This window comes from Paenibacillus mendelii (genome assembly GCF_024498075.1).
Classification (GTDB): Bacteria; Bacillota; Bacilli; order Paenibacillales; family Paenibacillaceae; genus Paenibacillus_Z; species Paenibacillus_Z mendelii.
Map to the genome: position 1 here is coordinate 15,443 of NZ_JANHOF010000019.1, position 57,671 is coordinate 73,113.

General features: G+C 52.4%; 56 protein-coding genes (1 of these 56 cut by a window edge). 41 read left to right on the forward strand and 15 right to left on the reverse strand.

Translation table 11 applies throughout. The annotated features are described in order from the left end of the window. The 3 genes from NNL21_RS31130 to NNL21_RS31140 all read left to right on the forward strand — a co-directional run. The coding region (locus NNL21_RS31130; RefSeq protein WP_256555607.1) for a cadherin-like beta sandwich domain-containing protein at positions 1-217 on the forward strand (217 nt) is incomplete at its 5' end. Between the two features lie 527 nt (positions 218-744). Further along, the gene (locus NNL21_RS31135; RefSeq protein WP_256555608.1) at positions 745-2,436 is read left to right on the forward strand and encodes a glycoside hydrolase family 127 protein; all 1,692 of its coding nucleotides are present in this window, start codon (positions 745-747) and stop codon (positions 2,434-2,436) included. Positions 2,437-2,773: 337 nt separating this feature from the next. After that, positions 2,774-3,520: an SDR family NAD(P)-dependent oxidoreductase gene (locus tag NNL21_RS31140; RefSeq protein ID WP_204822493.1), complete on the forward strand. Its 747-nt coding sequence runs from the start codon at positions 2,774-2,776 to the stop codon at positions 3,518-3,520. A gap of 111 nt (positions 3,521-3,631) precedes the next feature. Here the strand turns inward: NNL21_RS31140 and NNL21_RS31145 are convergent, their stop codons facing one another. Further along, complete coding sequence (locus NNL21_RS31145) at positions 3,632-4,252, reverse strand: TetR/AcrR family transcriptional regulator (protein ID WP_204822492.1); 621 nt, start codon at positions 4,250-4,252, stop codon at positions 3,632-3,634. 270 nt (positions 4,253-4,522) lie between these two features. Here NNL21_RS31145 and NNL21_RS31150 point away from each other — a divergent pair, with 270 nt between their 5' ends. The 22 genes from NNL21_RS31150 to NNL21_RS31255 all read left to right on the forward strand — a co-directional run bounded on the left by NNL21_RS31150 (position 4,523) and on the right by NNL21_RS31255 (position 30,809). Further along, on the forward strand, positions 4,523-4,966 hold the full coding sequence (locus NNL21_RS31150) for an OsmC family protein (RefSeq protein ID WP_204822491.1): 444 nt from the start codon (positions 4,523-4,525) through the stop codon (positions 4,964-4,966). Between the two features lie 231 nt (positions 4,967-5,197). Further along, the gene (locus tag NNL21_RS31155; protein ID WP_204822490.1) at positions 5,198-6,541 is read left to right on the forward strand and encodes a hypothetical protein; all 1,344 of its coding nucleotides are present in this window, start codon (positions 5,198-5,200) and stop codon (positions 6,539-6,541) included. Between the two features lie 185 nt (positions 6,542-6,726). After that, entirely contained in the window at positions 6,727-7,743 is a 1,017-nt protein-coding gene (locus tag NNL21_RS31160; protein WP_204822489.1) for an NAD-dependent epimerase/dehydratase family protein, read from the forward strand. After that, positions 7,744-8,817, forward strand: a complete 1,074-nt coding sequence (locus NNL21_RS31165; protein WP_204822488.1) for a dihydrodipicolinate synthase family protein — start codon at positions 7,744-7,746, stop codon at positions 8,815-8,817. A 63-nt stretch (positions 8,818-8,880) separates the two neighbouring features. After that, on the forward strand, positions 8,881-9,564 hold the full coding sequence (gene sdaAB, locus NNL21_RS31170; RefSeq protein WP_204822487.1) for an L-serine ammonia-lyase, iron-sulfur-dependent subunit beta: 684 nt from the start codon (positions 8,881-8,883) through the stop codon (positions 9,562-9,564). After that, entirely contained in the window at positions 9,561-10,481 is a 921-nt protein-coding gene (gene sdaAA / locus NNL21_RS31175; protein WP_204822486.1) for an L-serine ammonia-lyase, iron-sulfur-dependent, subunit alpha, read from the forward strand. The genes sdaAB and sdaAA overlap by 4 nt, the downstream gene beginning before the upstream one ends. Beyond that, positions 10,478-11,704 (forward strand): M20 metallopeptidase family protein, encoded by a 1,227-nt coding sequence (locus NNL21_RS31180; protein WP_204822485.1) that lies wholly within the window; start codon positions 10,478-10,480, stop codon positions 11,702-11,704. Before sdaAA ends, NNL21_RS31180 begins: the two co-directional genes overlap by 4 nt. Further along, entirely contained in the window at positions 11,691-12,596 is a 906-nt protein-coding gene (locus NNL21_RS31185; protein ID WP_204822484.1) for a Gfo/Idh/MocA family protein, read from the forward strand. The genes NNL21_RS31180 and NNL21_RS31185 overlap by 14 nt, the downstream gene beginning before the upstream one ends. Before the next feature lie 431 nt (positions 12,597-13,027). Further along, positions 13,028-14,659, forward strand: coding sequence for an extracellular solute-binding protein (locus NNL21_RS31190; RefSeq protein WP_204822483.1), 1,632 nt, complete (start codon positions 13,028-13,030; stop codon positions 14,657-14,659). Positions 14,660-15,330: 671 nt separating this feature from the next. Then, the gene (locus tag NNL21_RS31195; RefSeq protein ID WP_204822482.1) at positions 15,331-16,293 is read left to right on the forward strand and encodes an ABC transporter permease; all 963 of its coding nucleotides are present in this window, start codon (positions 15,331-15,333) and stop codon (positions 16,291-16,293) included. After that, a complete protein-coding gene (locus tag NNL21_RS31200; protein WP_204822481.1) occupies positions 16,287-17,159 on the forward strand; it encodes a carbohydrate ABC transporter permease in 873 nt (290 codons plus the stop codon). The genes NNL21_RS31195 and NNL21_RS31200 overlap by 7 nt, the downstream gene beginning before the upstream one ends. Positions 17,160-17,210: 51 nt before the next feature. After that, positions 17,211-19,463, forward strand: coding sequence for a helix-turn-helix transcriptional regulator (locus NNL21_RS31205; RefSeq protein ID WP_204822480.1), 2,253 nt, complete (start codon positions 17,211-17,213; stop codon positions 19,461-19,463). A gap of 18 nt (positions 19,464-19,481) precedes the next feature. Next, positions 19,482-20,486, forward strand: a complete 1,005-nt coding sequence (locus NNL21_RS31210; protein WP_204822479.1) for a zinc-dependent alcohol dehydrogenase — start codon at positions 19,482-19,484, stop codon at positions 20,484-20,486. Positions 20,487-20,490: 4 nt separating this feature from the next. Further along, positions 20,491-22,065, forward strand: coding sequence for an FAD-dependent oxidoreductase (locus NNL21_RS31215; RefSeq protein ID WP_204822478.1), 1,575 nt, complete (start codon positions 20,491-20,493; stop codon positions 22,063-22,065). Positions 22,066-22,175: 110 nt separating this feature from the next. After that, complete coding sequence (locus NNL21_RS31220) at positions 22,176-22,334, forward strand: hypothetical protein (RefSeq protein WP_204822477.1); 159 nt, start codon at positions 22,176-22,178, stop codon at positions 22,332-22,334. 155 nt (positions 22,335-22,489) lie between these two features. Then, the gene (locus NNL21_RS31225; protein WP_373567619.1) at positions 22,490-23,908 is read left to right on the forward strand and encodes an MDR family MFS transporter; all 1,419 of its coding nucleotides are present in this window, start codon (positions 22,490-22,492) and stop codon (positions 23,906-23,908) included. A gap of 39 nt (positions 23,909-23,947) precedes the next feature. Next, the gene (locus NNL21_RS31230; protein WP_204822475.1) at positions 23,948-24,538 is read left to right on the forward strand and encodes a TetR/AcrR family transcriptional regulator; all 591 of its coding nucleotides are present in this window, start codon (positions 23,948-23,950) and stop codon (positions 24,536-24,538) included. 191 nt (positions 24,539-24,729) lie between these two features. Then, the gene (locus tag NNL21_RS31235; RefSeq protein WP_204822474.1) at positions 24,730-25,779 is read left to right on the forward strand and encodes a polysaccharide deacetylase family protein; all 1,050 of its coding nucleotides are present in this window, start codon (positions 24,730-24,732) and stop codon (positions 25,777-25,779) included. Between the two features lie 193 nt (positions 25,780-25,972). Further along, a complete protein-coding gene (locus NNL21_RS31240) occupies positions 25,973-27,694 on the forward strand; it encodes a hypothetical protein (RefSeq protein ID WP_204822473.1) in 1,722 nt (573 codons plus the stop codon). Between the two features lie 203 nt (positions 27,695-27,897). Further along, positions 27,898-28,929, forward strand: coding sequence for an ROK family transcriptional regulator (locus NNL21_RS31245; protein WP_373567618.1), 1,032 nt, complete (start codon positions 27,898-27,900; stop codon positions 28,927-28,929). A gap of 28 nt (positions 28,930-28,957) precedes the next feature. Continuing rightward, a complete protein-coding gene (locus tag NNL21_RS31250; protein WP_204822472.1) occupies positions 28,958-30,181 on the forward strand; it encodes an MFS transporter in 1,224 nt (407 codons plus the stop codon). A gap of 58 nt (positions 30,182-30,239) precedes the next feature. Beyond that, positions 30,240-30,809, forward strand: a complete 570-nt coding sequence (locus tag NNL21_RS31255) for a maltose acetyltransferase domain-containing protein (protein ID WP_204822471.1) — start codon at positions 30,240-30,242, stop codon at positions 30,807-30,809. Between the two features lie 91 nt (positions 30,810-30,900). On the opposite strand, the gene NNL21_RS31260 is transcribed toward NNL21_RS31255, so the two are convergent. Together NNL21_RS31260 and NNL21_RS31265 are read right to left on the reverse strand one after the other, a co-directional pair. Next, positions 30,901-31,119 (reverse strand): glycine zipper 2TM domain-containing protein, encoded by a 219-nt coding sequence (locus tag NNL21_RS31260; RefSeq protein WP_204822470.1) that lies wholly within the window; start codon positions 31,117-31,119, stop codon positions 30,901-30,903. A 155-nt stretch (positions 31,120-31,274) separates the two neighbouring features. Then, a complete protein-coding gene (locus tag NNL21_RS31265; RefSeq protein WP_204822469.1) occupies positions 31,275-31,601 on the reverse strand; it encodes a MazG nucleotide pyrophosphohydrolase domain-containing protein in 327 nt (108 codons plus the stop codon). 95 nt (positions 31,602-31,696) lie between these two features. On the opposite strand from NNL21_RS31265, the gene NNL21_RS31270 reads away from it, so the two are divergent. From NNL21_RS31270 to NNL21_RS31310, 8 genes are all read left to right on the forward strand, one after another. Further along, the gene (locus NNL21_RS31270) at positions 31,697-32,299 is read left to right on the forward strand and encodes a TIGR00730 family Rossman fold protein (RefSeq protein ID WP_204822468.1); all 603 of its coding nucleotides are present in this window, start codon (positions 31,697-31,699) and stop codon (positions 32,297-32,299) included. A 569-nt stretch (positions 32,300-32,868) separates the two neighbouring features. Continuing rightward, positions 32,869-33,621, forward strand: coding sequence for an IclR family transcriptional regulator (locus NNL21_RS31280; RefSeq protein WP_204822467.1), 753 nt, complete (start codon positions 32,869-32,871; stop codon positions 33,619-33,621). Between the two features lie 181 nt (positions 33,622-33,802). Beyond that, the gene (locus NNL21_RS31285; protein ID WP_204822466.1) at positions 33,803-34,720 is read left to right on the forward strand and encodes a dihydrodipicolinate synthase family protein; all 918 of its coding nucleotides are present in this window, start codon (positions 33,803-33,805) and stop codon (positions 34,718-34,720) included. 163 nt (positions 34,721-34,883) lie between these two features. Further along, the gene (locus NNL21_RS31290) at positions 34,884-36,401 is read left to right on the forward strand and encodes an ATP-binding protein (protein ID WP_204822465.1); all 1,518 of its coding nucleotides are present in this window, start codon (positions 34,884-34,886) and stop codon (positions 36,399-36,401) included. Positions 36,402-36,459: 58 nt separating this feature from the next. Beyond that, entirely contained in the window at positions 36,460-36,828 is a 369-nt protein-coding gene (locus NNL21_RS31295; RefSeq protein WP_204822464.1) for a hypothetical protein, read from the forward strand. Between the two features lie 352 nt (positions 36,829-37,180). Then, on the forward strand, positions 37,181-38,383 hold the full coding sequence (locus NNL21_RS31300) for a globin-coupled sensor protein (RefSeq protein ID WP_204822463.1): 1,203 nt from the start codon (positions 37,181-37,183) through the stop codon (positions 38,381-38,383). A 117-nt stretch (positions 38,384-38,500) separates the two neighbouring features. After that, complete coding sequence (locus tag NNL21_RS31305) at positions 38,501-38,722, forward strand: DNA-binding protein (protein WP_204822462.1); 222 nt, start codon at positions 38,501-38,503, stop codon at positions 38,720-38,722. Between the two features lie 121 nt (positions 38,723-38,843). Then, positions 38,844-39,758, forward strand: a complete 915-nt coding sequence (locus NNL21_RS31310; RefSeq protein ID WP_204822461.1) for a polysaccharide deacetylase family protein — start codon at positions 38,844-38,846, stop codon at positions 39,756-39,758. Positions 39,759-40,106: 348 nt separating this feature from the next. Here the strand turns inward: NNL21_RS31310 and NNL21_RS31315 are convergent, their stop codons facing one another. Together NNL21_RS31315 and NNL21_RS31320 are read right to left on the reverse strand one after the other, a co-directional pair. Further along, positions 40,107-40,892 (reverse strand): phytanoyl-CoA dioxygenase family protein, encoded by a 786-nt coding sequence (locus NNL21_RS31315; protein WP_204822460.1) that lies wholly within the window; start codon positions 40,890-40,892, stop codon positions 40,107-40,109. Further along, a complete protein-coding gene (locus NNL21_RS31320; RefSeq protein WP_204822459.1) occupies positions 40,885-41,175 on the reverse strand; it encodes a hypothetical protein in 291 nt (96 codons plus the stop codon). Before NNL21_RS31320 ends, NNL21_RS31315 begins: the two co-directional genes overlap by 8 nt. 139 nt (positions 41,176-41,314) lie before the next feature. On the opposite strand from NNL21_RS31320, the gene NNL21_RS31325 reads away from it, so the two are divergent. The 5 genes from NNL21_RS31325 to NNL21_RS31345 all read left to right on the forward strand — a co-directional run bounded on the left by NNL21_RS31325 (position 41,315) and on the right by NNL21_RS31345 (position 43,589). Continuing rightward, on the forward strand, positions 41,315-42,139 hold the full coding sequence (locus NNL21_RS31325; RefSeq protein ID WP_204822458.1) for a helix-turn-helix transcriptional regulator: 825 nt from the start codon (positions 41,315-41,317) through the stop codon (positions 42,137-42,139). An 85-nt stretch (positions 42,140-42,224) separates the two neighbouring features. Continuing rightward, positions 42,225-42,506, forward strand: a complete 282-nt coding sequence (locus NNL21_RS31330; RefSeq protein ID WP_204822457.1) for an ABC transporter permease family protein — start codon at positions 42,225-42,227, stop codon at positions 42,504-42,506. Beyond that, positions 42,457-42,828: a carbohydrate ABC transporter permease gene (locus tag NNL21_RS31335; protein ID WP_256555610.1), complete on the forward strand. Its 372-nt coding sequence runs from the start codon at positions 42,457-42,459 to the stop codon at positions 42,826-42,828. Before NNL21_RS31330 ends, NNL21_RS31335 begins: the two co-directional genes overlap by 50 nt. Before the next feature lie 28 nt (positions 42,829-42,856). Further along, a complete protein-coding gene (locus NNL21_RS31340; protein ID WP_204822455.1) occupies positions 42,857-43,093 on the forward strand; it encodes a sulfatase-like hydrolase/transferase in 237 nt (78 codons plus the stop codon). 37 nt (positions 43,094-43,130) lie between these two features. After that, positions 43,131-43,589 carry a sulfatase-like hydrolase/transferase gene (locus NNL21_RS31345; RefSeq protein WP_204822454.1) on the forward strand — a complete coding sequence of 153 codons (459 nt, stop codon included), beginning with the start codon at positions 43,131-43,133 and terminating at the stop codon, positions 43,587-43,589. Positions 43,590-43,708: 119 nt separating this feature from the next. On the opposite strand, the gene NNL21_RS31350 is transcribed toward NNL21_RS31345, so the two are convergent. The 4 genes from NNL21_RS31350 to NNL21_RS31365 all read right to left on the reverse strand — a co-directional run bounded on the left by NNL21_RS31350 (position 43,709) and on the right by NNL21_RS31365 (position 48,325). Continuing rightward, positions 43,709-44,110, reverse strand: a complete 402-nt coding sequence (locus NNL21_RS31350) for an MDR/zinc-dependent alcohol dehydrogenase-like family protein (protein ID WP_204822453.1) — start codon at positions 44,108-44,110, stop codon at positions 43,709-43,711. 311 nt (positions 44,111-44,421) lie between these two features. After that, on the reverse strand, positions 44,422-45,243 hold the full coding sequence (locus NNL21_RS31355; RefSeq protein ID WP_204822452.1) for a hypothetical protein: 822 nt from the start codon (positions 45,241-45,243) through the stop codon (positions 44,422-44,424). Positions 45,244-45,465: 222 nt separating this feature from the next. Continuing rightward, positions 45,466-47,154, reverse strand: coding sequence for a DUF4091 domain-containing protein (locus tag NNL21_RS31360; RefSeq protein ID WP_204822451.1), 1,689 nt, complete (start codon positions 47,152-47,154; stop codon positions 45,466-45,468). A gap of 13 nt (positions 47,155-47,167) precedes the next feature. Beyond that, on the reverse strand, positions 47,168-48,325 hold the full coding sequence (locus tag NNL21_RS31365) for a Gfo/Idh/MocA family protein (RefSeq protein ID WP_204822450.1): 1,158 nt from the start codon (positions 48,323-48,325) through the stop codon (positions 47,168-47,170). Between the two features lie 217 nt (positions 48,326-48,542). Between NNL21_RS31365 and NNL21_RS31370 the strand changes: the two genes are divergently transcribed. Further along, positions 48,543-49,448 carry a helix-turn-helix domain-containing protein gene (locus NNL21_RS31370; RefSeq protein ID WP_204822449.1) on the forward strand — a complete coding sequence of 302 codons (906 nt, stop codon included), beginning with the start codon at positions 48,543-48,545 and terminating at the stop codon, positions 49,446-49,448. Between the two features lie 65 nt (positions 49,449-49,513). Here the strand turns inward: NNL21_RS31370 and NNL21_RS31375 are convergent, their stop codons facing one another. Genes NNL21_RS31375 through NNL21_RS31385 form a run of 3 tightly spaced genes read right to left on the reverse strand, consistent with a single transcriptional unit; the run spans position 49,514 to position 52,171 of the window. Then, entirely contained in the window at positions 49,514-50,479 is a 966-nt protein-coding gene (locus NNL21_RS31375; protein WP_204822448.1) for a 1-phosphofructokinase family hexose kinase, read from the reverse strand. Then, complete coding sequence (gene fba, locus NNL21_RS31380) at positions 50,476-51,342, reverse strand: class II fructose-1,6-bisphosphate aldolase (RefSeq protein WP_204822447.1); 867 nt, start codon at positions 51,340-51,342, stop codon at positions 50,476-50,478. The genes NNL21_RS31375 and fba overlap by 4 nt, the downstream gene beginning before the upstream one ends. 4 nt (positions 51,343-51,346) lie before the next feature. Continuing rightward, positions 51,347-52,171, reverse strand: coding sequence for a DeoR/GlpR family DNA-binding transcription regulator (locus tag NNL21_RS31385; RefSeq protein WP_204822446.1), 825 nt, complete (start codon positions 52,169-52,171; stop codon positions 51,347-51,349). 172 nt (positions 52,172-52,343) lie between these two features. On the opposite strand from NNL21_RS31385, the gene NNL21_RS31390 reads away from it, so the two are divergent. Both NNL21_RS31390 and NNL21_RS31395 read left to right on the forward strand, forming a co-directional pair. Continuing rightward, complete coding sequence (locus NNL21_RS31390; protein WP_204822445.1) at positions 52,344-53,306, forward strand: ROK family protein; 963 nt, start codon at positions 52,344-52,346, stop codon at positions 53,304-53,306. A 253-nt stretch (positions 53,307-53,559) separates the two neighbouring features. Continuing rightward, positions 53,560-53,796 carry a DUF6953 family protein gene (locus NNL21_RS31395; protein WP_204822444.1) on the forward strand — a complete coding sequence of 79 codons (237 nt, stop codon included), beginning with the start codon at positions 53,560-53,562 and terminating at the stop codon, positions 53,794-53,796. Between the two features lie 1,465 nt (positions 53,797-55,261). On the opposite strand, the gene NNL21_RS31400 is transcribed toward NNL21_RS31395, so the two are convergent. The 3 genes from NNL21_RS31400 to NNL21_RS31410 all read right to left on the reverse strand — a co-directional run. Next, positions 55,262-55,672 carry a DUF1761 domain-containing protein gene (locus NNL21_RS31400; RefSeq protein ID WP_204822443.1) on the reverse strand — a complete coding sequence of 137 codons (411 nt, stop codon included), beginning with the start codon at positions 55,670-55,672 and terminating at the stop codon, positions 55,262-55,264. Positions 55,673-55,925: 253 nt separating this feature from the next. Further along, positions 55,926-57,662 carry a HAMP domain-containing sensor histidine kinase gene (locus NNL21_RS31405; RefSeq protein ID WP_204822442.1) on the reverse strand — a complete coding sequence of 579 codons (1,737 nt, stop codon included), beginning with the start codon at positions 57,660-57,662 and terminating at the stop codon, positions 55,926-55,928. After that, on the reverse strand, positions 57,659-57,671 hold the 3' end of the coding sequence (locus NNL21_RS31410; protein ID WP_204822441.1) for a response regulator transcription factor. Its footprint extends 725 nt past the window's final position; the window shows 13 of its 738 coding nt (coding positions 726-738); the start codon falls outside the window, past its right edge; it ends in the stop codon at positions 57,659-57,661. The genes NNL21_RS31405 and NNL21_RS31410 overlap by 4 nt, the downstream gene beginning before the upstream one ends.

A 57,671-nucleotide genomic window follows, 5' to 3' on the forward strand; every position in this document is an offset into this window, starting at 1 on the left:
TACCGTCACAGTGGGTCAAGAGGTGACCACGCTGCAAGTGACGGCAACGACGAATAATCCGAATGCGAAGAGTCTGACGATGAACGGCAGGAAGGCCGTGAGCGGCCAGGCGAAGGCGGTCCTCATTCCGGACGGGGGCCTGATTGCAATCGGGGTGACCTCGGAAGACTTTAAGACGATCAAGATCTACACGATCCGGGTGAAGCGCAGTACCTAAGCAGAACAAAGAGGTTGACGTAGAAGTCGGCGAACAGGCAGCATGCGGAGCCTCTCGCTGACCCGCTGACCCGGGTTGAGAACTATAGCGCTAGCATTCTTATTAACCGCTGCCGCGCTTGTCTCGATTCCGGCTGCCCGCCGCGGCACTCTTGTTCATTTTCCTTTATTGAGCACGGCATTGAAGAAGAGGCTGACCCCGTGTCATTTATGACACTTGTGGCAGCCTCTTCGTTTTTTTTACCGCACTACCGCTGCTCTCGTCTGCGTGATTATATTTTTGAACGGATCATGCGGTCTGGAAGGAAAACCATTCAACGGGGTTGAAAGGATAGGGGAAGGAAAAGGAAAAGGAAAAGAAAGGATGATTCGAGATGACTCGAGCGGAAACGGCGGCAATCCAAGGCTGACGGAGCGTACCCTTTACGAAGGTTGCGATCGATGATGATTTCTGGGGGCCGCGACTGAATGCATTGAAGAATACGACGATGAATGCCTGTCTGGACAAATGTGAGGAAACCGGCCGCATTGCCAATTTCGCCAAAGCCGGGGCTGCTGGAAGGGGAATTCGAAGGCATTTACTATAACGACTCCGATGTGTACAAAGTGCTCGAAGGAGCTGCTTATGCCATTATGACGGACCGGGATCCGGTACTGGAATCGGAGATCGATCGGATTATTGATCTCATAGCCGCAGCGCAGGAATCGGATGGTTACTTATGTACCTATTTCACGCTTGAAGCGCCTGAACGCAAATGGACGGACATGGAAAAGCATGAGATGTATAACGGCGGTCATTTGATTGAAGCGGCGGTCGCGTATTTCGAAGCTACCGGTAAGCGGAAGCTGCTTGACGTTGCATGCCGAATGGCCGATCATTATGACAGCGTGTTTGGCCCTGGCAAGCGGCACTTGGTGGAAGGGCATGAGGAAATTGAGCTTGCGCTTGTGAAGCTGTATCGGGTTACCAATGAGGATCGTTATTGGAAGCTTGCGCTCTGGCTGCTGGAAGAACGCGGCCACGGCCATGGCGTTGGAGCCATTTGGGACCAAGGGGAATGGGGTTCGGCTTACTGCCAGGATGATGTTCCCGTTCGGGATATCGAGAAGGTGACCGGTCATGCTGTACGTGCAATGTATCTGTACACCGCCATGGCGGATGTCGTGCATGCTTCAGGCGATGCGACGTATGCAGCTGCGCTTCACCGGGTTTGGGCACAGACGGTTGAACGGAATATGTATGTGACAGGCGGCATCGGACCGTCCCGGCATAATGAAGGCTTTACGCAGGATTATGATCTGCCGAATGAATCCGCCTATTGCGAGACCTGCGCGGCTATTGGCATGGTGTTCTGGAATCACCGGATGAACGTATTGTTTGGCGATGCCAAATATGCAGATGTCGTGGAACGGGAGATGTACAACGGTGCTCTAGCCGGAATCTCGCTGTCAGGCGACAAATTCTTCTATGTTAATCCGCTTGCTTCGAGGGGTGAGCATCACCGCGTAGAATGGTTCGGCACGTCTTGCTGCCCGACAAACCTCGCCAGATTCCTGCCATCCATTGGCCAGTATACCTATGCTGCGACTAATGACGGGTTGGCTGTCAATCAGTACATGAATGGCGAAGCGACGTTGGAAGCAGGGGAAGGGATGACCGTCAAGCTCAAACAGAAGACGTCATATCCTTGGGATGGAAGAATCGAACTAACGGTAAGCCCGGATCAGGCGGACAAGTTCACGATTCGGCTGCGCATACCTGGCTGGTGCAGAGGGTATCGGTTAACGGTTTTGGGCGAGCAGTTGCCGGGCCCGGAAAGGCAGATCGACAACGGATATCTCGTACTGAATCGTCATTGGACGCCGGGCGATACGGTTGTATTAGAACTGGATATGCCAGTTGAGGTTATCCGGTCAAGGCCGGAGGTAGAGGCGAACCGGGGCAGGCTTGCCCTTCAACGCGGGCCCATCGTGTACTGCCTGGAGCAGACCGATAATCATGAGCTATCCTATGACGGCTTTTCCCTGGCGGCGCATGAACCGCTTTCGATCGAGCACCGGGAGGATTTGCTTGGCGGCGTAACTGTCCTGAGCGGTAAAGCGGGTGAAGGGAAGCCTTGTTTATTTATTCCTATTATGCATGGGATAACCGGGAGGCCGGATTCATGCAGGTCTGGGTTCGTGAAGCGGAAGCCCAACACTTATATAGCTTTTGAATAATGAAGTGAAGATTTCATAACCACAACAAGTGATTCCAACCGTTACAGGCTGCCCGAAGTCATCCTTAGAATGACTTATTGGGCAGCCTCTTCGCTATGTTCAGATGCTCGGTACATTAATAGGTTTGCTGTTCGGGGCAACATATGAACGAAAGGATGCTCCATTCCCCATCCAATCACTTAATTGTCACATAGTATATTACTTCACAAAACAGACGTATTTGTGATATACTCAAGACAGGTAGCTAACCTATTGATCAACCATTTGCCCGGCAGATCGTATTCCTATATATCCAATTAACAGCATGTATACATCCAACAGAAGGGTCTGATTAACTATGGGACGTTTAAGCGGTAAAGTGGCAATCATTACAGGGGCGGCGCTCGGTATGGGAGCAGCGGAGGCGAAGCTGTTCGCACGCGAAGGCGCTAAGGTTGTAGCGACAGATATCAAGGACGACGAGCTGCAGCAGGTCGTTCAAGAGATTATCAAGGATGGCGGGGAAGCGATTGGCCTTCGTCATAACGTTGCTTCTGAGGATGAATGGAAGGCTGTCGTTCAGGAAGCGGTAACCCGGTTCGGGAAGGTCGATGTACTCGTGAACAATGCGGGGATTTCTTCGACAAAGAACATAATTGACATTGAGATCAGCGAATGGAACAGAGTGATGGACATCAATTTGACGGGCTGTGTGCTTGGTATGAAATATTGCATCCCTGAAATGCAGAAGGCGGGCGCAGGCTCGGTCGTAAACATATCCTCTATCGGCGGTATCGTAGGCATGGCCGGATCAAGCCCTTATACGGCTGCGAAGGGTGCGCTGCGCGCACTGTCGAAATCGGCTGCCGTGGAACACGCGAAGCAGAACATTCGCGTCAATTCCGTCCATCCTGGCATTATCGTCACACCGATGACAGAGCCGTCCATGAAGGACGCCATGCCTTATTATCAAACCTTCACGCAGCTGCCATACTTCGGCAAGCCGGAGGATGTCGCTTACGGCGTCCTGTTTCTTGCCTCGGATGAAGCCCGCTTCATGACCGGCTCGGAGCTTGTCATCGACGGCGGCTGGACCGCTCTATAAAAATCTGGAACAACCTAGCTGCATGCGCGCGAGGCATGCATTGCAAATGACAATAAGCCGTTCATCTCTGGCAGCAGAGGTGAACGGCTTATTGTTGTACCGTGTCGTTCGTTACGACATGGGGCTTCTGCGATCGGGGATTTGCCGATAGGGGCCACGGATGGACAGCCGCATCAATTGGCCGGCCATATCTTCCTCCGAATACGGCATCATGTTCCCGATCCACCAGATGATGACCTCGAGGAAGGCAGACTCCACATATTTGATAGCGACCTCTCTCGCAGCGGTTAAGTTGCGGTCATCCGGCTCGGCATAATCGATCCCTTCGGCAATGAACTCATGTATAATCTGCAGCACGCCCGCTGCAAAGTAAGGCAGCCGGTTCCGCACCAGCAGCGCATGATAGATGTTGAAACGCTCCGAGATATGATGGAACAGCCGCACGAAGCTGGGGTGGGGCTCGCCGCTCAAGAAATCGAAATCGTCTGGATCGTCTGATGAGACGATAATATTTTGCCGCAGCTCTGCTAAGATCTCATCCATGTAGCGAACGACAAATGCTTGCTTGTCCTCAAAGTGAAGATAGAAGGTCGCCCGTTTGATCGTGGCGCGATCCGCGATATCCTGTACCGAGATGTGTTCCAGGTCGCGTTCCTCCAGCAAATCGATCAATGCTTGGCGCAGCAGCTGCCGGGTGCGGATAACGCGGGGATCCGTTTTTTTCGTATTCATCTTCAAAAGTCCTTCTCTGGAAATTTGTTCGAGCCGCTGGTGTAGGTACACGCTCGCTGCGAACGTCTCTTTCGCTTAGTATACCCTCTGGGAGAGTCAGGGTAAATCGGACGCGCGGATGAAGCTTCATGCGGAGCTAAGCTTGATTATCATAGGATTGTCACCAAGAGCAAACAATGAGAAGAGAATATGATAATTCCTATTAACTACATGGGAAATATGTGCTATCATAGCTATAATCTAAATATTAGAAGAATAGGGGCGAGGGACATGGCAGTTGAAACATTTAAAGCATCCGCGCATTTGCAAGAAGGAGTCGTCGTCAAAGTCCAATCTAGAAATTTTGAGCTGACGATCGATGAGCCGAAAAGTCTGGGGGGTACGGATACGGGGATGAACCCGGTCGAGGCGCTTCTGGGATCGCTTGGGGCTTGCCAATCGATCGTGGCTAGAGTATATGCAAGAAAGTTCGATATCCGTCTGGAAGACTTCCGGGTAGAAGTAGAAGGCGATATTGATTTGGACGGCTTCTTCGACAAGTCCGATGTCCGCCGCGGCTATTCCGATATCCGTTATACCTTCCATATCAAAACCGATGCACCCAAAGAAAGAGTAGAAGAATTCGTTGCTTATCTTGAGAAGCAGTGCCCGGTTGGGGATACCATTGCAGCCCCCGTCAACATGAAGCTAAGCGGCATTGTGATTGAAAACTAATTTGCAAACTGGCACCCTTTCGGGGTGCTTTTTCTTTTTAATCGGCCTGCTGGTTTGAAGGCTATAGGTCTGGCCGCGCAGCCGCTTACTAATGCCTGCGCCCGGTACCTGGAAATGGCGCTGCTTGCCAAAATTTCTGAATCAGGTATCATTTATCCATAATGTGTTTCTGCAGCATGCCCGCAGCCGGGCAGAAGACAACAGGAGAGCCATGAACGGGAGTGATTATACGTGTCGGTTACGAGCGGCAGCCATATTCATCAAATACGCATCGGGATCATCGGGCCGCAGCCTATCGTCAACTCCATCCTGCGTATCATCGAGACTTTTCCTTCGTTCGCGCCCGTACCGCGAGTATATCGGCACGAAGACGAGGCGCCGGCGCTAGCCGAAGAGATCGGCGGGAATGTCGAGGTTATTCTGTTTGCCGATCCGCTGTCTCACCGTAAGGTAAAGGAACGGATGAACGTGCCGGTTCCCACGCTTCATGTGCCGATTACCGATGCCGGACTCTATAAGGCACTATTCTACGCCCAGCAATCCGGCAAGCTCAGCGGAGGAATCTCCGTGGATACCTTGTCGGAAACGATGGTCATGCGGACGTTAAAGGATCTGGGGATTTCGGGGATTCGCACCGTGATCTTCGACGGACCTGTCTATGCATCGAAGGAGAAGCTGATCGCCTTCCATCAGGAGCAGTATCGTTCAGGCGTCTGCTCGATCGCGTTCACGGGCGTCGGGTCCGCGGCACAGGAGCTGAATCGCCTCGATATTCCGAATCAGTGGCTTGTGCCGTCCGATCAGGATATTGTCGTAACGCTGGAACGGGCGCTATTATCCACCGAATCCCGCCGCAGCAAGGAGGCGCAGATCGTAGTCGGCATGATTAATGTGGACGACTTCGGCAGCCTCGCCCTGAAGCGCAACAGCGAGCATGAGGTGCAAAAGCTGAAGCTGGATATTCACCGGATGGTGCTCGATTATGTGGAATCCTTGGACGGATACTTGACGCATCTGGGCGGGGACGAATACCTGTTCTTCACGACACGGGGCATCTTCGAGCGGGAGTCGGGCGGCTACAAGACGATTCCCTTCGCGAAGGATATTAATAAGACGCACGGCCTCTCGCTCAGCATCGGCATGGGCTTTGGCCGTTCGGCAAGCGTGGCGGGAACGAATGCGCGGGTTGCCATGAGGAAGGCGAAGGAAGCCGGCGGCAACGCATGCTTCATCGTCCGCGAGGACGGAACGTTAATCGGTCCGCTCGAGATGGCCGATCCGATCCGGGAGGTGCTTTCCTTCACGGACGCGGAGCTAATTAAACGGGCGGAGGATGCCGGTATGACGAGCGCTTATTTGAGCAAGCTGCTCCACAATAGGGCCCGATTCGACAAATATGAGTATAAAGTCCACGAGCTTGCGGTATTACTTGATATTACCGTGAGAAGCGCACATCGGCTGCTTCTCCATTGGATCGATCAAGGGTTCGTCGAGGTATCGGGGCTGGAGAAGGTGCCGCGCGGACGCCCGAGACAGATTTTCAAGTTTACGTTTCTTCAGAAAAACCCTCAATAACGCAGGATGTTCTTCTCAAACAAAGCGGGTGTGGGCTTCGTGCTCCATACCGCTTTTTTAGTATGACGGTTCGTCTTGTCCATCGATGTCTGCGATCGATTTAAAGACGATTAAAAGATTTGTCTTTATATAGAGCGGCTCGTTATGATAGAGGAGGAAAACAAACAAGGAGGCGATCAACGGACATGAGAACGGTAGCAGAATTGGAAGCCAAGTTGGCGGAGCCCTCGGAGGCACTTATTGCAGATTTGCGTTCAATAGAAGGAGATATCATCGTACTGGGCGTGGGCGGCAAGATGGGACCCAGCTTGGCGCGGCTGGCGGCTAACGCCATTAAGCAAGGTGGACTGAACAAACGCGTTATCGGCGTCTCGCGGTTCTCGAATGAGGAAGCGCGCCGCGAGCTGGAGGATGCCGGCGTCGAGACGATCTCATGCGACCTGCTCAATGATGAGGAGCTTCGCAAATTACCGGATGTTCCGAACGTGATCTATATGGCGGGCAATAAATTCGGCACGACCGGCCGCGAGCATTTTACATGGGCGATGAATGCGTATCTGCCAGGCCGCGTGGCTGAGAAATACAAGAATTCGAAGATTGTTGTCTTCTCTTCCGGCAACATCTACCCGTTCACGCCAATCGGCAACGGGGGCGTGAATGAAGCCGTCGCGCCGGAGCCGCTGGGCGAATATGCGCAATCCTGTCTTGGACGGGAGCGGGTCTTCGAATACTTCTCTCATCAGAACGGCACGCCTATGACGATGTACCGTTTGAATTATGCGATCGATATGCGGTATGGCGTACTGCTGGAGCTGGCTAAATCCGTTGACGAAGGCCGCGCAATCGATCTGACGATGGGCCATGCGAATATCATCTGGCAAGGGGACGCCAATGAGATGGCGCTGCGCTGCTTGACGAAGTGTTCGAACCCGCCAGAGGTTGTGAATGTGACGGGACCCGAGACGATGTCGATCCGCTGGGCAGCAGAGGAGCTGGCGAAGCGTATGGGCAAAGAAGCGGCATTCACGGGCAAGGAAGCGGAGAACGCGCTTCTGAGCAATGCTTCGAAATCCCACCAGCTGTTCGGCTATCCGCGCGTATCGCTGCTGCAGATGATCGACTGGGTAGCGGAATGGGTGCAGGCGGGCGGCCAAACATGGAATAAGCCGACCCATTTTCAAGAGAGAAAGGGGAAATTCTAATTGAGCGAGAACAACAAGCTGTCACCTGAACTGCTCGCCGCACTCCATGACGGGCTGGCCATACCGGCGCATCCGCTCGCCTTGGATGAGAACCGTAAGCTGGATGAGAAGCATCAACGCGCTTTGACGCGCTATTATGCCGCTTCGGGCGCTGGGGGCATTGCAGTCGGTGTTCATTCTACGCAATTCGAGATCCGCGACAAGGGCATCGGCCTGTATGAGCCGGTTCTGCGGCTGGCGGCGGAAGAAATTGACCGGGCGCGTCTTGATCGTCCCTTCATCAAGGTGGCGGGCATCTGCGGACCGACGGAGCAGGCCTTGGAAGAAACGCGCATAGCGAAGGGGCTTGGCTATGACGCAGGCTTGCTCAGCATGGGCGGCTTAGCTGACTTAAGCGAGCAGGACATTCTGGAGCGCACCCGTAAAGTGGCGGCGATCTTCCCGGTCATCGGCTTCTACCTGCAGCCTTCCGTCGGCGGTAAAATATTCAGCTTCGACTTCTGGCGCGAATTCGCGGAAATTCCGAATGTGGTGGCGATCAAGATGGCGCCGTTCAACCGGTACCAGACGATCGACGTCGTCCGTGCGGTATGCTATTCGAGCCGGCGCGATGAGATTGCGCTGTACACGGGCAATGACGATAACATCGTGAACGATCTGCTCACGACATACCGGTTCACGGTAGACGGCTCGATCGTGGAGAAGCGGATCGTAGGCGGTCTTCTGGGTCATTGGGCAGTCTGGACGCATAAAGCGGTAGAGCTGCTTGAAGACGTGAAGCGTTATCGCGAGTCCCGTGAAATTCCGAAGGAATGGCTGACCTGGAACGTCCAAGTAACGGATGCCAATGCCGCTTTCTTCGATCCCGCGCATCAGTTCGCCGGCTGTATACCGGGGATTCATGAGGTGCTTCGCCGTCAAGGGCTGTTGAAGGGGACATGGTGCTTGAATCCGCATGAGGAGCTGTCTCCCGGTCAAGCGGAGGAAATCGACCGGATCTACCGGGAGTACCCGCATCTGAACGACGATGATTTTGTCGCGGCGCATCTGCAGGAATGGCTTTCCGGGGAATAATGGAACCATGGGCTTGCTGCTGTAAGGAAAGCAGCGCCTGACTGATGAGCGGAGGGATTCATCTTGCGGTTTAAAGACGTGTTTTCGATTATCGGGCCGAGCATGGTCGGGCCTTCAAGCTCTCATACGGCGGGCGCTGTGCGTATAGGGCGTGCGGCGCGCCGCATATTCGGAGCCCTGCCGGCACAGGCCGAAATAAAGTTCTACGGCTCATTCGCCGAAACCTATCGCGGCCATGGGACGGATCTGGCGATTGCCGGCGGCCTCCTGGACTACGATACGGATGACATGAGGATTCGGGATTCGCTGACGATCGCGGATGCCTCCGGCATGACCCTCGCGTTCAAGACCGGCTCTAATCCGGCGGTGCATCCGAATACGGCCAAGCTGACGTTGACCGGAGACGGGCGAGAGGACATCATCACCGGCTCCTCAATCGGCGGCGGCAATATCGAATTGACAGGGATCAACGGCTTCGACGTCAAATTCACAATGAACTATCCGACCTTGCTGGTGTTCCATAAGGATCGTCCCGGCATGCTTGCGGATATGACGAACATTCTTGGCGACGGAGGCGTAAATATCGGGTATATGGATGTGGACCGCAAAGGGAGAAGCGGGGATGCGCTTACGGTTATTGAGACCGATGAGGCGGTTCCCGGCGCATTAATGGAACGTATTCGCGTCTTGCCGGACGTGCAGCGCGTCTGCCTGGCGGATCTTACGGCCGGAGAGGTGAAGTCATGAAATTCCAGACCCTGCAGCAGCTGATCGCATGCTGCAGCTCAGACGGGGTATCCATAGGGCAGCTGATGCTGAGCGAGCAAGCGAAGGAAACGGGAAAAAGCGAGGCGGAAACGTTCGAGCTGATGGCGGACTACTACAACATTATGAAGGAGGCTGTCCGGCGCGGCATCGAGGAGCCCGTCCCCTCCCGTAGCGGCTTGACCGGCGGCGATGCAAGCCGCGTTCATCAATATATGAACGGCGGCTTGCCGTCACTTGGTACGGAAGCTTGCACAGCGCTTGCGTATGCATTGTCCGTATCCGAGGTAAACGCTTCGATGGGGCGGATTGTGGCAACGCCGACGGCAGGCTCCTGCGGCATTATTCCGGGCGTGTTTGTCAGCGCGCAGGAGCGTCACGGCTGGGAAGACCGCCATCTGGTCATGGGCTTGTTCGCGGCCGGTGCCATCGGCTATGTCATCGCGAACAATTCGTTCATATCCGGAGCGGAGGGCGGCTGCCAGGCGGAGATCGGTTCGGCGATCGGCATGGCGGCCGGAGCCTTAACGGAATTGCGCGGAGGTACGCCGGAGCAAGCGGTCCACGCGGTCGGTCTTGCGCTCAAAAATTCGCTGGGGTTAATATGCGATCCGGTCGGCGGTCTTGTCGAGATCCCATGTATCGTTCGCAACGGCTTTGGCGCCGTCACGGCCTTGGCTGCGGCAGACATGGCGCAGGCAGGCGTGCGAAGCGTTATTCCCTCCGATGAGGTCATTGGTGTTATGCTTGAGGTGGGAACGGCAATGCCCGCCAAGCATCGGGAGACGGCCAAGGGCGGTCTGGCCCAGACGCCGACAGGGCGCCGTATTATGAATAATCTCTACGGCGCGAATCGCGGCCGTAAGGAGAACGGGGAAGGGGAGACAACGCAGCCATGAACCTCATTGATGCCGGCCGGCAGCTGGCAGATGAATGGATCGCATTCCGGCGCGATCTGCATCGGTATCCAGAGCTTAGCTTTCAGGAGTCCGAGACATCGGCTAAAGTAGCGCAGCAGTTGGATGCGCTTGGGATTACGTACCAATCGGGCGTCGGAGGCCACGGTATTGTCGCCGATATCGTGGGCGATCGGCCAGGACCCGTCATCGCTCTGCGGGCGGATATGGATGCGCTTCCGATTGAGGAGGAGACCGGCCTTGAGTTCTCCTCGACGCGGCCAGGCGTCATGCATGCTTGCGGACATGATGCCCATACGACGATTCTGCTTGGAGCCGCACAGCTGCTTCAGACACATCAGTTTGCGGGCACGGTCCGCCTTCTCTTTCAATCGGCGGAGGAAATTAACGCAGGTGCCAAAGCGATGATCCAGGACGGCGCATTGGAAGGCGTAGACGAAATCTATGGGCTTCACAATCTTCCGACGCTCGCAGCGGGCATGACGGCCACGAAGTATGGTCCGCTCATGGGTTCCGTGGACCGGATCGAAATTACGATCGAGGGAAGAGGCGGCCACGGCGCGATTCCCGATCAAAGCGTTGACCCGGTCGTCTGCGCTTCGGCCATTGTGATGGGACTGCAGAGCATCGTCAGCCGCGAGGTCTCGCCATTCGATCCCGTTGTTGTCACGATCGGCAGCATTCAAGCCGGCCAGGCTAACAACGTGATTCCCCATCGCGCGGAATTGACAGGCACGGTCCGCACCTTCGAGCCGAGGGTACAGGAAGCGATTTCTGCCCGGATCGAGCGGGTTGTGAAGCAAATTGCCGAAGGCTACCGCTGCACGGCTGAGCTTCGGTATATCCGGCAGGTGCCGGTATTAATGAATCACGATGCCTGTGTCAGTCACGTGGATTCCGTCTTGGACCGGGTGATCGGGGCAGAGCGCAGAATAACCGCCGCGCCCACGCTGGCAGGAGAAGATTTCTCCGTCTACCTGGAACAGATTCCGGGATGCTTCTTCTGGCTGGGCTCCGGTCCAACCTCGGACGCGGAACAAGCATATGGGCTTCATCATCCCCGGTACACCTTGAACGAGGATTGCATTCCGCTTGGCGCATCGCTGCTTGCCGCAATTGCCCTGCATCGACTGACTGGAGGCACGCAGGAGGAAACGACATATTCATATGAGAATAGGGAGGAACCTGCCCATGGACAGCCTTAAGATCGGTATGATCGGCCTCGACACTTCACATGTAACCGCATTCGCCAAATTGATTAACGATGTAAACGATGATCATCATGTACCGGGAGGCCGCGTGACGATAGCCTACCCGGGCGGATCGCCTGACTTTCCGCTCAGTATCAATCGCGTGGAGGGATTCACGGAAGAGCTGCGCGTGCAATATGGCGTCGAAATCGTAGCTACGCCGGAGGAAGTCGCGGAGCGCTGCGATGCGATTCTTCTGGAATCCGCGGATGGGAGAGTGCATCTGGAGCAGTTCGCCAGAATCGCCTCTTACGGCAAGCCCGTGTTCATCGACAAGCCGCTAGCGTTAACCGCAGCCGATGCGGAAGAAATCGGCCGGCTTGCGGTACAGCACGGCATACCCGTTATGAGTGCCTCTTCCTTACGCTACACAGACATCATGAACATCGAGATCGAGCGGGAAGATGGAGGGGCGATCATCGGGGCCGACGTGCACGGCCCAATGTCCGTGGAGCCGACGCAATCCTACTACTTCTGGTACGGCATTCATATGGCCGAGATGCTGTTTGCCATTATGGGACACGGCTGCGAAGAGGTGTGCGCGGTATCGTCCGAGTCGCATGATCTCATAACCGGAAGGTGGAAGGATGGCCGTATTGGCACGTTAAGAGGGAACCGAAGCGGGAGCTATCAATTCGGCGCCCTTGTTCACCGAACAGGCGGAAGCACCTATGTCGATGCCAGTTCACCAACGAAGCCTGCCTATGCCGGTTTGCTGGAGCAGGTCATGCTCATGTTCGTTACAGGCCGGCCATCCCTCCAATGGGAGGATACGGTTGCGATTATCCGCTTTCTGGAGAAGGCGGAGGAGAGCAGGGCGAAGGGGACGGCAGTCCGCTTTAATTAATCTATTTCATTGTTCACTGCCTTAGTGCAGGAGATATTCAGATGAACAAGTGGAATTGGATTAATCCGTGCAGGTTCTATTCCGTGCTGCATGACCATTCGTCCGGTCGAAAATGCTGAGTACGGTATATGAACCGGCCCGCACTGGCCGGGAAATCACTTTCGAATAAAAATTTTTATTGTAATTTCATTGCTTAAATTCGCTCTCTTTTTTATATATTTCTACCGCTTTAGCATTTTCCACAAGCCGAAAAACCTTGATACTACAGGGTTTTTCGGCTTTTTAGCTTGTTAAGGGAGAAGAAATCCGATATCGCCGAAATCGAGTAATTTACGATTGGTGTAAACGCTTTTATCATGAGAAATGTCCGGAGCGTGAAATCGGTTGCAAGGCTTCGGCGGAAGAAGATGATCATAAGGGGAGGAAGAAAAATGTCAAGGAAGTTGGTCAGCGTAATACTCGTACTAACGATGTTCATCACAGTTCTGGCTGCTTGTGGCAGCAACAACAGCAACAATGAAGGCAAGGGCGGGGAAGAAGCTCCGGCTGGTAATCAAACCAATAAAGAAAGCGATCCCGCACCTGCTGCTGATGCCAATCAATATGGAGACACTGGCGGCTTGAAGCTTCCGCTAGTCGATAAGCCGACCACGATCACCTGGATGGTTGTCAGCGAGAACACGAATTTGAATGACAAGCTGATTGTTAAAGAGATTGAGAAGCGCACGGGGATCAAGATCAATTTCCAAGCGTACTCGCCGGCAACTCACAGTGACAAGCTGAAGGTTACGGTTGCTTCTGGCAAGCTTCCAGACATCTTCCATGGTTTGACCGCGGCCGAGCTGAAGAAAATCGGCCAGCAAAAAGCCGTTGTGGCGATTAATGACTACTTGGATATGCTTCCGAACTTTAAGAAGCTTTTTGTAGATGAGAATCCTTGGGTTATGAAATCGTACTCCGATGAGAGCGGTAAAATGTATACCTGGCCGGTAGCCAACATTAACCGTGATGTAAACCATGGCTTTATGTACCGCAAAGACGTATTCGATGAACTGGGCATTAAAGAGTGGACGAATACGGAAGAATTCTACCAAGCTCTGAAGAAGCTGAAAGAAGCTTACCCGGATTCCTATCCATATGCTTCCAAGACGAAGGACTTTATCTTCCGTGACTGGTCTTATGGCTGGGGAATCGGCGGAGCAAGCTACCCGGCTTACTACGACGAGAAGGTAAAACTATGGAAATACGCAACGACGCAGCCTGAACATAAAGAAATGCTTGATTTCATGAAGAAGCTGTACAACGAAGGGCTGCTTGACCCTGAATTTATTACAGATACGACGGATTCCTGGACAGCCAAGATGACGACGAACAACAAGGCTTTCGTTACGTGGGACTGGATTGGCCGACTGGATCTGTTCTACAACCAAGTCAAAGATCAGAACCCGAACTATAACCTTCGCTACGGCAATCCGGTTGGACCGACTGGAAACGGCACAACACTGCCTAAGATCGATCCGAATTTCGGCATCGCCGTTGCAAACAATGATAATAAAGAAGCTGCTCTCAAGCTGCTTGACTACTTGACCAGCCCGTCAGGCGCGACGCTTGTTACGATGGGTGTGGAAGGCGAAACCTTCAAGATGGAGAACGGCAAGGTTGTCTATCCGGAGCTGACCGATGTGCCGCTGGTTGATATCAGCGTACTGGAAGAACGTTATGGTCTGTGGCTGCAAGGCATGTATGTCAATTCCGACAGACGCAGCGTGTACTATAACTTCACCGAGAAAGAGCAAGAAGCTCAAGACAAGCGTCTGAAAGCGAATACGTTCGAGCCGGCTGATCCGATTCTGAACTTCACCGACGAGGAGACGGCTGCGATTGCCGAAATTCATACAACACTGCTGAAATCCGCAAGCGAATTCAACGCCAAGTATATTCTCGACAAGTCTTACGGGGATAAGCAGTGGCAGGATTGGCAGAAAAACGCGGAGAAGCAAGGTGCTGCCAAGCTTGTAGAAATTTACAACGCCGCTCAGAAGCGTTATGACGCAAGCAATTAATTAGGGCATGTACGAATGAAAGAAGCGTAAGCTCTTCGCTGGATTGAACGAACAGCAGGAGCACAAGCCGCTTCGCAGGATTGAACGAACGACAGAAGCACAAGCCGCTCCGCAGGATTGAACGAACAACAGGAGCACAAGCCGCTTCGCTGGGTTTAACGAACGACAGAAGCACAAGCCGCTTCGCTGGATTGAACGAACGACAGGAGCACAAGCCGCTTCGCAGGCAGAATGTTCTTCCGATCGCTGTTGTTCCCGGACTTTCTTGAATCAGAGTAGTAGGTTGAAATCCGGGAACAAAGGCGACCGCTGACGCTTCTTCAGAATCATTCTTCCTGCTTCGCCCGCTATTCCTTGCTTTTCGTGCATCTTCAAACAAACCATGACATCGGTGAACGGCGAGCGCCCGGAAACGGTTGGTTTCCGGGTGCTGCCTAATCACCGGATAGAAAAACCCACGCAAAAACTAAGCCTATGCTTCCGAAGTGAGTTTTTGCTCGACTACGTCGGGCGAAGCCCACGCAAAAATTTAGCTTATGCTTCCGAAGTGAGTTTTTGCTCGACTACGTCGGGCGAAGCCCACGCAAAAACTTAGCTTATGCTTCCGAAGTGAGTTTTTGCTCGACTAACGTCGGGCGAAGCCCACGCAAAAACTTTAAGGAGGAACCATCATGGCGCATGCTGACACTGAGACTGTCCAAGCATCATCGCGATCATCAAGAGGCAGAATCGTCTCGGTGTTCCGACATATGAGACGGGATCGGCAGCTGCTGATTCTGTTCATCCCATGTCTGCTCTTCTATGCTATTTTTCGTTACGGCCCTCTATACGGCATGATCATCGCCTTCAAGGATTACAGCGTGTTTACCGGTATTCTGGGGAGCGACTGGGTAGGGCTCAAGCACTTTGAAAAGTTTTTCGCAAGCGCCGATTTCTGGCTGCTGTTCAAGAATACGCTGCTGCTTGGCTCGCTTACGCTCGTTTTCGGGTTTCCGTTTCCCATCATTCTCGCTATTCTATTGAACGAAGTCCGAGTCAAATGGTTCAAGAAATCGGTACAAACGATCAGCTATCTTCCTGCTTTCTTGTCTGTCGTTATTATCAGCAGCATGATCATTGATTTCTTGTCCCCTAACCAAGGCATAATCAACCAACTGCTGGCTGCGCTTGGTTTTGAAAAAATATATTTTCTAATCGAGCCGGAATGGTTCCGTCCCATCTATGTGCTGTCGGACATCTGGGCTTCAGTCGGTTATGAGGCAATTATCTACATGGCGGCGATCGCCGGCATCAGCCCCTCCTTATATGAAGCAGCCAAGGTGGACGGGGCCAAGCGGCGCCATATGATCTGGTCGATTACGATCCCAAGCATCATGCCTACGATAATCATTATGTTCATTCTCAAAACAGGCTCCATGATCCGCGTCGGTTATGAGAAGGTGCTCTTGCTCTATAACCCGATGACCTATGAAGTATCCGATGTCTTCTCCACCTATGTGTACCGGAAAGGGCTTCTGGAAAGCAATTACAGCTATGCCGCGGCCGTCGGGCTATTCGAAGCGCTTGTCGCCATGACGATGCTGCTGTCGGCCAACTTTATCAGCAAGCGGATGGGGGGCAACGGGCTATGGTAGCAAAAGGCCTTCGAAGTATATCCCTGTTCCAAATATTCAACACCCTTGTCCTGGTATGCCTTGCCGTTGCGACGATCTATCCGATTCTGTACATTACGGCTGTTTCTCTAAGCGATACCTCCTATGTCGTCCGGGGTGAAGTGACGCTGATTCCGAAGGGGTTCAACTTCGGCGCGTACAAAGAGGTGCTCATGGATAACCGGATCCCCAGGGCGTATCTGAATACGATTTACTATACGACACTGGGCACGTTCATCAATCTGCTGATGACGGCGATCGCGGCCTATCCGCTCTCCCGGAGAACGTTCTTCGGGCGGAAGTTCTTCATGCTGGCGATTGTCATTACGATGTTCCTCAACCCGGGCATTATCCCGAACTACGTCATCGTCCAGAACCTGGGGCTGCTCGATTCCGTATGGGCACTGGTGCTTCCTAATGCGATCTGGACCTTCGAGCTGCTGATTCTAAAAAGCTTCTATGAGAGCATGTCGGGCTCGCTGCGGGAAGCCGCAGTCGTGGACGGGGCGTCGGAATACCGGATTTTGTTCAATATCGTCATTCCACTTTCCAAACCGGCGCTGGCATCTATCGGATTGTTCTATTTCATGGGGCATTGGAACAGCTTCTTCGTCCCGATGATCTATCTGAACGATGCGGCGATGTATCCGCTTCAGGTCATTCTGCGGGATATGCTGATCTTTAATGAAGGCGGGAATAACCCAAGCTTGGTCGATGCGGCGGCGCTTGCTCCCCAAGCGATGAAGAATGCGACAATCGTCCTGTCCATGATTCCTGTTCTGATGATTTATCCGTTCGCGCAGAAATATTTTGCCAAAGGGGTCATGCTCGGCTCCGAGAAGGGATGAGCAGACGGCATGTTGAAGATAGTTGGATGACATCATGAGAGGTGGCACCCAATGAATCGCTTGATCGCAAGTAGAGGCCTGCTACAAATTTTTTTCGCTTTGTTGCTGGTCATCATTATCATGTTTGTATCCAACTACGTCGTCTACAAAAACTCGATCTCCGGAATATATGAGAAAGTAGCCCAGAACAACCGGTTGGTGATCAAAAACATCATTCAATCCTTCAATAACAGCTTTACGACGGTAAATAATCTCATCTTTACGATACATGGCCTGCCATACGATAACCTCTTTGCCCAGGGAGACGGCAGCATCGACATGGCCAAGGTCTATTCCCTGCAGGATAACATTACGACGCTCGCCTCATCGGCCGACTATATTGAGGATATTATTATCTTCTTCGATAATCATGATCTGGCGATTACTTCCAAAGGCACGAGCAATATGTCGGTCCTGTTCGACAAGAAATTCAAGCATGACATCTATAATACCGGCTATTGGAAAACCTTTGCGAAGTCCAAGCATCCGTCCACCGTGTTCCCGGCCGATACCTTCGTCAGCCAGGGAGAGACGATGACGAAGAAAAGCAGGCAGCTGATGGCGATCATCGACGGCAATAAGGTCCGGATGTCCGATAAGAACATTCTGGTCATGATTAATGTCGAGAAGCTGCTCAATCACGTCGATATGAAGGCGATGCTTCCGGGGGCTTCCCTGATCGTGCTCGATCCGACGCGCAAAATCATTCTGAGCACGGAGAAGGACTGGGATCTGGTCGAAGTGCTGAATGATGTCTACTTCAACACGTCAAGCGAAGCGTCGCTGACCCATAACAATTTCGAGTACAACTTCTATAAGTCGGACTATAACGGCTTTGTGTATATCGACAAGGTGCCCTATCAATTCAAGAATATCGATTCGGTCACGAACGCCAGCCGCATGATCATGATCAGCGCGATCATATGCGCGGTCATCTTGTCCGCTTTGCTCAGCGTTTTCTTATACCGGCCGGTAAAGGGGATCTTGAAGCTGCTCGGCGGCGGAAGCATCAAGGGCAATGATTTTCGCAAAATTCATAGCGGGATCGTAAAGGTGCAGTCCGAGAATGAAGCCTTGAAGAAGCAGATGAATTTCGTTGATCTGGAGATCCGCAGAGGCGTGTTCCTGCAGACGCTGGACGCCTACAATCATTCCCAAGAATATGAAATTCAAATGCAGAAGTACTACCCGTATTTCTTTCGGGAGCGGCAATTCGTCATGGCAGCCGTACACTTGAAAGGGCTCCATCCGGACAAGGAGCAGACGGATCTGTCTATCGAGGAAATGACCGAGGCGATCAGAGCCGGCCTGCAGCAAGGAGCCGGGCATGTCGTTGTATTCCACTCGAGTCAGCTGCAATTTCTGGCCATGATCGGCATCGGCCATTCCTTCGAACGGGCCGCAGCCATCGATCGTCTGGAAGCGTTCATTCAACGGGCGGAGAAAGAAGAGCTGAAGGGCTTCGTGGCTTGGGCATGCGTCAGTAAGGTCTACGATTCGCATATGAGAAATTGTCATGCTGCCTATCAAGAGATCATGAATGGCATGCTGTACCGGAATGTCAATCCGAGCGGATCCGTTCTGGATACGGAGTCGATCCGTTTTGTTGCCGATATCCATTTTCCATTCGAGAAGATCGAGAAGCTGTCCAATTGCATGTTAAGCGGCAAGACGAACGAAGGCATGCGGATTATTACCGACCTGATCAAGGAAAATGCGGATCGGGGGATCCATCATCACCAGCTTGCGCATGTAGCCAGAAGCATCCTGTCCTATATGATGAAGCAAATTGATGGTTCTCCCGCCGTGAGCAAGGAGCTCTACCGGCTCGAAACCGAGTTTCTTCAGAGGGTGGATAACGCATACGGCTATAAGGAGGTTCAGGATGCTTTGCTGGAGGCTGTACAGGTTGTCGCCAGCAAACGCAACCACGACCAGAAGAGCAAGCTGAATCCGGCATTCATCTCGCAATATATCGACCTTCACTATATGGAGAATTTGTATCTCGATCACATGGCTGAGGTGCTGGATACGAGCCCGAAATATTTTTCGAATTATTTCAAGAAAACGTTCGGCGTCAATTATGTGGAATATCTCAATAAAGTAAGGCTATCCCATGCGAGGGAGCAGCTGAAGAATTCCGACTTAAGCATCGCTGAAATTGGCGAGAAGACCGGCTATATGAATTCATCGACGTTCACTACGACGTTTAAAAAATACTATGGGATCTCCCCCAGCGAGTACCGTAAACATCCGGGGGATTGACACGAAAAGGAGCAAGCCATGAAGGCCGTAGCTGCCTTAAGAGGTAAAATCGTGATTAAGGATATGGACCAAGTCGAGCCGCCGGCTGGGCATGTGCGGATTCGTACCGAATATACCGCCATCAGTCCAGGTACGGAGATGTCGTTTCTGAAACGGGCCTCGGAGCAGGAGGTCGTATTAGGCTACAGCGGGGTTGGAATCATTGAACGGATAGGCGACAACGTAACCGGTCTGGAGGTGGGCCAGCGCGTCGCTTGTTATGGCGCGCCCTATGTGCGTCATGCCGAGTGGATGACGGTGCCGTCTAATCTGACTGCGGTCGTACCGGACCATGTAAGGCCGGAGGAAGCCGCCTTCGCGGGACTGGGAGCGATCGCCATTCATGCGCTCCGCACGGCGGATATCCGGTTCGGGGAATCTGCTGTCATTGTAGGGCTCGGTATTCTTGGGCAGATTACCGCTCAGATCGCTTCCGCGGCAGCTGTCCGTGTCGCGGGCTTGGATCTGAATGCGGATCGGGCTGAGCTGCTCAAGCAGCAGGGGGTTGAGCATGCCTATACCGACCAAGAGCGGCTGGAAGAGCAGCTTCCTGCTATTACGGGCGGCTATGGCGCGGATTGCGCGCTTCTCTGCGCAAGCGGTTCAGGCGAAGAGCTGATCAACCGCTCGATGAAATGGATTCGGGATAAGGGGAAGGTCATTATCGTCGGCGATTTGACGACCGAGTTCTCCAGAGGGCTGATGTTCAGCAAGGAAGTTCAGGTCCTTATATCGCGGGCGGGTGGTCCCGGGCGGTATGATGCCGGGTACGAGAGGGATAACCGGGATTATCCGATCGGCTTCGTACGATGGACGGAAGGCAGGAACATTGCGGCGTACATTCAGTTATTAGCGGAGAAGCGCATCGACGTATCGCCTCTGATCTCCGACATCATCCCGTTCGAGCGTGCAGAGGAAGCCTATGGGAAATACAGCAGCGGTCAAGTTGATGTCATGGGTACGCTGCTTAAGTATGGAGGCTAGCCGGATGACAGCTTACAAGCAAGCGGATATCGTTATTATTGGAGGCGGCATGGGCGGCTGCGCCGCCGCATTGGCTGCGGTCAAAGCGGGGAAACGCGTCATCATGACGGAGGAGACGGTATGGATCGGCGGCCAGCTGACCAGCCAAGCGGTTCCTCCGGATGAGCATCCTTGGATCGAACAGTTTGGCTGTACGGCCAGCTACCGGGAGTATCGCAACCGGGTAAGGGAGTACTACAAGCGAAACTTCCCGCTGACGGAAGCTTCGCGGAATCAGCTTCAATTTAACCCGGGCAATGCTACGGTGAGCCGCATCTCTCATGAGCCAAGGGTGGCCTTGGCGGTTCTGCGCGATATGCTGGCCCCTTACATCCATAGCGGGAAGCTAACGGTTATGGAATGTCACTGGGCCGTGCAAGCGGAGATGGAAGGCGACAGCATCCGCGCCATCCATGTGCGTGGTGAGGGATCGGGCGAGACGACGGTCCTGACCGCGAGCTATTATCTCGACGCAACGGAGGAAGGGGATGTCCTTCCCATCACGGGGACGGAGTATGTGACGGGATCGGAATCCGCAGCGCAGACCGGGGAGCCGAACGCGCTTCCGGGGCAGGCGGATCCGGCCGATATGCAGGCGTTCACATGGTGCTTTGTTGTCGATCATATCGAAGGTGAGGATCATACGATCGCGAAGCCGGAGCAATATGAATTCTGGAAGCAATATCGCGCGGACTTCTGGCCGGACCATCAATTGAGCTGGGCAGGGCTAGTGCCGCATACGCTTGAGCCGATCCGGTACAGCTTGTTCCCTGACGGCAAATCGTTCTCCTTGTGGCAGTACCGGCGGTTTATCGACCGATCGCAGTTTATGGAAGGCAGCTTCGACAGCGATCTGACGGTCGTCAATTGGCCGCAGAACGATTATTGGCTGGGTTCGATAATTGATGTTAGCCCGGAAGAGCGGGAGAAGCATCTGTATAATGCCAGACAACTCAGTCTGTCGCTGCTGTATTGGATGCAGACGGAAGCGCCGCGTCCCGATGGAGGCAAAGGGTATCCGGGTCTGCGTCTTCGCCCGGATGTGACCGGAACAGCCGACGGTTTGGCGAAGAGTCCCTACATACGTGAATCGCGCCGCATTGTCGCGGAATGTACGGTGGTGGAGCAGCATCTGAGTCCAGCCAACCGCCCGGATGGCAGGGCGATGGATTATGACGACTCTGTCGGGGTTGGATGCTACCGGATCGACCTTCATCCGAGCACAGGGCTGCGCACCTATATTGACGTGCCGAGTCTGCCGTTCCAAATTCCGCTGGGTTCTCTGATTCCCGTCCGCATGAACAATTTGCTCGCCGCCTGCAAAAATATCGGCACGACGCATATCACGAACGGGTGTTACAGGCTGCATCCGGTGGAGTGGAACATCGGCGAGTCGGCGGGATACCTGGCTGCGTATTGCCTTGAACACGGCATTGAGCCAAGATCCGTCCGGAAGGACCGGAAGCACCTGGAAGCGTATCAACAGCTTCTGGTGCAGGCCGGTATCGAGCTGAAATGGCCTTCGGTTGGAGCCGTTTAGCTATTCATATGGATGCCACTGGGGACTTTCCCTCTATTAAGGGGATAGAATTGCGCCTCTCCGCATAAATTATGTGCGTTAAGCGATTAATGAGGAGAGGAGGCGTCAGCGTGAACGATCGGAATGACCATGCCGCTGAAGAGGCGGAGCTGGCTTATATTACAGCCTTGATCCGCGATCAGGTGGTACGGGGCAACGAGATGACGAACGTTCCGTCTGCGGATGTATTCGATGCAGCGGAAGATATAGACGAGCAGGCGGCCGATTAAATTTTGTTTTGACAAATATGTTGGTCGTCTGCTAAAATCGGAACACCGGACAATTGTCCGGTCATTTTTTTGTTGGATGCGGACAATTGTCCGCAAGCCGGAGGAGGAAGAGAAACTTGAATGCTGCAAGCACAGAGAAACAGGCCCCCGTCGATTTGAGCGGAATCAAGAGAGGGCCGATTGTAGCTGCCTTGATTATCGGGGCGTTCGTGGCGATTCTGAACGAAACGCTGCTCAACATCGCTTTTCCAGATTTGATGAAAGAATTCAGCATTGGTCCATCCACCATTCAGTGGCTGTCCACCGTGTATATGCTCGTCATCGGCATACTCGTGCCGGTAACCGCACTGCTGCAGCAGTGGTTCACGACCAGGCAGATGTTCTTGTCAGCCATGATCCTATTCTTGGCGGGAACCGTCATATGCGCTGCCGCTCCTTCGTTCGAGCTGCTTCTCGTCGGCCGGATCGTTCAAGCGCTCGGCACGGGTCTTATGCTGCCGGTTATGATGAATACGATCCTCGTTATCTATCCACCGGAGAACCGGGGGGCAGCCATGGGGATGATCGGCCTGGTTATTATGTTCGGACCGGCAATCGGACCTACCTTGGCAGGGTTGATTATTGATCAACTCAACTGGCGCTGGTTGTTCATCTTAGTCATTCCACTTGCAATTTTCTCGGTATTATTTGCTGTTATGTACCTGAAGAATGTGACCGACTTGACGAAGCCGAGGGTCGATATTCTTTCCATTATTCTGTCGAGCATCGGTTTTGGCGGGATCGTATACGGCTTCAGTAAAGCGGGAGAAGGCTCATGGTCCGATCCGGCCGTCATATGGACGCTTGTTGCCGGGGGCATTGCGCTGGTATTGTTCATTATTCGGCAGCTCGTCGTTCGAGAGCCGATTCTGGATCTTCGCGCATTTAAGTATCCGATGTTCTCGATTGTGACGGTGCTTCTGCTCGTTCTTATGATGACCTTGTTCTCCACGATGATTCTGCTGCCGCTTTTCCTGCAGACCGCCCTCATGATGACGGCGTTCAAGGCAGGTCTGACGCTTATGCCGGGCGGCATCGTGAACGGTATTATGGCGCCGATCTCCGGTAAGCTGTTCGACAAGTTCGGCCCGCGGGTGCTCATTATCCCAGGTCTGGTGCTCGTGCTGATTTCGATCTGGCTGTTCACCGATATCTCCGTCGAGACGACTGCGGGTTATGTCGTGACCCTTCATATCATTCTGTTGGTCGGTATTTCGATGGTGATGATGCCGGCGCAGACGACAGGGCTTAACCAGCTTCCGCGTCACCTGTATCCACATGGAACGGCGATACTTAATACGCTGCAGCAGGTAGCCGGCGCAATCGGGACGGCACTGTTCATCAGCATCATGTCGTCTGGTACGGGCAAATACGTGGCTGCAAACCCGCAGGCAACGCCTGCCGAAGGCTTAGTTGCGGGCTTGCAGGACGCGTTCTTTATCGCTTTCCTAGTTGGTATCGTTGCGCTTGTCATCGGATTCTTCATTAAACGCGTGAACACGTCGCCGGAGCAAGAGAAGAAAGAAGTGGCATGATTCGGCCATTTCCAGAAGGCTGCAAAGGAAGGGACACAGATGGATAAGGGTAAGGATAGGCTTCGCATGGAAATTATGAGAACAGCCCAGCAGCTGTTCGACAAGCACGGTATTGAAGCCGTCAGCATGCATCAGGTGGCGAAGTCGGTCGGCATCGGCCAAGGAACGTTATATCGTCGTTATCCAAGTAAAAGCAATCTATGTCTCTGTTTAATGGAAACGAAGTTTGATCAGTTTAAGAAGTCGATCGTAGAATATTTGCAGGAGAATGCGGACGCGCCGGTGGTGGAGCGTCTCTCCCGGATTATGACGAGCTTGGTCGGATTTATGAACGAGGATTTGGAGTGGGTCAAGGCTTTGATCCATTCCGAGAAGCTCGAAGAGGCCAGAGTTAATTTATTCGAGATCCCTCCATTCGTGTTTCTTCGCGAAACCATACAAGGCCTGCTTGAGGAAGCGGCAGCCAAGGGAGATCTCATCGCGCTCGACCCGATGTTCACCTCCAGCGTATTGGCTTCATCGTTAAGACCTGAGCTGATGGTTTACTTGCGTGATTCAGGATATTCATCGGCACAGATCGCCGAGCAGACCGTCGGAACGTTCATAAAGACGTTATTTGTCCGTGACTGACTGCGGCTGATAACTTCATCAATAGGTCAGCCAAGAAGGCTGCTTTCGCTGTGTATCTTCAGCGGAGGCAGTCTTTCTTGCGTATTGGCGAAAGGAGCGGTACCGTTCCGCTGGAAAGGCGTGCTATTTCATCCGCCTCGCCCATATACTCTATCAATCAAACAATTCCTGCGCAGGGGGACGAAGATAGAATGATAGGGAAACAGGGCAATAGAAGGATTAGCTGGGCTTGGTTGCTCGCGGCGGCTGCTGTCATGATCGGAGCTGTGGCGTGGCCGAATGAAGCTGCTTACGCCAGCACAAGCAAAGCCCCCGTTGAGAAGCAGGGCACGGTCTATTTGACGTTCGACGACGGCCCAAGCAAGTGGACGCCGCAGGTGCTCGATATCCTCGCGCGCCATAACGTGCTTGCCACTTTCTTCGTCTTGGGCGAATCGGCGGAGCGTTACGAGGATACGGTGCGCCGGATCGTTAATGAAGGCCATGCTCTGGGCAATCATACGTACAATCATGTTTACAAAGAGCTGTATCAAGATTTCATGGGGTTCTGGAAGCAGGTGAAGCGGACCGATGAAGCGCTGACCCGCATTACGGGGAAGCATACGGCGCTGCTTCGCGCACCGGGCGGCACATACACAAATTTCGATGCCTCTTATTTTGACTATATGCACCAGGCTGGTTATACGATATTCGACTGGAATATGGATTCCGGCGATTCGAAGAGACAGAATGTCCCTGCAGCGGAAATCGTAAAAACGGTGAAGCAATCGCAGCTGAAGGAGGAGGTCGTGCTCCTGATGCATGATGGAAGCGGGCATGGAGAATCTGTTAAGGCGCTCCCGGCCATTATCCGGTACTTCAAAGATAAGGGGTACCGGTTCGCCGCCCTGAATGAGGGCGTGAAGCCGGTTACGTTCCCTCTGGGTCCCTTGAAATGGAAGCGGAGCTGGACCGAGGAACAGCATGTGCAAGCCAAAGCAGCGATACAAGACATGGCTTCCGCAGATGAATGGATACCGCTTAGGGAATGGGCTGCGGGCAAAGGGACGGTGGACTGGGATTCGAAGGCAAGAGAGGCTCTGCTACAACTGGGGGACCTGACCATGCGGCTTGTTCCCACCGATGGTCAGTCTGTGCGAATCATCGATGGCGGGTCGATCGGAGAAAGAGAGGGGATATTTCGGATCATGGACAATCGGATCTATATCCTGAAATCCGCCGCAAGCGAGCTCTTCCCGTGAGGTCTGTATACGAATTAACAAAAATGTATAAATAAAACAGGAATTAGCGCAGTCTGCATGGAAGTCACTTAGAGAGAGGGGGAAGCTGTCCATATCCATCATGAAAGCGTTATCTTGAGCGGCGTTCTCGTTCGATAACGACTGCTCGGCAAGTGGAACGCCAATGATTCGAATCTAATGGAGGTGTGTAGGTATGGAGAACAAGGACGCAGTACCTATCATAGATAACGAAAGCGACACATGGACGGCCATAGACGGGCTCGGCCGGGAACTGCCGGGCTTCGAGGAGGTTGGCCCTCCAAAGCCGGATAAATTCGTAGGGATGTTTTATTTTCTGTGGATGGGCCAGCATGGAATCGATGGACCCTTCGATGTGAGCGCTATTCTTGAGAAGCACCCGGAGGCAATTCATGATGGCTCCCACCCAGCCTGGGGACCGATGACGAAGTTTCATCACTGGGGGGAGCCGCTAACCGGCTACTACCTATCGGATGACCGGTACGTGATTCGTCAGCATGCTCAACTGCTTGCAGATGCAGGTGTGGACACGATTATCTTCGACGTTACGAATCAATTCACCTACAAGCATTGTTATATGACGCTGTTGAGTGTCTACGCGGAGATGAGGCAGGAGGGGGCTAGAACGCCGCAGATCGCTTTCCTGACGCCATTCTGGGATCCATCGAGGGTTGTCTCGGAATTATATCGCGATTTGTATGAGCCGAATCTGCACCCGGAATTGTGGTTCCCTTGGAAGGGCAAGCCGCTTATTCTGGCGGACCCGGAGAAGGTGCTTCCTGAGCATCGCGAGTTCTTCACCTTCCGTAAACCGGAGCCGTCTTATTTCGTCGGACCTTCCGGCCCGGATCAGTGGTCTTGGCTGGAAGTTTATCCGCAGCATGCCTTCTATGATTCAGAAGGAAAGGTCGAGCAGGTTTCAGTTGGCGTCGCGCAGAATGCGGTCGATGGACGGCTGGGCTCGTTAAGCGAGCCCGGAGCGCTCGGCCGCAGCTATTCCGGCGGCAAGCATTCCGGCCGGCCGGAGGACACGCCATACGGACTTAACTTCACGGAGCAGTGGGAGCGGGCACTTGAGCTTGATCCTAGCTTTGTTTTCGTTACCGGCTGGAATGAATGGATCGCTTCCCGTTATGATGAATTTAACGGCGTTCGTTATCCGGTCATGTTCGTGGATCAGTTCGATCACGAGAACAGCCGGGATATCGAGCCGATGCGCGGCGGTCACGGAGATAGCTATTATTATCAATTGATTTCGTATATCCGGAAGTTCAAAGGGGTCCGTGACAAACAAACCTCCGTACCTTCACTGTCGATCGACATTCAAGGGCCATTCGCCCAATGGGATAAGATGCAGCTGGAGTACAAGGATGATTCGGGCGATGCGGTGCATCGCGATCATGATGGCTGGGGGAATGCAGGCCGATACGTGAATCGGTCGGGCCGGAACGATTTCGTCACGATGAAGGCTGCGCATGACGAGCGGTTCCTCTATTTCTATGCGCAGACGAAGGACGAGCTGACACCGCCTGGCGGCCCGTCGTGGATGACGCTGCTGCTGCATATTCAAGGGGCTGACCGGCCGGCATGGGAAGGGTATCATTACATCGTCAACCGCATCCCCTGCGATGAGACGGGTACAATCCTGGAGGCATGCGAAGGCGGCTGGAGGTGGCGCTCTATTGGCGAGCTTACGCATCGCACAGAAGGCAGCGAATATATGCTTGCCATCCCCAGAGATTGGATCGCAGCAGGCGCATCCGCGGATGGGGAGGTTCGGATTTCTTTCAAGTGGGCCGATAATGTTCCGCTCGAAGGAGATATCCTCGATTTTTATTTGCACGGGGATACCGCACCGGATGGCCGGTTCAACTATACGTATACAATCAGCGGCTAGTTGAGCAGCAAGCTGCCGACAGCACGATTTTCCCTGTATGGAACCATGCGATTATAACGGCTATTGTTCGCAGCTTTTGCGGGCAAGGCCGTTTTTTCGTTAAGTGAACAACGAAAATTTTCTAGTCATGGCCGAAAATTTCTGCTATTATCGTTGTGACTTATTAAATGTATTTAAGAAGTATGAGCTGAGGGGGTAACGTTGTGAATGGGCGGCATGCAGCACCGAAAGAAAGCAAGAAGATAATGCTGCGCGCTATACGCACGACTCTGCTGGCGCTTGGAAGTGCAACGAAGGTTGAATTAAGCCTGAAATTGGGGATTAGCTTCCCTACGATCAGCAAGTTCCTGAAGCAAATGGAGAAGGATGGAGAGCTCCTCTTCGTTGGTCTTGATGATTCCAGCGGCGGAAGAAGAGCCCAGCGATATGCGTATAATCCGGAGTATATGATGGGATTGGCTATTTTTCTGGAACAAACCGAAACCAACTACACGATCTTTAATTGTTTAGGGGAAGTGAAGGAGCAAGGCCGCACTTCGAATGTGCGGATCGATGATTTTCAAAGCTTAACGATGCATATGGAAGACATCCTCGATACCTATCCGAAGATCAGTTCGATGGCCATCGGCGTACCAGGTGCGGTCAATGAGGGCCGGATTATTTATATTCCAAGCCATGAGCAGCTGCATCATTTTGATTTGAAGGGATATTTCGAAGAACGGTTATCCATACCTGTTGTCGTAGAGAACGATATGAATGCTGCGGTCCTTGGCTACAACGCCACTAGGCGAAATATGGGCCATTCTTCCTTGATCTATTTGTATTTGGGTCATAATGGCCCTGGGGCCGGGATTATGATTAACGGAGACGTGGTGCGGGGAAGTACGTTTTTCTCAGGGGAAGTTTCATTCGTCCCTCAATACGATGACCGGAATTTTCTGCAGGCTTTAAACGATGGAAACGGGACAGAACCACCCAATCCCCGTGACGAGAAGGTGATTGATGCGATCAGCCGGTTGGTAGCTTCGTTCACAGCGATACTGAACCCGCATACGATAATTTTCTGTAACGAGGAATTGAACCCGGCCATTATCGGCCAAATCGTAAGCAGGAGCGCAGCCTATATTCCGAAAGAGCATCTTCCCAGGCTGACGACAAGTGACTGGAAACAAGATTATTTGGTTGGATTACAGAAGCTCGGACTTGATCTTATGATCGCGGAGACAAGAGTATAAGGGCGGACTCAGGAGACAGATAAACCATATGGCGACATTCTTCTTACTTATTATCTATTTGGCTTTCATCAGCCTGGGACTGCCTGATTCATTGCTGGGAGCGGCGTGGCCCGTTATGCAATTGGATTATGACGCACCGCTTGAGACGGCCGGCTTGCTGTATATGACGATAGCAGCCGGGACGATTGTTTCCAGCTTGGCAAGCGGGACGGTATTGAGACGTTTCGGAACGGGCAACGTTACGCTTGTCAGCTGCATCATGACTGCCGGCGCGCTGCTAGGCTTCGCTGCTTCGCCGTCGCTTGCTTGGCTGCTAATCTGTGCGGTGCCGCTTGGATTAGGCGCAGGATCGGTGGATGCGGGACTGAACAATTACGTTGCCGCTCATTACAAAGCGCATCATATGAGCTGGCTGCATTGCTTCTGGGGAGTCGGGGCTACAATGGGCCCTATTATTATGGCACAATTCATTTTCGGTCAGAACGAATGGAGAGACGGATACCTCGCGGTTGCCGGTATTCAGTTTGCCCTGGTGGTCCTGCTGTTCGTCACGCTGCCGTTATGGAATCGGGTCGCCAGCAGCGCTGCTTCAAGCGAAGAGCAGGAAGATCTGACTCGGGAAGCAGACGACGCCTCATCTGCGCCTATACAACCATTGAAGATTAAAGGCGTTAAGCTGGCTCTGATTTCCTTCTTGTTCTATTGCGGCCTTGAAGCCACCATGGGCCTATGGGGGAGCAGCTTTCTTGTTAATGTGAAGGGATTGCCAGCGGCAGAAGCGGCGCAATGGGTGTCCCTCTTCTACTTGGGCATCACCATCGGCCGATTTATGACCGGCTTTATTACGTTCATGCTGAGCAACCGGATTCTCATCCGGGTAGGGCAATATACGGCTTTGGCTGGGGCAGCGCTTCTATTCTTGCCATTGCCGACTAGCTTCTCGCTTGCGGGTTTTATGATCGTGGGATTAGGCTTGGCCCCGATTTATCCGTGCATGCTGCATGAAACGCCGGTCCGCTTCGGGAAGAAGCATTCCCAGACCATTATGGGCTATCAAATGGCAGTGGCTTACACGGGCGGAACGTTTATGCCGCCTCTGCTTGGTTTTCTGGCTTCCGGTTTCACCATTGGCATTTTTCCATTCTATATCGTGATTTCTGCTGCAGCGATGCTCTTGTTCTCCGAAAGATTGAATGTTTTCTTGAAGCGGAAGGACTTCTTCGAAGATAGAAAATCGAATTTTACAGCATAATAATCGTACATGACCATGGATACGCATTAACGAAACGAATAATTGGAGTTGTCCGAAAATGAAAACCGAAAAAGAAAAAATGATAAATGGCGAGCTGTATCATGCTGGCGATGCGGTCTTAGTGAATGATAGACGAAACGCCCGGAGACTAACGCGGCTATTCAATCAAACCATGGAAACGGATGATAGCACGCGCATGGAGCTGCTGCAGGAATTGTTCGGCTCGACAGGGAAGAATCTGTATGTTGAACCAACCTTCCGATGCGATTATGGCTACAACATTCATATCGGCGAGAACTTCTATGCTAATTTTGATTGCGTATTACTGGATGTTTGCGAAATCCGGATTGGCGACAATGCTTTCCTAGCGCCTGGTGTGCATATCTATACCGCAACGCATCCATTGGATGCACAGGTGAGAATATCGGGTGCCGAATACGGAAAGCCGGTAACGATCGGTCATAATGTCTGGATCGGCGGGAGAGCCGTCATAAACCCTGGAGTTAGCATAGGCGATAATGTCGTGGTCGCTTCCGGCGCCATTGTTACGAAGGATGTACCGGATAACGTAGTCGTAGGCGGGAACCCTGCGAAGATAATCAAGCAAATTGAAGGACAGGTTCAATGACGAATGGGCTGCCGAGCATTTCTATTGAACGGACGGAGGGAGCGGGGTTTCCCCGGCTCCCTCTGCTTTTCCTTATCGATGCCGACACGGTTTATTCGTTCCGTTCCTCGGCGCTGTCGTCTTGATCTCCAGCACCTTCTCCCATCTTGTTGCCCAACGCTGCGCCAGCGGCGCCACCTGCAACGGTACCAAGAGGACCCAAAACAGAACCCACCACAGCGCCCACCACACCGCCGCCTACGGTTCCTACAGCTTCTCCGGTATTCACGTCGTCGTTGCGGTTCCGATTGCGGTCATTGTTATTAGCCATCCTTCTCACTCCCTTTCGTTTGTGATAGGAAACGCGCTGCTATTTACCAGCACAGCCCCAAACCATATGTTGCCCTAACCGTGGTGGAAGGATTCTTACATGTTATAAATTCTAAGGTTGTCATTCGTAATTTAGGAGATTACAAGGACGTTGTATCAACTTAGAAGCGGGCTGAATCGCTTAAGCAGCTTTTGTTTATGCGCTGTGAAGGCTTCCTCTAAAGAGATGCCGTACAAGTCGGCCAGCAGTGATAAATTTCCCAGAACATCGCCGATTTCCTCCATCAAGTCGAGCTTGAGCTGCTCTTGAGGCGGGGTGGTTTCATCCGGACGATCTCTGCCGATTTCATAAGAACGGACTGCTCGTGCGACCTCGCCCGTTTCTTCCATAAGAAATCCAACTCTTATAAAAGGGCTGTAGCTAGCCCAGCCTCTTTCCCCATAAAAATGCTTGATCCATTTTTGGATTTCGCCAATTTCCATTACTGCACTCCCCTATTCGCTTAGGATGATTTCCGACCCAACATATAGTATATTAAACAGTGTGAAATATCAATATATAGTTTGGAGATGGGATAGTGAAATCAATTTGTGTTTTTGCCGGATCAAATTTAGGGGAGCATGACGAGTATAAAGTGAAAGCTGCTGAGCTTGGTCAGGTCATGGCTAGTAAAACATATCGATTGGTTTACGGCGGGTCCAGGATTGGCTTAATGGGTGAGATCGCCGCTGCGGTCATGAATGGGGGAGGCGAAGTGATCGGAGTCATGCCCAAAGGCCTATTTGGAGGCGAAATGGTGCATAGAGGGGTGACTCAGTTAATTGAGGTAGAGGATATGCATGAGCGCAAGGCTGCGATGGGACAATTAGCGGATGGGTTTATTGCGCTGCCTGGCGGCTTTGGAACGTATGAGGAGCTGTTCGAGGTCTTGTGCTGGTCACAAATTGGCATACACCAGAAACCAATAGGTATTCTCAACATCCGCCATTATTTTGACCCCTTGTTGAATCTGATTCATCACAGCATGAATGAAGGCTTCTCCAATACTTCGCATCTCAGTCTGCTGAACGTTTCCGATGACCCCGTGGAGCTATTACGCCAAATGGAGAGCTATGTTCCTCAAAAGCTCGAACAAAAGTGGAAACAGCTTAACGAGCCTGGAGTGGCTAACAATCTTTAAGAGGCACGGCCTTGGGAGGAGTCGGCTGCGAGGCTGCTTCTCATAGAATAAAGGCGAATAGGTCCAAGTTATCCGATCATACGCTCATTGTAAAACCGATTAAGGTGTGATGCGGTTGAAGGCGGGTAAAGACAACCAATTCGTTGTTTACATCATAAAAGGCTCCACCATAAGAAGATTTTTAATCCTGGATTTAATACTCGGGACCGGGATTTATTATGTCGTTAAATTTATATTTGCAAGTGTATTAATCGCATCTGCCGGCAGCATCGTCGGGACTGAGGGCGTGAAGAGGGCCCCGAGATTGATAAATAAGGCAGGCGGATTATGGCATAAATAAATCAATCACAAGACAACCCTATCCCCCTGTATGCGCATTGAGCTGCGAACGGGAGGAAAGGGTTGTTTGTTAACGTGCCGACTGCAATGACACGCCACGCGCAGTTCGACAATGGTTGCCTTGATGGGCGCACTTACTTTAAGATGAAAGGGACAAAGGCATAACGCGAGTTGATCGCCGCGCGGGCACGGTTTGCTCCGGCGTCAATAAGGATGAGGGGCGGATCAGATTGGCGGAAGAAGTCAAAGTGAAATCGTTGTATAAAGCGCTGCGCATCCTGGACTGTTTCACGGTCAACAGTCCGGAGCTCGGCATAACCGAAATAAGTGAACAGCTGGGGCTGTATAAAAGCAATGTACATAATATCGTTGATACGTTCGTCAAGGCTGGTTATTTGGAGCAAAATCCGGACAATGAGAAGTACCGGCTCGGCTTCAAGCTGCTGGAGCTCGGCAACGTCATTTCGAGCAATATGAACATACGCAGGCTGACGCTGCCTTATATGCAGGAAATGTCCGATTTCTCGAACGAAACCGTTTATTTGGGCATGCCGAGTGACACCGAGGTTATTTATCTCGACTCCGCGTCGCCCAAAAATCAGCTGTCGACGAGATCGATGCTCGGCGTTAAAGCGCCCCTGTACTGCACTGGCATTGGGAAGGCGATGCTGGCCTTCTTGCCCGTTGAGACGATGAATGCGGTATGCGCCAAAGGGCTTAAAAAGTATACCGACCAGACGATTACGGACAAAGAGGCGCTGATCGCGGAGCTTGAGGCGATCCGGCTGCGCGGGTATTCGATCGACAATATGGAGCATGAATACGGCATCAAATGCGTCGGAATGCCGATCTTGAACAAGAAAAAACAGGTCGTCGCGAGCTTTAGCGTATCCGGTCCGTCGCTCCGCTTCGGCGAGGATAAAATCGCCGAATATGCGGCGAAGCTGAAACAAATCGTCCGTTCGATCGAAGAGAATGTATAATGCGGATCTGCCCGGCCGGCAGGGTAAAAAACGATTGTAATCGGACAGCTAATATAATATGATGAAACGGAATAATGCGGAACGTTGTTCTTGAATATAGAACATGCGATTCCCTTCTTTTTTGGATTCATATAAGAACGTTGTTCTTATATATAGAACAATAATGAGAGAGGGATGAAGGATGAAGCAGTCGATTGCCGATGGGGTTTGGCCTACGATGATAACTCCGTATACGGCCGGGGGTGACATCGATTATGAGGCATTGGGGCAGCTGGTAGATTGGTATATCGAGCGAGGGGTACACGGATTGTTCGCCGTTTGCCAATCCAGCGAAATGTTCAAGCTATCGCTCGAGGAGCGGGTCGGCATCGCCCGTTTCGTCAAGGAGAAGGCGGCGGGGCGCGTCCAGGTGATCGCGTCCGGTCATATTTCCGACTCGCCGGAACATCAGATCGAGGAGCTGAAGCTTATCGCCGCTACGGGCGTGGACGCTGTCGTTCTTGTCAGCAACCGGCTCGCGCGAGAGGACGAAGGGGAGGATGTATGGCGCAGCAACGCTTTGCGTTTGCTGGATGCCGTTCCGGATACGGCGTTTGGCATCTATGAGTGTCCGTATCCGTATAAGCGTCTGCTGTCCCCCGAGCTGCTGGGCTGGTGCGCCGGCACAGGGCGATTCCGCTTCCTGAAAGATACATGCTGCGATTTGAGCCAAATCGAGGCGAAGCTCGATGCGGTCACCGGAACCGAGCTGAAGCTGTTCAACGCCAACTCGTCGACGCTGCTCGAATCGCTCCGAATGGGCGTATCCGGCTTCAGCGGCGTGATGGCCAATTTCCATCCGGAGCTGTATGTGCATCTGACCGAGCGGTGGCGAACGGACCCGGAAGCGGAACGGCTGCAATCGTTTTTGACCGTCGCCTCGCTAATCGAGCTGCAGTATTATCCGGTTAATGCCAAATATCATTTGCAGCGGCTCGGTCTGCCGATTTTGACCCAATGCAGGTCGAAGGACGAGGCGGGGCTCAAGGAGCATCAGCGGATCGAAATCGAGCATTTGGAGCGGCTGGCCGGTACGATTCGCCGCGGCCTAGATCACTGATCTCTTATGGATGGGCTAGCTGCATCGAACAGAAGAAAGGATCCGCCGCCGCGGGTCCTTTTTACTTGCTTACATATTAGAGGGATAGAATTGCGATTGTTCCAAGATGGGCTAGATGCTATCATATGCTTACACACTCGGTTGTCTAAGGAGTTCCAGTCCATTGCATATTAATGATCGATTGTCAGGAAACCGGCGGAATCTCTTCTTATATCTAATCCTCGTCCTCGCCCCTTTATGCGTATTCAGCACGATCTATTTGCCGCTGAAGACCGGCAGTGCTTACTCCGCTCTGAAGGAGACGGCGTATCGAACCTCGGGCTTTCACGCCCTGTATATCGAGAACTTCTTCGGAGAAACGATTGGCCGCTTGGAGAGCGCGGCGATCTATCTAAGCTCCGTGGACAGTAAATCGCAAATCATTGATGAAATGCTGCGGGTAACGCATAACATGGATTCCCGGTTCTCGGGTTTCTATTGGGTGAGCGCGGCAGGGGATATCATACAAAGCTCAAATCCATTAAGGGATCCGGTTAATTTAGGAGATCGATCGTATTTTCAACTGGCGCTGGAAACAGGGAAGACGCAAATTTCCGAGGCGCATATCGGCCGGGTTACGCAGAAGTATATCTTCTCGATTGCGACCCCGGTTTACAATAAATCAGGTCTGATTGACGGCGTGCTCGTCGGGAGCATTCAATTGCATGAAATGGAAGAAACACTCACTCAAGCGATCAGGGGCGAGCGGATTCAGCTGATCGACCAGAAGAATCAAGTCATTGCAGAGACCAAGCCGTTGCCGTCAAGCAAGCATACCGCCTCCTCGTACGTCATGCTGGATGCGGTCCCGTGGAAGGTTAATGCGATCATGTCCTTTGATTACCGCACTGCAGTGGTGCGGCCGTATCTCGTCTATTTGGGGGTGCTCTTGCTCCTGCTGAACATCGCCTATTTGCTGGCGAAAGCGCAGCTGATGAAACGGCAGCTGGCCAAGGAATTGGCGCAGATCGAAGCGGACAAGTTGAAGCTGATCGGTACCATTGCAGCGAGCACGGCTCATGAAATACGCAATCCGCTTACCGGTATTAAAGGCTTCATCGCCCTGCTTAGCGATAAATACAAGGATGATAAGGACCAGTATTATTTTTCCTTGATTCAAACGGAAGTGAACCGGATCAATGCCATCGTGAGCGAGCTGCTCATTATCGGCAAGCCGACCGAAGCCTCCACTGAAATTCATCATGTGAATGATGTCGTTGCAGAGATGGTTCCGCTCATCGAGTCGGAGGCCCATTTGTACAACGTAGGACTGAGGATCGAGCTGACCAATGAATCGGCTTTCGTTAAACTCTCCAAGGACCACTTCAAGCAGATTATATTGAATTTGGTCAAGAACGCGCTGGAAGCGATGGAAAAGGGCGGGGACCTATCGATTGTGACGGAAGTGTCGGCGGAGTTCGTCCTGCTGAAGGTGACCGACACGGGCAAGGGAATGCCGCTGGAAGTGCTGGAGAAAGTCTTCACTCCGTTCTTCACGATGAAGGAGAATGGGACGGGCCTAGGCCTTCTCGTTTGCAAACGGATCCTGGACAGCTACGGAGGCCGTCTGTTTCTCCTAAGCGAGGTCGGCAAGGGCACGGAAGCTACGATTCAGCTTCCGCGGGTCATATCGAGTCCTTAACGGGCGGTCAATGGACTGCAGTGAATGTACCCATCTACAAGGAAAGGAGCAGGATCTCATGGCAGAAGCCGATTTTGCAGCTATTTACGCTCGACTTAAGATGATCCTGCAGCCCTATGAAGCATCGTTGGATTTGAAGGCGGATACGAATGAGAATTACTATTTAGATACGTATACTATTAATCCGGCTAACAAGAAGCCGATCTTCTTCGGTGCGGCTGCATGGAAGAAGAATTATGTCAGCTTTCACCTTATGCCGGTGTATGTTAACCCCTCTCTACTCAATGGTGTTTCAGCTGATTTGCGCAAGAGGATGCAGGGAAAGTCTTGCTTTAACTTTAAGCGGATGGACGAGGCGTCGTTTCAGGAATTGGAACGATTAACGGCCGCGGGTGTTCAAGATTACAAGGATCGCGGGTTTATCTAGGCGGTCGATCAGCGTTACCAAGTCGATTACAGCCTCGTGCCCAGCACGGGGTTCTTTCTTCATGATCAAGCTGAGAGGTGATATTCATTAAAAGATATGAAGCATTCTATAGACTTCGTAGGATATTAGCACTATAATACATTATACAAAGATTATACAACTATGTGGTTTTGCAATGCCGCTTTCTATTCGAAAGTCGAGGAGAACAACCATGGGAAAATGCCCCTATACTGCCTTCACGTCCTTATTCGCAAGAGATGCTTCTAAAAAAACAACTTCGCTGCCCTTCACAGATAACTTTCACGGAAACGCCCATGCTCTCGCAAGTATTGAATTCCTTGAGGATGAATTTATGGTTCAGCTCGATATGATCGGTTTGACCGTCGAGGATCTGAGCATGCTGAAGAAATACCAGCCAATCGTGGTGGAGTATATCGATGATATTGTGGAATCCTTCTATAAGAAGGTTCTCCATGTCCCCGGCCTTCAGACCATCATTATGAAGAACAGCTCGGTGGAGAAGCTGCGTCTAACGCTTCGCGGCCATCTGATCGAAATGTTTGACGGCCGGATCGACAGCGAATTTGTGCAGAAGCGATTGAAGATCGCTTCGGTGCATCAACGGGTCGGATTGGAGCCCAAATGGTATATGGGTGCTTTTCAAAATCTTCAGAATACGCTTCTCGGCATCATTCACAACTATTTGAAGGATAATACCGAGGGGCTGGCTCTGAGCAAAGCGATTACCAAGCTGCTCAATTTTGAGCAGCAGCTGGTTCTTGAAGCCTATGAGAAGATGAATGTGGAGCATCAAGAGCAGCAGTATGAGATTATTAAACAGGAGCTGAAGGAGAAGATCATCTCCGTTAGCCAGAAGCTGGCTTCCTTAACGGAACAGACGAATATCTCGACGCAGGAGCTGATCGGCTCGAGTAATCAAGTGGCCGCTTCTTTCATGAGCAGCTCGGAGAAGACGAAGGAATCCCGAACGCTTGCGATCAAGGGAACGGAGAATATAGCCAAGCTGGAGCAAAGCATGGCATCCATTCATGGCAGCTCACTGCATATGGAGGAAGCCGTCCGTCATCTCCGCGACTCCTCGCTGCAGATCAAGCAAATTGTGACCATCGTGGAGGAGATCTCCAGCCAGATTAAGCTGTTGTCGCTCAATGCTTCCATCGAAGCGGCAAGAGCGGGGGAATATGGAGCCGGGTTCTCCGTTGTTGCCCAAGAGGTCAAGAAGCTCTCGGAAGAAACGAGAATCGCCGTCAGCCGGATTAGCGAGCTCATTAAGAAGTCCAACACCTATACGGCCGAAGTCGTGAGTTCGATTGAAACGGTTCAAGTCCACGTTCAAGCCGGTCAACGGGAATCCACGCACACGAACGAAATGTTCACCTTGATTTTACGGTCGCTGCAGAGCGGGTTGAGTGAATTGGATCTCGTGGAAATCGAGATTCAAGGACTGGTTAGGGGAATTGGCGAGGTTGGAACGGCTACCGTGGAGGTTGCCAGTTCGGCTGAAGAGCTGAATCATACCGCCCATAATTATTAAAAAGCTGATTTTTCCTTGTATGGAAGCCCTCGGTGGACTCGCTTTCGTGGTATAATAGCATATAAAGAGTATAATGCTTTGTGATGACGGAGCAAGAACAAGAGAGGTTGCATACGGATGAATAAGTTTACAGACTGGAATCAGAAGGTGAAGCAAACATTTCTAGCTACCAGCAATGTAGAGGTATTTACAGTGATGGAAGCCGGTAAGATGCTCGGCCTTACGAAGGATCAGATGAAGGCTTACGTCGATAAGCACGGGTTAACCAAAGTTCCCATTATGAGAAGCGTGCATAGATATCTTTTACTCAAGAGCGAGATTGAAGCCATAGTGGGTTAATCCAACTGCATGAAAAAGCACTGACCTTGTAGAGTCGGTGCTTTTTTATGGTCTATTTTCCCTGCATCCCCTGTTTGTAGAGCAACCAACCAGTATAATAGAGGCAAGGAGGCGAGGGGATATGATGGTGAACGAACGAATGGGCTTCTCTGCAGAGGATCGTCTGTTAATTGTGAACGGTGACGATTTTGGGATGTGTCATGCTGCAAATGCAGGTATTGGACAGCTATTGGAGGAAGGCGTCATTTCCTCGGCGACCGTTATGGTTCCATGCGCATGGTCAGCAGAAGCAGCGGCGATTGCATCGGGCAATCCGGCCTATGATATCGGAATTCATCTGACGCTAACATCTGAGTGGGAGCCGTACAAATGGGGGCCTGTACGGCAGGATGGACCAGTCGATACGCTCGTGACGAAGCAAGGCTGGTTCCCGCCTGATTGCAAGACTGTCGAGCTGCAGGCAGACTCGGAGCAGGTGAAGCAAGAGCTGTTCGCCCAAGTGCAGCGGGGAATTGCCATGGGCATCGATCCGACGCATCTCGATAATCATATGGGCAGCGTGTACGGGCTAGCGACGGGAAGAGACTTTCTGGAGGAGACCCTAGAGGTATGCGAGCACTTTCAACTGCCGCTTCGCCTGCCGAAGAATCCGGGAGATCGTGAGAAGCATATGCCGCCGGCATTGCTCGAGCGCTATCGGGAGCGGCTGCAATCGGCGGAGAAGCGAGGCGTCATGCTGATCGACCATCTCGACGGACTGTCGTTTCATCTGGAGCCTGGAGAAGATTATGACCAAGCCAGAGAGACGATGATCGGGAAGCTCCGTTCCATGAAAGCCGGCATAACGGAGATGATCATACATCCGTTTCACGATACCGACGAGCTGAGGGCGGTCATGCCGCATTGGGAGAAGCGCAGGATTGAATTCGAGCTGTTCCGCGACCCGGTTATCAGGCGTGTGTTGGAGGAAGAGGGTATCCGCATGATCGGCTGGAGAGACCTGCGGAATGTCCAGCGCAGTGGTGGACATACCTAGACGGCACCCGTCAATCACGCAGTAAGAATAGGATGCGTGGAAGGCAGGAGAGTTGAGTGAGGTAATACCGGAACGAAGGGGCCGATTCAAAAGTAATGGTGGTGCAGGGAATGATTCCTGCACCACCATTTTTCTTCTTCCTCTTCCTTCATCGATAAAGAAAATGAGAGGATGTATCGTCTGTAGGAGCGACAGCGTTTGCCTTTGGAATCGTGAAATCTCCTTGCTGCGAGTTTACCTAATCCAATTTCACGATTCTAACAGCAACCGGAAGGAGATGCATCCCCCATAACTATGATCGATATATAATGCCTATTTTCCATTTACTCACACGTTATCGGTGGATCACTACAATCCCATACGTGTCAGAACGCCTTCAAACGAGAAGTCGACGCGGTCGTCTCCGCAAAGATACCGATAAAATTTAGCTCCTGCAATTTGGGTTAATCTGCTGTCGTTACCCGCAAAAGCGTGGTAGTTTCTGAATTCCGCTGCGACCTCAGGACCTTTGTAGTCATCCATGTTGAACAGGCCGCGCTGCTCCTGGCCGGGACGGAGCCGGAGCTTGAATACATAGCGAGTCTCATCCGTATAATTCGGCTGAGCGCAGTGCCAGATGTCATTGTGCAGAAAGCCGATCGTTCCGGCTTTGGACACCAGCTTACGCTGTCCGATGATGTTCTTGTAGCGGGCAATGCTAGCGGTATTTACTTTATTATGCAGATGAGAGCCGGGAAGAATCAGGGTCGGCCCCATAATTTCAGGCGTGTCATGGGAGAAGTAGAAGGCTTGGATATCGAAGCCGAATGGCCGCGTGTCGATGACCGAATCCGCATGATATGCTTGCCCGACGTGATATTGAGCGGGAACGACATGCAGGGCCGAATGGTCGTAGACCGGTTCGGAACCGACTAAGCTCTGCAGAACTCCCTTCACCTGAGGCAGCTCGAAAATTTCTTGGATCACCTTGGAACCCGCCCAATAGCTGCCGGGACCCTTCCAGGCTTTCTGCTCGGCATGGGCAGCTTCGTTCAGCTCTTGAGGAACGAGGTTCTCAAGCTGAATATATCCGTTCACGGCGAACGATGCCATCTGACGAGCATTTAACAAGTGATGCTTCTCGACGTTACTCATCGATTGTCACCTTCCTCTCCAAGACGTATTCATAAGGAAGAGCACCCAGCTCATGCTCGAAGCCGGAACGGTATACAGGCATCGTTGGCAGCTGGAGAACGTTCCAGCCGTCTCTCATGGCATCCAGTACGGACCGGTACGGAGGCGTTTGTGAATCGCCTGTATTCATCTGCAGCTCATCCTTCGACTTCGCCCCATCGTATAGAGCCCAGGCGACGGTATGTGATTCCAGACTGGAATCCGCCAAATGTAAGATTAAGATTTGCTGTCTTGTCTTGCTCATTATGACTCTTCCCTCCCTCAATGAATTCCCTATTATCGTAATATACGCCGCAGCAATACGGGATGTATAATAGTAAGATAAAGTTGTGGTATTCTATGGTGTTTATCGAGGTGGTCACATGGAGCAGGGTCAGTTACATATGATGCGAAGCTATCTCACGAATGCGCAGCTGCAGCTCTACGCCGTGCATCACGTCAAGCTTGGCCCCGATTGGGATTATCATCTGAAGGATCCCGAGGTGAATCGGTTGTACTACTTCTTGGAGGGAGCAGGCAAGGTACGCATACGCAACCGGGACTATTCGCCGCGACCTGGCCAGTTGTTCCTGCTGCCGGCTCATGTCGAGCAAGCCTTCTCTACCGATACGGACAATACGTTTCGCAAATACTTTTGCCATTTTACACTCACAATGGGTGATATCCATTTATTGCAGCTGTTTCATGTTCCGGCCTTCATCGAGGTCGCCGATCAGGAATGGCTGGAAGAGCGCTTTCTGAAGCTGATCGAGCTCTCCCGGAGCCAATCGTTAACCGCGCCGCTGCAAATAAAATCTGTGCTCTATGAGATATTGACGCAATATCTGGACCAGGCGCTGCTTCAAGAGAATGAAGCCAATTGGGGAATAGAAGCCGTCACGCCGGCAATGACCAAGATCAATACAATTGTGAGCTATATTGAGGCAAACTTAGGGGAGAAAATGAACATTAATGAGCTGGCCAACCGGCTGCATTTTCATCCGAACTACTTCATCCAGCTGTTCAAATCCATCATGGGCGTATCGCCGATCACCTACATTACGAAGAAGCGGATGGAGAAAGCGCAGCTGCTGCTGGCCACCAGCGATCTGACTGTGACCGAAATCGCGGATGAGGTGGGGATGAGCTTGTATTACTTCTCGACCACCTTCCGCAAGCTAATCAACCTGTCGCCCTCCGAATACCGCCGTTACTTGAAGACCAAATAGAAGACATTCACGGGATGACATGTGAGCGGCATGATTTGCTGGCGAGTGCATGTCCATTGTCTGAGATTAACCGACATTCATACGAATGGCGGCTATTTGGCGTTGGGATGCGATGCGGCAGGGCAGCTGGGCGCGGTACTTCTCCAACTCGCTCGTCATCACGTTCTTTACCGTCAGTCTGGGGCTAGTGACGATGTCTTTGGCGGGATACGCCTTTGCCAGATTGAACTTTAAGGGACGCGATCTGCTGTTCTTCTTCTCTTTGATCGGCTTGATGATTCCGGAACATTATTCCTCAGATCGCACATCCTTTCGGCATGTTCTTGTTCCGGCAATTTTTTCTTCAATTTCCGAAGGCGCTGGATGAAGCGGCCAAGATCGACGGCTGCTCCCGCTTGCGGACACTGCTGAGGATATATGTGCCTGCGAGTCTGCCGGTATTTGCCACCATGGCGCTGCTGAAGTCCATCGGTTCATGGAATCAGTATACCTGGCCCTTGGTCATTACCAATGAAGACAGCATGAGAACGGTGCAATTGGCGCTTAGCATATTCAAGACGGAATACGCGATCCAGTGGAACTACATTCTGGCCGCAACGACGTTGATCGCATTGCCGGTGCTGCTGCTCTTCCTGCTCTTGCAAAAATATTACGTGCAGGGTATCGTAACTTCAGGCGTGAAAGGATGACAGTTTCATAGAGGAGGCGAAAATGGCTATGAGCCACACGAATACAGACCGGCCCAATGTGATATGGGTATTCGGCGATCAGCATCGGGCGCAAGCGCTGGGCTGCAGCGGCGATCCGAACGTTCATACGCCGAATATCGACAATCTGGCCGCAGGCGGCGTGAATTTTAATCGAGCGTTATCGGGCTTTCCGCTCTGCTGCCCAACCAGAGGCTCCTTGTTGACGGGACGTTATCCGCATCGCTGCGTTCCTTTTCCATTATAGGCTCCCCGGATTCGAAACCGATGAGCTGACGAATCTATTGATCGAGCATATCGACGAGCGCGGCGCGCAACGAAAATCCGGTAATGACCAGCCTTTCTTCGCGGTCCTGTCGGTGCAGCCGCCCCATAATCCATATATGGCTCCGGAGGCGTTTCGAAGCAAGCATACTCCGGGAAAGGTTGAGCTGCGTCCCAACGTACCGCCGATTGAAGGAGTGCGAAGCGAGGCGCGGAACGATGCCGGCTACTATGCAATGATCGAGAATCTGGATTGGAATCTGGGACGGATCCGGGATTGCTTGCGCGAAGCCGGGCTTGATTTCAACACCCATATCGTATTCTTCAGCGATCATGGCGATCTGCACGGCAGTCATGGCCAGTTTCACAAGATGAGCCCGCTGGAAGAAGCTACCTGCTTTCGGGCAGGTTTTTTTAATCGTCACTTCGATAGCTCTATTCCTGATAAAAAGGGTAAGAATGGAGATCCTGTGAAGTAAGACATGACAAATTAAAACCCACCGTTGGGAGTCGCTCTAACGGTGGGTTTCGCTTGAATCATTTCTTGGGTGCCGCAGGGTTCGACCCCGGCTGCAGTGCGTTGATAGTATTGGAACGGTCAGCCATAGACGCTTCTAGTTATGATATCGGTCAGCTCTGATTTATGTGATTCATATTCGTGCATAGCAAGACTTCCGTTAATGAGACGCTCATCCAGCTGGTCGGTCAGCTCGGCGACCTGCAGATCGATGATGTTCTGCACGTCAAGCTGATTGTCTTCCGCTATGCTAGCAAGCGACTTGCCGCTGTATAATGCTTCCTGGACAGCTTCGTCCGAGGATACGCCAAGCGCTTGCAGGAAACGATCTTCCTGAGGAGCTGTACTCTTATTGGATAACGAAGGCAATGTATCGGGTTTCGGTACGGCACTGGCTGTAGGCGCGTATTTCTCATCACTCCACATGCCAACTGCAATTGCGAATGCTAAGGTGCTCATGATTATAATGCGTTTAGGATCCATAGGTTAATCCTCTTTTCAGAGTTAATAGGTTGTTCTCTACGGGTCGACGGGGTTACTTAAGTATGGTGATGCTTGTCTTCTAGCTTACGTATGAGTCCAGGTTGCGTTCCGGAATTCATCTGCTTCTATTGTACACGAGCCACCTTAAATATAACTTAATCTGAGATGACGATCAAATGACGAAGGCTTTAGTTGGACGCGACGACCCGATAAGTATCTGAGGAGATGATCGAATAGACAGAAGCCGATGGAGGAAGAACAGGGGAGTGAGATCCGCAAAGGTCTGCTGACCTTTGCGGATCGTTTGTTCATTATGCTGCAGGAAGCTGGGACTTGGCCTTCTGGATAACGGCTGTGATTTTCTCTTCAAGCGTGTGGATTTTTCGCTTCTGCTCGACGATCTGACGGGAGAGCGACACGGAGGTCGTTAGTGAGGCCAGCGTACTGGCGAGATCGCGGTTCTTCACAGCCAAGCTGGCGTTCTTCCACTCCGCGGCCAAGCTCTTCTTCGGAATATCGGTGGAGCTGCGCTCTGCTTTGATGCGAATGACAAGCGGCTCGGTCTCGGCCAGTATGTCACGGAGCTTCTTGATGGTCCGAGCGGCGCTTTCCTTAGCCGCCTTAAGAGCAGCCTCTTTGTTCCGGATATCCTGACGCGCCAGCTGAACGGCAGGCTTCATGGCTTCGGATTGAGAGCGCAGCATGGACGTTAAGTCCTTGGTTCCCATTGTCCGCGATACTGAAATCTGCCTGTTCAATGACGCGTAGAGATCGAACAGCTTCTTATAGCGCTCGCGTGTCTGCTTGACTTGAATCGCAAGCTTGTCGATCTTGGCGGCGTCAACGGCCTTGATCTGTTTGCGAAGCAAGGTTTCGGCCTCCGCATTCTTGTAATGAATGGCCTTGATATTCGCATCCCACTGGGTATCCTGCTGTTGGAGGGATACAAAATCGTTGTACTGCGTACTAATCTTGCCTTTCATCGCACTGTCGGCTGCAGCAAGCGTCTTGTCCAGCGACGACTTGAACGTGCTGGAGACGCTGATTGCAGCGCTTGCCGGTCGGGCCGCTGCGGCTGTGGCTAGCAGCAGCACCATAATCATGGTGATGGCATAACGGGTCTTGATCTTCATTGCGGCTCAGTTCCTCCCTTAGACATCGATAGAAAACGGTCCCGTCGGTCCCGTAAGAACGACAGCACGCAAAAAAAGCACCGCAAATATAGGCGCAATAACGCCTGTTACTTACGGTGCTTCCGTGTGTGTATGACTAAAAACCGTTTTCGTTTCGTTTACTATACCTTACCTATTCGCCGGGTGTCAACGCCAGCTTCGTGTTACACGGCCGGTCTTCTACTAAGAGGCAGGGGACGTCTGACGGGCGTGTTCCGCGATCGCGGCGTTGATGCGTTCCCGGCATGCGAGCAGCCATTCCGCATCCGCCGGGTAATTGTTGAAGGTGATAGGCTCTGCCAAGCCTTCCTCCATAATCGCCAGCGTACGTTCTTTCCCGACCATGCTATCGAGCAGCCGAAGGGCGCGCAAATCCTGGAGCGCTTCCGTGAACACCACAAGACGCAGCGACTCGACCGGTGTACCGTCCTCACCCGGATAGACGAGGAACGCATCGCCGGACGGGAATCCGCCGCCGGCATCCGTAACCTTGTAAGGATCGATTGCTTTCAAGGAGTACTGCGAGTACCAGAAATTATAGCCCCAGTGAAGGAAGCCTTCGATATCAAACTTGTACAGCTGCAGGCCGATAACTCGGTTGCGTGCCGAAGGCATAGCGAAGAACCGGTTAGCTACCTTCAAATACTGGCCGCAGCAGTAATACGTCCATAGACCCGGCACCTGTTTCTCCAGGAACGGACCGATGTGATCGGAAGCGGGAATCGGCTTCTGCACGAGGCCTTGCTCGTAGAGCGGATAATCGGTCAGGGCATCCAGCGTCGGCCAGCCTTCGATGAGCGGACGAACCCAGTCGCTTGCGCTTTTGTAAGCCTCGATTTGGGTGCTGTGCGGCTCGTCCGAGATATGGAAGTAGCAGCGTCCCTTCAGCTGCTGTGACTCAAGGAAATCGGTGAGCTCAGGGAGCAGCGCGGCAAGAAAGCCCTTATACGCATCGCCTGTCGCGTCGGTATCCCAGCCGAAGAGCCGCTTCGTTACGCCATTCTCCGTGCCGACGATTTTTGGCGCATGCTTCGCGCCCCATTGGGTAAACAGGTGAGACATCTCGAAGTAACGGATGCCGGCAAGGTTGCACAGATCAATCCATTGCTTGAGCCGTTCGAAGCCGAACCGGTAGCCTGAATCCGTTACCTCCACGTCAACGAGCTGAACGGTCGGACGCTCTCCGCCGACTTGCGTGTCCAGCGGCGGCGTGAATAATGGCGTCAGAATCATATTCATGCCGTTGCGAACCGCAATTTGAACATAAGACTCAATGATTTGCCAGTGGCGCTCGCTAAATACATCGACCTCATAATAAGTGGCCAAGCAGTCGGTATGAAACCAATCCGTAAGGATGAGCTGTTGATCCGGGAGCGCGGCGGGCAACACCTCAAGCTCGAAGGTTTCCTCGCCGATCAGATGACCCTCCCCATCGGTAAACCTGATCCGAATCGGATGAATCCCTGCTGGAGCATCCTTATGCAGTGTGACGGCTACCCATACGGCGCGCCACTGGAAGGGAAGCGCCGCTACATCACCGCTTGCAGGCAGCGGGAACAGCGGATCCGGATACAGTCCCGGCGTGGTGCGCAGCAGATTATCGTCGTGATTGCCGTAGATCGGGAATTCCGACGGCGCCAATCCAACGGAACGGATCGACAGATCGGCTGCAATCTCGCTTATCGCTTCGGGACGAATCATGTATTTCGCAGAAAGCGTGGATCGGTATGCCACTTGGAACGAATACTGCTCCCCGGCAAGCGCGGTAGCGCGGTTGAACGTCGGTGCCTGAAGATCCTCGTCTGCAAATACTTTAATGAGCGAGCTTATGATGCGTGTTTCGAATGATTGGCTTTCATTGGATAATTGCATATTTGAACACTCCTTATGAAATAGCTATTCCGCTGGCTGAAGTTGCCCATGATACGGATTGGAAGGTGCCTGTTTCAGCGGATTTTTTGGCTGCCAGACACATTAATGCACTCATTAAACCATCGTCGAGGGAAGACAGAGAAGGTACATCATTTTGCATAATATCAACGAAATTCTTAGCGAGCAGCGGATCTCCGCCGAAGTGGTCGTCGCCGGAGGTGAGCTCGTAGGTTTCGACCCGCGGCGTGTGGTGCATATAGACCTTGACGATGCCGGTGTAGAAATCAAATTCGACGGTTCCCTTATACCCGAGGAAGCGCGCTCCACGGGCGCCTGCCCCGCGCCGTGCGAAGAAATTCTGGGAATAGGAGACGTGCATGCCGGATTCGTACCGGATGAGAGTGCTGCCGGAATCCTCGTTCCCGGTATCCTCTGCGAAGCAGCACTGCGTCCATTCATTCTTGGTGTAATCCTTGCGGAGCAAAGCGCTCTCCGGGCAGGTCCGGTTGTCTTCGCACGCCTCGCATGTTAATCCGGAAGGCTTGTCTCCTTTGAAGATTTGCTTGGATACCATAGCGCAAATTTCAGTCGGCTGCTGGCCGAGAATGGCGTTGATATAATCAAAGTCATGTGTGGCTTTCTGCAAAAACAGTCCGCCCGTCTCCTGCTCATCCCGGTACCAGCTCTGAAAGTAAACATTGCCATAAGGCACATTGTTAACGGCCTGAACATGCTCGATCGTGCCGATCTTGCCGGAGGCCACGATTTCTTGGACGAGCTGCACAATGGTCGTCAGCCGCAGCGGGAAGGATACAACCACGCCGGATTGGGAAGCCTCGTAACCGGCTTTCAACCGGTAGAGATCCTCCATGTTTGTGGCAACGGGCTTCTCCAGATAGAGCGGGAGACCGGTCCGCAGCACCTTAAGCGCCATGGGGGTGTGAAGCGAGCAGCGGGTGCCGATGAACACGCCGTCGACGGCTCCGGAATCCAGCATTTCTTCCGGTGTGGAGTAGTAGTGGATATCATCATTCTTATCGCGAAGCTCCTGCCGGAGGGTGTCTTGTCTGACATCGACAATCGCTGTTAATTTGCAGGTTGGATCCTGCCGGATTACCTCGTTAACCATATGCCGAATGCGGTTGCCATAACCGATTACGCCTAATCTCATGTCGGATTCCCCTTTGTCCGTGTTAGGATGGATGTATCGTCAGTATAAGGGAAATCCGGCCTGTTTTCTTTATTCAAAAAGCCCGAATATTTGCGAATTTTGTGCCGCGCGAGGCTGGAAAGTTCCCCTCAATGCAAGCGATATGAGGTATGATAATAATAACGAGTTTCATGGATAAATAAGGCCTGCATGAGCAGCAGAAGGAGCGGTCGTACCGATGTCATCACAGTTTGAATTGAACAACATGATACGAACGTCGCTCGAGCAGACGATTGTTATTAATCAAATCATTACGATGTTCTATGCCGAGCGGGAGAGAGGCTTCGAGTTTCATGGGGAGTACCATGATTTCTGGGAATTTCTCTACGTGGATAAAGGTGAAATTGTCGTAACGGCGGACGATTCGGTGCATTATATGTCGCAAGGCAGCATTATCTTTCATAAGCCGAACGAATTTCACCGGTTTCATGCGACGAAGGGGACGGCGCCGAACATCATTGTCATGACTTTCGATTGCGATTCGCAGGCGATGAAGCAGTTCGACGGCCAAATCATACGGCTGGAGAATGAAGAACGTAATCTGCTTGCGCAGATTATAGCCGAAGGTCAGAATGCCTTCAAGTATCCGTTCGACCATCCGCTTCAGCGGAGGGAAGACGCGCCGGTCGGCAGCGAGCAGCTGATGCAGAACTATCTGGAGATATTCCTCATTCGGCTGCTCAGGCGCAATGTATTCAAGGAAGTGCCCAAGGGATTGTCGACGATCGCGCGCGAGAAGCGAAGGGACGAATTGACGGAGCGCATTATTGCGCACATGAAGGAGAATGTGTGCAGCCACTTGACCGTCGCGGGAATAGCCGATCACTTTCACATTAGCCGAACCCAGGTCACGGCTCTGTTCAAGGAGAATACCGGCCATTCTATGAAGGAGTACTTCAATAAACTAAAGATGGAACGCGCCAAGCAGTATATTCGCGAGAACACCGACAGCCTGACGGAAATCGCCGACATGCTCGGATTCAGCTCGATTCATGCCTTCTCGGGAACCTTCAAGAAGTGGACGGGCATGAGCCCCTCCGAGTACGCCAGATCCGTCATCGCGCGCGTCCACGACAAGGAATAATAAGAACAGCCTCCAGCAGGCCCTATTTGAAGGGCGGACTGGAGGCTGTGTCGTTCGATGAATCATTACAGGCTTGCGATCTCCCGAACCTCAATCTCTTCTATGAACGATGCGACTTCATCGGGCATTACGACGCCTGCTGCCGAATGAAGAGAGTTGGATGCGCCGCAGGCGGAAGCCAGCTTCAGAGCCTGGACGATATCATAGCCCCGGTGAAGCGAAACGGCAAACCCGGCTACGAATGAATCGCCGCTTCCGACGGGATTGACGGCTTGAACCTTGGCGGCGCTCACGGAATAGAGCTTGCCTTGATAGCCGACGAGCGCGCCCTTCTCTCCGAGCGATACGGCAATGCAAGGAATCTGCTTGGCTTGTGCCAGATGGCGGATAGTCTGATGCAGCCGTTCCTCGTCATCGGCACCGCCCTGTATCACATCCGAAGTCAGACGGGCGGACTCTTCCTTGTTCGGTTTGATCATGAACGGGGAAGCTTGAATGCCGCTCAGGAGCGAGTCTCCGCTGGTATCCAGAATGACGGGTACCTGGAACTCCTTTACGGCGTCAATCAAGCGCTGATAGATGTCCGAGCCTCCTCCGGAAGGGATGCTGCCCGACATGACAATAACGGATGAGGATTCGGCCAGCAGCTTCACCTGCTCGATCAGACGTGCACAGTCGGCTTCCCCGATCTGCAGTCCGGACTCGAGAATTTCCAGCGATTCGCCGGTTGCCTCGTTCAAGAGATTGAGGCACGTTCGGGATTCGCCGGCTGCTTCCACGAATTGATGCGAGATGCCTTCCTGCGTGAGGCCGCTGCGTATCATCTGGCCGTTCAAGCCGGCTACGAAGCCGGTTGCGACGACCGGTTCGCCGAGCGAATGGGCAACGCGGGCGGCGTTAATGCCTTTTCCTCCGGCCTGCGCGATCGTACGGGAGGCGCGGTTGGCTTTGCCCGGAACGAGCTCCGGAACAAAATAGGTCTTGTCGATAGCCGCATTGAGCGTAATCGTGGTTAGATGGCGTGCTGTCATGCTGTATCCCCCGCTTTGTTCACGGATCCGCACAGCCTGATCTTGTCTGCTGCCAGCTCGAACAGCGCCTGCTTCGCGGGAACCATATATTTGCGAGGATCATTCTCCTCGGGATGCTGCTGGAACACCGCTTTGATGGCATCGGAGAAGGCGATGCGAAGCTCAGTCGCGACGTTCATCTTCGACATGCCAAGCGCGACGCAGCGCTTCACTTGCTCATCGGGTATGCCCGAGCCGCCATGAAGAACAAGCGGGGCGGCGACAAGGGAGGCAATGCGCTCGATGCGCGCGAAATCAATGTTCGGTTCTCCTTTATAAATGCCGTGTGCGGTGCCGATTGCGGGTGCAAGCGTAGAAACCCCCGTAAGCGCCACGAACTTCTCGCATTCCTCGGGATCTGCCAAGAGCGCATCCTGATCCTCGACGACGATGTCATCCTCGACCCCGCCGACCTTGCCAAGCTCCGCTTCCGTATTCACGCTTGCAGCTTGGGCGACTTCAACGACCTTCTTCGTCTGCCGGACGTTCTCCTCGAAGGGGGAATGGGAGGCATCGATCATGACGGACGTATATCCGGCACGAATGCATTGGATAATGAGAGGGAAATCCGAGCAATGATCCAGATGAAGGGCGATTGGCACGGAGCTTCGGTTCGCTGCTGTCGTTGCGGCTGCTGCTATATAATCAGGTCCAAGATGCTTGACCGTGCCTACGGTGGATTGAATAATGAGCGGAGAGCGCAGCTCATCCGCCGCCTCAACGACAGCTTGGAGCATCTCCAAGGTGTGTACGTTGAACGCGCTGACGCAATAACCGCCGGCTCGAGCTGCTTGCAGCATAGCTGTTGACGATACTAATGGCATTTCGTTACCTCCTTGGAAATTCGTTGGGCGCGGCAGACTGTGCTGGACTGCCACCCGCGAGATGCAGGGTAATGGATTCTTGTTCGCATACGGCGAGCAGCTCGCCTTGCAGCGGTGTGTTACATACGATCGCTTCCAGCTTGCCAAGGGGACTAATCGGGAAGATGGAGCTTTTATTCGCTTTGGACCCGTCAAATACGGCAATTGCGCTGTCAGAGCGGCTCATCATGATTTGCGCCATCCGTGCTTCCAGCTCCGAGTGGGTCGTTAACCCGCTTATCGGATGGATGCCATCGACGCCGATGAACATTTTGTTAATATGCAGCCCTTCCAGCTTCGCCTCTGCGAGAGGACCGGAGAGCTCGAACGTTTCATTGCTCATAACGCCTCCGGTAAGCACGACCTGGACCTGCTGGCTCTCGGCCAGCTCCATGGCAATGTTGACGGCATTCGTGACGACCGTAATCTCTGGGCGGTTCTTCAGCTCCCGTGCGATCAGGAATGTCGTCGTGCCTCCGGTTAAGCCGACAATATCGCCCTGCTGGACGAGTGAAGCGGCTTTGGCTGCGATGATTTCTTTCTCTTTCCAATAAAGCTGTTCTTTCTCATGGAAGCTGACCCCCCGAAGAGGGTCGTGATAACGGGCGCCGCCGGCCGTTCGAAAAATTTCGCCGGTCTGCTCCAGAAGATCCAGGTCGCGGCGCACGGTCGCTTCCGAGCAGTTCATGTGCTGAATCATCTCGTGAATGCTGAGCTTCTTATGCAGCTTCAGCAGCTCAAGAAGTTGCTGCCGCCTTGCTTCAGCCTTCGGTAAGGGAGGAATTGCCATACGTTCATCATCCTTAGATCTCTCATTTTGTTTTCACTATAACGCAGTGATATGAAATTTTCAATCACGTTATGATTGGAAATGTCATTATGTGATTGATTTTTCCGATTGCTGCTCCTATAGTTAAGGTAAGAAATCACAATCCACAATTCCGATTACGGGAGGACTTATCATGAAGCGTTATGCTTTCGGATTTGATATCGGCGGTACGAATATCGTCTGCGGTCTTGTCGACAGAGAGGGCGAGATCATCTGGACACGGAAGGTGCCGACAGAGGCGGGCAAGGGGAATGACCATGTGATGGCGGTCGTTGCGAATTGCGCAGAGATTGGGCTTGCGGAGTCCGGTATTGCGGCTGAAGATGTGGTCGGCATCGGGATCGGCATGCCGGGCCTCGTGGATCCGGAGCAGGGCATCAGCGTTCTTTCTTCCAATTTGCATTTTCGCAATTATCCCGTCCTTGCGAAGCTGAAAGAGCTAACCGGCATGCCGGTCTGCATGGAGAATGACGTCCGCATGTATGTGTACGGGGAAGCGGTTGTCGGTGCAGGGCGCAATCGCCGCCATGTGTTCGGACTGACAGTAGGGACCGGATTGGCTACGGCAATGGTGAACGACGGCAAGCTCTACCAAGGAGGTGGCGATTTCTCCGGCGAGCTTGGGCATGTTCCGATCGAAGGGATCGATTACCGCTGCAACTGCGGATTAACCGGCTGCTTGGAGACGGTGGTGTCTGCGACAGGCTTGGCTCGTCAAGCGAGGGAGGCTGTATTATCGGGACAGAAGACGCTGTTGGCTGATCTGAAGCAGGATCCTGCCGAGCTGAAGGCGGCAGATGTATCTGCTGCTTATGATGAAGGTGACGAGGTTGCCGTTACAATTATGCACCGGACCGGCGTCACGCTGGGCAAAGCGCTCTCGTACGTAGTGCCGCTGCTCAGCCCGGATATTATTGTATTGGGCGGGGGTGTCCTGCATGCAGGCGAACGCTTCCTCGCTCCCGTCCGGGAGACGCTGTTCGAACGCATCATGCCGATCTATCGCGAACGTCTTGAACTGGCCGCGGCGCAGCGCAACGAGGATGCCGGTGTGATCGGCAGCGCCAGCTGGGCGTTCCGACAATTCGGCTCATAAGCTGTGGATTGCCTGCTGAAACTCGTGCTCCGAGCAGGCGGTTCCCTCGGCTGTAAGCGTGGTTGTGCCATCCCTCCGAACAAGGTATGCTAATGAAGTTGAACGAAAGAAACCTGCAATGAGCTTGAACAGGAAGAATGATTCTGGAGAAGCGCTAGCGTATGAACATTCTGCCTGTGCAGCGTGCTGTGCTGGAATCATGGGTTCAACTTATATAGTTCAAACAGCGTGCATAAAATTAGGAGTGACGGTCATGGAATACACAGCTGACGAAGTTGCGGAGTGGATGTTCAAGGAGCTGCAGAACACGGGTATGTTATATCAGGAACAGGCCGTAGATTACATCTCGAAGCACTTCGGCGAGTCATTTATCTATGTCAATGAGAACGGCAACCGTTCCATCGATAAGGAAGTCAAGAAGGCATTCAAGAAGCTGCATCGCGGACGGGCGGCATGGGAGAGAGACGGATTCTTCTGGGGCTGGTCCTGACGTATTGGGTGAAGGCATAGACCGTGTGAACATATACGGTTTGTGCCTTTTTTCTTTGTTTATCGGCATTGAACGAACCGGACTAAGTTAATCAGTAACTTAACACGCCCCATCGACTTACCTTTACCTCACTCTGAAATCTATACGGTTAACTCCGAAAAAGGGTCTTACAGCTGAGTGCTTCGCCCTGCGTGGAGTCTGTAAGACCGTTTTCTACCGCTAACTTGTCCGATTTGCTTACTTCCCTCCGAAATCTAAACGGTTAACTCCCAAAAACGGTCTTACAGCTGAGTGCATCGACCTGCGCGGAGTCTGTAAGGCCATTTCTTACCGCAACTTGTCCGATTTGCTTACCCCACTCTGCAATCTATACGGTTAACTCCGAAAAACGGTCTTACAGCCATACCTATCACCCTGAGTGGATTCTGTAAGACCGTTTTCTACCGCTAACTTGTCCGATTTGCTTACCCCACTCTGCAATCTATACGGTTAACTCCGAAAAACGGTCTTACAGCCATACCTATCACCCTGAGTGGATTCTGTAAGACCGTTTTCTACCGCTAACTTGTCCGATTTGCTTACCTCCCTCCGAAATCTATACGGTTAACTCCGAAAAACGGTCTTACAGCCATGCATATCACCCTGAGTGGTGTTTGTAAGACCGTTTTCTACCGCTAACTTGTCCGATTTGCTTACTTCCCTCCGAAATCTATACGGTTAACTCCGAAAAACGGTCTTACAGCCATGCCTATCACCCTGAGTGGATTCTGTAAGACCGTTTTCTACCGCTAACTTGTCCGATTTGCTTACCCCACTCTGCAATCTATACGGTTAACTCCGAAAAACGGTCTTACAGCCATACCTATCACCCTGAGTGGAGTCTGTAAGACCATTTTCTACCGCTAACTTGTCCGATTTGCTTACCCCACTCTGCAATTTATACGGTTAACTCCGAAAAACGGTCTTACAGCCATGCCTATCGCCCTGCGCGGAGTCTGTAAGACCATTTTCTACCGCTAACTTGTCCGATTTGCTTACTACCCTCCGAAATCTATACGGTTAACTCCGAAAAAGGGTCTTACAGCCATACCTATCACCCTGAGTGGAGTCTGTAAGACCATTTTCTACCGCTAACTTGTCCGATTTGCTTACCCCACTCTGCAATTTATACGGTTAACTCCGAAAAACGGTCTTACAGCTGAGTGCTTCGCCCTGTGCGGAGTCTGTAAGACCGTTTTCTACCGTTACGGCCACCTCTCGCACCTCTCGGAATTTATACATATAGCAGAATTAATGACAACGCTCACTATGAAGCAGGGGATTTATTTGTTCGGTGTTGAAGATTGTGTGTTTTTTGCAGTGGCTCATAGAATTGCCCGACCGTAATAAAAAAAGGCACAGACCGCATTCAATCATGCGGTCTGTGCCTTTTTCTTTGCTGTACGAGTCGCTGCCCCGGCTTCCGTTATCCCTGCATGGCTCCGATAATGATGCCCGAGATGATGAAGGATACGAGATGATACCCGATCGTAATAAGATAGAGGCCGAGCTTGCGGCCCTCGAACAAATAGTTCATTCCGATCTTGGCCGATACGGCTATGCCGATCAGTAGTCCAATGCATAATCCTGACCAGGCGGTTGTTTCCTCGCCGAGCGTCAGCAGCAGCACCAAGACGAATACCCCGACAATGGCGGTTACGGCCGTTAGGATATACGTCAGCGGACCGCCGCCGGACATCTCCTCCGGCTTCATGCCAAGCTGCTTCATCCAAGTGTTACCGAATAATACCGGTGTATACCACAAGAATCCTAGAATCATCGTAGCTACCGTAGCGAGAATGACAGCCAAATAATCGACTTGCGCGAAATCAACCATAATAACCCCCTGCATCAGTTAAATAGTAGATAGGAATGCCTATACTCTAGTTTCTCTATTTCGGGGCAAAAGTAAACGGTTATTTTCGCGAGTGGAAACAAGCAGGCGGCCTAGACAGGCGAGATAAGCATGGGAAGCAGGAACCCCCTGAGATTGGCTCCGAGGGGGGTGGTTTGAAAGACTGCAAATCTCGTGTCGAATGTCGAGCCGTTTAATCGAAGAAATGACCAGTGGAAGCCGCGCAGCATTCCGTTCATTGCGGGAGCCGGATGGTAATCTCCGTACCGCTGCCTAATGACGACAAGACTTCGATCTCGCCGCCATGTGCTTCCACGATAGCTTTCGCAATGCTCATGCCGAGCCCTGAACCGGCTGTCGATTCCTCGGTATTGGTTCCTCTGTAATACCGCTCGAAGAGGTTCCGCTTGGTCTCCTCATCCATGCCGTTCCCGTTATCGGATATCCGAATGTAAGCTTCGTCGTTCATCATACCTGCCGATACCGTCACGGTGATGCCGGGCGGGTTATGCTTGACGGCGTTGGACAGCAGATTATCCAGCAGCCGCTGCAGCCACGTGTCGTTGCCTTGTATCGTAATCGGAGCCTCTTCGCCCTCATAGATGAAATGGCAGTCTGCCAGTGTAGCGTCATTCACATATTTCAGCACGGCAACGCGCACTAATTCATCGAGGTTCACTTGTTGAACCTCCATAGGCAGGCCGTCCTGCTTCAGCTGGTTAATGAGCGAGAAATCCGTAATAAGCTCCAGCATGTAGTCGCCCTTCTCGCGAATCATCGTCCCCATCACGCGCAGCTCCTCTTGGCTCCATTGGTCGGGCGCGCTCTCGAGCATATATCCGTACCCTTGAATGGTGGCAAGCGGTGTGCGCAGGTCATGCGAGATACCGGACATCCATTCCTCTTGGGCCTTCTCCAGGCGTTTGCGCTCCTTCTCCGTATGAGCCAGCCGTTCGGCCATCTGATAGAAGGCTTGGATGACTTCCCGGTAGAGCCGGTAACGAATCCGCAGCTTGCCGTTGCGCCGGAACACGCGGCGCTTGTCTTTGGCTGTGAGCACTTCATCGTACTTGCCGCGTCCCATCCGCTCGAACCATCCGGCGAATAGAATTAGCGGCTGCCCATAACGGTAGCCATGCCAGAAGGAGACGGCGATCGATAAGACCAGCACGAGTGCGATCATCCAGATAAACAGACGGATAATCTCCGATAGAATCGGCTGCTTGGGCAAATCGCTGGCAGCATTAGGCGTATGCAGAATCCAGGTCATCGCGCCTTGGGCGTGACGATACACGACAATATTCGTATCGTAATTCCCCGGAGCTTGCTGCATGGCGATAATCTCAAGCGGATCGAATTTCTTCGGAGACGCTGAAGGGTGACCAACGGTCTGTACGATCTCCCCTGCTTGATTAATGATCTGGAGGTAGCTGTCCGTCTCTTGAAGCTTCTGATCAAGCGAAGACAAAGCCTTCTCCCCGACAAGACCGTTCACTTGGTAGGCCGTATACCAGGAGGAGAGCTGGTCGAGATCGGGATTCTCATAGCCAAGCAGGAACAGGAGCGGCTCCTTGTAGGTCAGGTCCAGCTGAGAAGTAATGGAATACCGGCCGAATTCACCCGTCTCTTGGATGGCGAGCAGCTGCGTAACCGAATAGGACAGTGGCAAGGAGGAGTCATCGGCATTCGCCTTATAAATAACCTTGCCTTCTTGATTCACGATCTGCATCCAGATGTTGCGTTCTTCCAACAGCTTGGTCCACCTAGAAGCGAGTTTAATTTGCCCCTTCTCATAAGTGGCTTCGGTCGTGATCGTATCCAATGCGCCATTGGGGAAATTACGGCGTATTTCATCATTCGTTATTTGTTGGATAAAGAAGATGAACAGAATAAGAATGACGGCGAAGATTAAGAAGGAATAGAAGATAAGCTGGTACGTAAAATGGAAAGCCATGCGCCGCTGGATCTTCATCGCTTCGCA

Excerpts from the sequence above, each read along its gene's own strand:
- NNL21_RS31395 (WP_204822444.1), top strand. The coding sequence starts at position 53,560 with ATGGAATACACAGCTGACGAAGTTGCGGAGTGGATGTTCAAGGAGCTG.
- NNL21_RS31240 (WP_204822473.1), top strand. The coding sequence starts at position 25,973 with ATGGAGAACAAGGACGCAGTACCTATCATAGATAACGAAAGCGACACA.
- NNL21_RS31390 (WP_204822445.1), top strand. The coding sequence starts at position 52,344 with ATGAAGCGTTATGCTTTCGGATTTGATATCGGCGGTACGAATATCGTC.
- NNL21_RS31295 (WP_204822464.1), top strand. The coding sequence starts at position 36,460 with ATGGCAGAAGCCGATTTTGCAGCTATTTACGCTCGACTTAAGATGATC.
- sdaAA (WP_204822486.1), top strand. The coding sequence starts at position 9,561 with ATGAAATTCCAGACCCTGCAGCAGCTGATCGCATGCTGCAGCTCAGAC.
- NNL21_RS31340 (WP_204822455.1), top strand. The coding sequence starts at position 42,857 with ATGAGCCACACGAATACAGACCGGCCCAATGTGATATGGGTATTCGGC.
- fba (WP_204822447.1), bottom strand. The coding sequence starts at position 51,342 with ATGCCATTAGTATCGTCAACAGCTATGCTGCAAGCAGCTCGAGCCGGC.
- NNL21_RS31375 (WP_204822448.1), bottom strand. The coding sequence starts at position 50,479 with ATGACAGCACGCCATCTAACCACGATTACGCTCAATGCGGCTATCGAC.
- NNL21_RS31255 (WP_204822471.1), top strand. The coding sequence starts at position 30,240 with ATGAAAACCGAAAAAGAAAAAATGATAAATGGCGAGCTGTATCATGCT.
- NNL21_RS31285 (WP_204822466.1), top strand. The coding sequence starts at position 33,803 with ATGAAGCAGTCGATTGCCGATGGGGTTTGGCCTACGATGATAACTCCG.
- NNL21_RS31260 (WP_204822470.1), bottom strand. The coding sequence starts at position 31,119 with ATGGCTAATAACAATGACCGCAATCGGAACCGCAACGACGACGTGAAT.
- NNL21_RS31320 (WP_204822459.1), bottom strand. The coding sequence starts at position 41,175 with ATGAGCAAGACAAGACAGCAAATCTTAATCTTACATTTGGCGGATTCC.
- NNL21_RS31360 (WP_204822451.1), bottom strand. The coding sequence starts at position 47,154 with ATGCAATTATCCAATGAAAGCCAATCATTCGAAACACGCATCATAAGC.
- NNL21_RS31330 (WP_204822457.1), top strand. The coding sequence starts at position 42,225 with ATGGCGGCTATTTGGCGTTGGGATGCGATGCGGCAGGGCAGCTGGGCG.
- NNL21_RS31140 (WP_204822493.1), top strand. The coding sequence starts at position 2,774 with ATGGGACGTTTAAGCGGTAAAGTGGCAATCATTACAGGGGCGGCGCTC.
- NNL21_RS31265 (WP_204822469.1), bottom strand. The coding sequence starts at position 31,601 with ATGGAAATTGGCGAAATCCAAAAATGGATCAAGCATTTTTATGGGGAA.
- NNL21_RS31405 (WP_204822442.1), bottom strand. The coding sequence starts at position 57,662 with ATGAAGATCCAGCGGCGCATGGCTTTCCATTTTACGTACCAGCTTATC.
- NNL21_RS31350 (WP_204822453.1), bottom strand. The coding sequence starts at position 44,110 with ATGGATCCTAAACGCATTATAATCATGAGCACCTTAGCATTCGCAATT.
- NNL21_RS31400 (WP_204822443.1), bottom strand. The coding sequence starts at position 55,672 with ATGGTTGATTTCGCGCAAGTCGATTATTTGGCTGTCATTCTCGCTACG.
- NNL21_RS31195 (WP_204822482.1), top strand. The coding sequence starts at position 15,331 with ATGGCGCATGCTGACACTGAGACTGTCCAAGCATCATCGCGATCATCA.
- NNL21_RS31190 (WP_204822483.1), top strand. The coding sequence starts at position 13,028 with ATGTCAAGGAAGTTGGTCAGCGTAATACTCGTACTAACGATGTTCATC.
- NNL21_RS31370 (WP_204822449.1), top strand. The coding sequence starts at position 48,543 with ATGTCATCACAGTTTGAATTGAACAACATGATACGAACGTCGCTCGAG.
- NNL21_RS31355 (WP_204822452.1), bottom strand. The coding sequence starts at position 45,243 with ATGAAGATCAAGACCCGTTATGCCATCACCATGATTATGGTGCTGCTG.
- NNL21_RS31235 (WP_204822474.1), top strand. The coding sequence starts at position 24,730 with ATGATAGGGAAACAGGGCAATAGAAGGATTAGCTGGGCTTGGTTGCTC.
- NNL21_RS31210 (WP_204822479.1), top strand. The coding sequence starts at position 19,482 with ATGAAGGCCGTAGCTGCCTTAAGAGGTAAAATCGTGATTAAGGATATG.
- NNL21_RS31305 (WP_204822462.1), top strand. The coding sequence starts at position 38,501 with ATGAATAAGTTTACAGACTGGAATCAGAAGGTGAAGCAAACATTTCTA.
- NNL21_RS31145 (WP_204822492.1), bottom strand. The coding sequence starts at position 4,252 with ATGAATACGAAAAAAACGGATCCCCGCGTTATCCGCACCCGGCAGCTG.
- NNL21_RS31310 (WP_204822461.1), top strand. The coding sequence starts at position 38,844 with ATGATGGTGAACGAACGAATGGGCTTCTCTGCAGAGGATCGTCTGTTA.
- NNL21_RS31325 (WP_204822458.1), top strand. The coding sequence starts at position 41,315 with ATGATGCGAAGCTATCTCACGAATGCGCAGCTGCAGCTCTACGCCGTG.
- NNL21_RS31180 (WP_204822485.1), top strand. The coding sequence starts at position 10,478 with ATGAACCTCATTGATGCCGGCCGGCAGCTGGCAGATGAATGGATCGCA.
- NNL21_RS31315 (WP_204822460.1), bottom strand. The coding sequence starts at position 40,892 with ATGAGTAACGTCGAGAAGCATCACTTGTTAAATGCTCGTCAGATGGCA.
- NNL21_RS31215 (WP_204822478.1), top strand. The coding sequence starts at position 20,491 with ATGACAGCTTACAAGCAAGCGGATATCGTTATTATTGGAGGCGGCATG.
- NNL21_RS31385 (WP_204822446.1), bottom strand. The coding sequence starts at position 52,171 with ATGGCAATTCCTCCCTTACCGAAGGCTGAAGCAAGGCGGCAGCAACTT.
- NNL21_RS31300 (WP_204822463.1), top strand. The coding sequence starts at position 37,181 with ATGGTTCAGCTCGATATGATCGGTTTGACCGTCGAGGATCTGAGCATG.
- NNL21_RS31205 (WP_204822480.1), top strand. The coding sequence starts at position 17,211 with ATGAATCGCTTGATCGCAAGTAGAGGCCTGCTACAAATTTTTTTCGCT.
- NNL21_RS31160 (WP_204822489.1), top strand. The coding sequence starts at position 6,727 with ATGAGAACGGTAGCAGAATTGGAAGCCAAGTTGGCGGAGCCCTCGGAG.
- NNL21_RS31150 (WP_204822491.1), top strand. The coding sequence starts at position 4,523 with ATGGCAGTTGAAACATTTAAAGCATCCGCGCATTTGCAAGAAGGAGTC.
- NNL21_RS31230 (WP_204822475.1), top strand. The coding sequence starts at position 23,948 with ATGGATAAGGGTAAGGATAGGCTTCGCATGGAAATTATGAGAACAGCC.
- NNL21_RS31335 (WP_256555610.1), top strand. The coding sequence starts at position 42,457 with ATGTTCTTGTTCCGGCAATTTTTTCTTCAATTTCCGAAGGCGCTGGAT.
- NNL21_RS31250 (WP_204822472.1), top strand. The coding sequence starts at position 28,958 with ATGGCGACATTCTTCTTACTTATTATCTATTTGGCTTTCATCAGCCTG.
- NNL21_RS31200 (WP_204822481.1), top strand. The coding sequence starts at position 16,287 with ATGGTAGCAAAAGGCCTTCGAAGTATATCCCTGTTCCAAATATTCAAC.
- NNL21_RS31365 (WP_204822450.1), bottom strand. The coding sequence starts at position 48,325 with ATGAGATTAGGCGTAATCGGTTATGGCAACCGCATTCGGCATATGGTT.
- NNL21_RS31185 (WP_204822484.1), top strand. The coding sequence starts at position 11,691 with ATGGACAGCCTTAAGATCGGTATGATCGGCCTCGACACTTCACATGTA.